39 protein-coding genes and 3 tRNA genes (2 of these 42 cut by a window edge) are annotated in these 57,671 nt (G+C 44.9%); 36 read left to right on the top strand and 6 right to left on the bottom strand.

Annotated features, from left to right (window positions below; translation table 11 throughout):
• The 3 genes from ettA to CGSMWGV1500E_RS03675 form a co-directional block, all read left to right on the top strand.
• Window positions 1–499, top strand: partial view of an energy-dependent translational throttle protein EttA gene (ettA, locus tag CGSMWGV1500E_RS03665; RefSeq protein ID WP_004127657.1) — the 3' portion only. The gene continues 1,178 nt to the left of window position 1, outside the view; 499 of the gene's 1,677 nt are visible here — the last part of the coding sequence; its start codon lies off the left edge, out of view; it ends in the stop codon at window positions 497–499.
• 334 nt (window positions 500–833) lie between these two features.
• Window positions 834–6,869 (top strand): GA module-containing protein, encoded by a 6,036-nt coding sequence (locus CGSMWGV1500E_RS03670; protein WP_004127655.1) that lies wholly within the window; start codon window positions 834–836, stop codon window positions 6,867–6,869.
• A 259-nt stretch (window positions 6,870–7,128) separates the two neighbouring features.
• On the top strand, window positions 7,129–8,886 hold the full coding sequence (locus CGSMWGV1500E_RS03675; RefSeq protein WP_004127653.1) for a DEAD/DEAH box helicase: 1,758 nt from the start codon (window positions 7,129–7,131) through the stop codon (window positions 8,884–8,886).
• Between the two features lie 120 nt (window positions 8,887–9,006).
• Here CGSMWGV1500E_RS03675 and CGSMWGV1500E_RS03680 read toward each other — a convergent pair whose 3' ends face one another.
• Complete coding sequence (locus CGSMWGV1500E_RS03680) at window positions 9,007–9,429, bottom strand: DUF3052 domain-containing protein (RefSeq protein ID WP_004127651.1); 423 nt, start codon at window positions 9,427–9,429, stop codon at window positions 9,007–9,009.
• A 779-nt stretch (window positions 9,430–10,208) separates the two neighbouring features.
• On the opposite strand from CGSMWGV1500E_RS03680, the gene nrdD reads away from it, so the two are divergent.
• From nrdD to CGSMWGV1500E_RS03705, 6 genes are all read left to right on the top strand, one after another.
• On the top strand, window positions 10,209–12,584 hold the full coding sequence (gene nrdD / locus CGSMWGV1500E_RS03685; protein WP_419185104.1) for an anaerobic ribonucleoside-triphosphate reductase: 2,376 nt from the start codon (window positions 10,209–10,211) through the stop codon (window positions 12,582–12,584).
• Between the two features lie 85 nt (window positions 12,585–12,669).
• Window positions 12,670–13,377, top strand: coding sequence for an anaerobic ribonucleoside-triphosphate reductase activating protein (gene nrdG, locus CGSMWGV1500E_RS0106050; RefSeq protein ID WP_004127646.1), 708 nt, complete (start codon window positions 12,670–12,672; stop codon window positions 13,375–13,377).
• Between the two features lie 66 nt (window positions 13,378–13,443).
• On the top strand, window positions 13,444–15,366 hold the full coding sequence (locus CGSMWGV1500E_RS03690; protein ID WP_004127643.1) for an ABC transporter ATP-binding protein: 1,923 nt from the start codon (window positions 13,444–13,446) through the stop codon (window positions 15,364–15,366).
• Window positions 15,366–17,399: an ABC transporter ATP-binding protein gene (locus CGSMWGV1500E_RS03695; RefSeq protein WP_004127640.1), complete on the top strand. Its 2,034-nt coding sequence runs from the start codon at window positions 15,366–15,368 to the stop codon at window positions 17,397–17,399. Before CGSMWGV1500E_RS03690 ends, CGSMWGV1500E_RS03695 begins: the two co-directional genes overlap by 1 nt.
• A gap of 98 nt (window positions 17,400–17,497) precedes the next feature.
• Window positions 17,498–17,571, top strand: a tRNA-Asp gene (locus CGSMWGV1500E_RS03700).
• Between the two features lie 42 nt (window positions 17,572–17,613).
• A tRNA-Phe gene (locus CGSMWGV1500E_RS03705) sits at window positions 17,614–17,686 on the top strand.
• A 64-nt stretch (window positions 17,687–17,750) separates the two neighbouring features.
• Here the strand turns inward: CGSMWGV1500E_RS03705 and galE are convergent.
• On the bottom strand, window positions 17,751–18,761 hold the full coding sequence (gene galE, locus CGSMWGV1500E_RS03710) for a UDP-glucose 4-epimerase GalE (protein ID WP_004127639.1): 1,011 nt from the start codon (window positions 18,759–18,761) through the stop codon (window positions 17,751–17,753).
• Window positions 18,762–19,006: 245 nt separating this feature from the next.
• Here galE and CGSMWGV1500E_RS03715 point away from each other — a divergent pair, with 245 nt between their 5' ends.
• The 22 genes from CGSMWGV1500E_RS03715 to tuf all read left to right on the top strand — a co-directional run bounded on the left by CGSMWGV1500E_RS03715 (window position 19,007) and on the right by tuf (window position 48,244).
• Window positions 19,007–20,335: a DivIVA domain-containing protein gene (locus CGSMWGV1500E_RS03715; protein WP_004127636.1), complete on the top strand. Its 1,329-nt coding sequence runs from the start codon at window positions 19,007–19,009 to the stop codon at window positions 20,333–20,335.
• 95 nt (window positions 20,336–20,430) lie between these two features.
• Complete coding sequence (locus tag CGSMWGV1500E_RS03720; RefSeq protein ID WP_080572224.1) at window positions 20,431–20,988, top strand: signal peptidase II; 558 nt, start codon at window positions 20,431–20,433, stop codon at window positions 20,986–20,988.
• 2 nt (window positions 20,989–20,990) lie between these two features.
• Window positions 20,991–22,094 carry an RluA family pseudouridine synthase gene (locus CGSMWGV1500E_RS06485; protein ID WP_004127632.1) on the top strand — a complete coding sequence of 368 codons (1,104 nt, stop codon included), beginning with the start codon at window positions 20,991–20,993 and terminating at the stop codon, window positions 22,092–22,094.
• A gap of 45 nt (window positions 22,095–22,139) precedes the next feature.
• On the top strand, window positions 22,140–25,706 hold the full coding sequence (gene dnaE / locus CGSMWGV1500E_RS03730; protein WP_004127629.1) for a DNA polymerase III subunit alpha: 3,567 nt from the start codon (window positions 22,140–22,142) through the stop codon (window positions 25,704–25,706).
• An 82-nt stretch (window positions 25,707–25,788) separates the two neighbouring features.
• Window positions 25,789–26,493: a hypothetical protein gene (locus CGSMWGV1500E_RS03735; RefSeq protein ID WP_004127626.1), complete on the top strand. Its 705-nt coding sequence runs from the start codon at window positions 25,789–25,791 to the stop codon at window positions 26,491–26,493.
• A 206-nt stretch (window positions 26,494–26,699) separates the two neighbouring features.
• Window positions 26,700–28,037 carry a type I glutamate--ammonia ligase gene (glnA, locus tag CGSMWGV1500E_RS03740; protein WP_004127624.1) on the top strand — a complete coding sequence of 446 codons (1,338 nt, stop codon included), beginning with the start codon at window positions 26,700–26,702 and terminating at the stop codon, window positions 28,035–28,037.
• Between the two features lie 616 nt (window positions 28,038–28,653).
• Window positions 28,654–29,493, top strand: coding sequence for a division/cell wall cluster transcriptional repressor MraZ (gene mraZ / locus CGSMWGV1500E_RS03745; RefSeq protein WP_004127622.1), 840 nt, complete (start codon window positions 28,654–28,656; stop codon window positions 29,491–29,493).
• Window positions 29,493–30,518: a 16S rRNA (cytosine(1402)-N(4))-methyltransferase RsmH gene (rsmH, locus tag CGSMWGV1500E_RS03750; protein WP_004127619.1), complete on the top strand. Its 1,026-nt coding sequence runs from the start codon at window positions 29,493–29,495 to the stop codon at window positions 30,516–30,518. The genes mraZ and rsmH overlap by 1 nt, the downstream gene beginning before the upstream one ends.
• Window positions 30,519–30,520: 2 nt before the next feature.
• Entirely contained in the window at window positions 30,521–31,147 is a 627-nt protein-coding gene (locus CGSMWGV1500E_RS03755; protein WP_004127609.1) for a hypothetical protein, read from the top strand.
• Window positions 31,147–32,988, top strand: a complete 1,842-nt coding sequence (locus CGSMWGV1500E_RS03760; protein ID WP_004127608.1) for a peptidoglycan D,D-transpeptidase FtsI family protein — start codon at window positions 31,147–31,149, stop codon at window positions 32,986–32,988. Before CGSMWGV1500E_RS03755 ends, CGSMWGV1500E_RS03760 begins: the two co-directional genes overlap by 1 nt.
• 42 nt (window positions 32,989–33,030) lie before the next feature.
• Complete coding sequence (locus tag CGSMWGV1500E_RS03765; protein ID WP_004127604.1) at window positions 33,031–33,978, top strand: hypothetical protein; 948 nt, start codon at window positions 33,031–33,033, stop codon at window positions 33,976–33,978.
• A 125-nt stretch (window positions 33,979–34,103) separates the two neighbouring features.
• Window positions 34,104–35,738 (top strand): UDP-N-acetylmuramoyl-tripeptide--D-alanyl-D-alanine ligase, encoded by a 1,635-nt coding sequence (locus CGSMWGV1500E_RS03770; protein ID WP_004127601.1) that lies wholly within the window; start codon window positions 34,104–34,106, stop codon window positions 35,736–35,738.
• Between the two features lie 31 nt (window positions 35,739–35,769).
• Window positions 35,770–36,873, top strand: coding sequence for a phospho-N-acetylmuramoyl-pentapeptide-transferase (gene mraY / locus CGSMWGV1500E_RS03775; RefSeq protein WP_004127598.1), 1,104 nt, complete (start codon window positions 35,770–35,772; stop codon window positions 36,871–36,873).
• Window positions 36,874–36,896: 23 nt separating this feature from the next.
• Window positions 36,897–38,489, top strand: coding sequence for a UDP-N-acetylmuramoyl-L-alanine--D-glutamate ligase (gene murD / locus CGSMWGV1500E_RS03780; RefSeq protein WP_004127594.1), 1,593 nt, complete (start codon window positions 36,897–36,899; stop codon window positions 38,487–38,489).
• The gene (locus tag CGSMWGV1500E_RS03785) at window positions 38,470–39,705 is read left to right on the top strand and encodes a peptidoglycan glycosyltransferase FtsW (RefSeq protein ID WP_004127591.1); all 1,236 of its coding nucleotides are present in this window, start codon (window positions 38,470–38,472) and stop codon (window positions 39,703–39,705) included. The genes murD and CGSMWGV1500E_RS03785 overlap by 20 nt, the downstream gene beginning before the upstream one ends.
• Window positions 39,706–39,732: 27 nt before the next feature.
• Complete coding sequence (locus CGSMWGV1500E_RS03790) at window positions 39,733–40,932, top strand: UDP-N-acetylglucosamine--N-acetylmuramyl-(pentapeptide) pyrophosphoryl-undecaprenol N-acetylglucosamine transferase (RefSeq protein ID WP_004127588.1); 1,200 nt, start codon at window positions 39,733–39,735, stop codon at window positions 40,930–40,932.
• Window positions 40,932–42,509: a UDP-N-acetylmuramate--L-alanine ligase gene (gene murC, locus CGSMWGV1500E_RS03795; protein WP_004127584.1), complete on the top strand. Its 1,578-nt coding sequence runs from the start codon at window positions 40,932–40,934 to the stop codon at window positions 42,507–42,509. The genes CGSMWGV1500E_RS03790 and murC overlap by 1 nt, the downstream gene beginning before the upstream one ends.
• Window positions 42,510–42,582: 73 nt before the next feature.
• On the top strand, window positions 42,583–43,554 hold the full coding sequence (locus tag CGSMWGV1500E_RS03800; protein ID WP_004127582.1) for a cell division protein FtsQ/DivIB: 972 nt from the start codon (window positions 42,583–42,585) through the stop codon (window positions 43,552–43,554).
• 304 nt (window positions 43,555–43,858) lie between these two features.
• Window positions 43,859–44,230, top strand: a complete 372-nt coding sequence (gene rpsL, locus CGSMWGV1500E_RS03805) for a 30S ribosomal protein S12 (RefSeq protein ID WP_003813881.1) — start codon at window positions 43,859–43,861, stop codon at window positions 44,228–44,230.
• Window positions 44,231–44,233: 3 nt separating this feature from the next.
• A complete protein-coding gene (gene rpsG, locus CGSMWGV1500E_RS03810) occupies window positions 44,234–44,704 on the top strand; it encodes a 30S ribosomal protein S7 (RefSeq protein WP_004127577.1) in 471 nt (156 codons plus the stop codon).
• 42 nt (window positions 44,705–44,746) lie between these two features.
• Window positions 44,747–46,876, top strand: coding sequence for an elongation factor G (gene fusA / locus CGSMWGV1500E_RS03815; RefSeq protein WP_004127576.1), 2,130 nt, complete (start codon window positions 44,747–44,749; stop codon window positions 46,874–46,876).
• Between the two features lie 168 nt (window positions 46,877–47,044).
• Window positions 47,045–48,244, top strand: coding sequence for an elongation factor Tu (tuf, locus tag CGSMWGV1500E_RS03820; protein ID WP_004127573.1), 1,200 nt, complete (start codon window positions 47,045–47,047; stop codon window positions 48,242–48,244).
• Between the two features lie 496 nt (window positions 48,245–48,740).
• Here tuf and CGSMWGV1500E_RS03825 read toward each other — a convergent pair whose 3' ends face one another.
• Complete coding sequence (locus tag CGSMWGV1500E_RS03825) at window positions 48,741–49,487, bottom strand: Bax inhibitor-1/YccA family protein (RefSeq protein ID WP_004127567.1); 747 nt, start codon at window positions 49,485–49,487, stop codon at window positions 48,741–48,743.
• Between the two features lie 172 nt (window positions 49,488–49,659).
• On the opposite strand from CGSMWGV1500E_RS03825, the gene CGSMWGV1500E_RS03830 reads away from it, so the two are divergent.
• Entirely contained in the window at window positions 49,660–50,502 is an 843-nt protein-coding gene (locus CGSMWGV1500E_RS03830; RefSeq protein ID WP_004127562.1) for a GTP pyrophosphokinase, read from the top strand.
• A gap of 520 nt (window positions 50,503–51,022) precedes the next feature.
• Window positions 51,023–52,018 carry a tRNA (adenosine(37)-N6)-dimethylallyltransferase MiaA gene (gene miaA / locus CGSMWGV1500E_RS03835; RefSeq protein WP_004127560.1) on the top strand — a complete coding sequence of 332 codons (996 nt, stop codon included), beginning with the start codon at window positions 51,023–51,025 and terminating at the stop codon, window positions 52,016–52,018.
• Between the two features lie 122 nt (window positions 52,019–52,140).
• Here the strand turns inward: miaA and CGSMWGV1500E_RS03840 are convergent, their stop codons facing one another.
• The 3 genes from CGSMWGV1500E_RS03840 to trxA form a co-directional block, all read right to left on the bottom strand.
• A complete protein-coding gene (locus CGSMWGV1500E_RS03840) occupies window positions 52,141–53,745 on the bottom strand; it encodes an MDR family MFS transporter (protein ID WP_004127557.1) in 1,605 nt (534 codons plus the stop codon).
• Window positions 53,746–53,927: 182 nt separating this feature from the next.
• Window positions 53,928–54,917, bottom strand: coding sequence for a G5 domain-containing protein (locus CGSMWGV1500E_RS03845; RefSeq protein WP_004127555.1), 990 nt, complete (start codon window positions 54,915–54,917; stop codon window positions 53,928–53,930).
• A gap of 146 nt (window positions 54,918–55,063) precedes the next feature.
• Window positions 55,064–55,408, bottom strand: a complete 345-nt coding sequence (gene trxA / locus CGSMWGV1500E_RS03850) for a thioredoxin (protein ID WP_004127552.1) — start codon at window positions 55,406–55,408, stop codon at window positions 55,064–55,066.
• Between the two features lie 127 nt (window positions 55,409–55,535).
• On the opposite strand from trxA, the gene serS reads away from it, so the two are divergent.
• The 3 genes from serS to CGSMWGV1500E_RS03865 all read left to right on the top strand — a co-directional run.
• Complete coding sequence (serS, locus tag CGSMWGV1500E_RS03855) at window positions 55,536–56,822, top strand: serine--tRNA ligase (protein ID WP_004127549.1); 1,287 nt, start codon at window positions 55,536–55,538, stop codon at window positions 56,820–56,822.
• An 82-nt stretch (window positions 56,823–56,904) separates the two neighbouring features.
• Window positions 56,905–56,989: transfer RNA gene (locus tag CGSMWGV1500E_RS03860), tRNA-Ser, on the top strand.
• A 356-nt stretch (window positions 56,990–57,345) separates the two neighbouring features.
• Window positions 57,346–57,671 carry the beginning of a nucleoside hydrolase gene (locus tag CGSMWGV1500E_RS03865; protein WP_004127547.1) on the top strand. Its footprint extends 613 nt past the window's final position, so the window shows 326 of its 939 coding nt (coding positions 1–326); the start codon lies at window positions 57,346–57,348; its stop codon lies off the right edge, out of view.

Genomic DNA, 57,671 nt, shown 5'->3' with positions numbered 1-57,671 from the left:
GAATCGTGCAGGATTGGATCCTAATAAGAACTTGTGGGAAGCTGTTTCCGGCGGACTTGATTTTATTGAAGTTGCAGGCGTTGAAATTCCTACTCGCGCATACGTTGCAAGCTTTGGTTTTAAGGGTTCGGATCAGCAGAAGCTTACGGGAGTGCTTTCCGGCGGCGAGCGTAACCGTTTGAACTTAGCTTTGACCCTTAAGCAGGGTGGAAACTTGCTTCTTCTCGATGAGCCTACGAACGATTTGGACGTTGAAACTTTGGAAAGTTTGGAAAATGCTCTGATTGAGTTCCCAGGCTGCGCTGTTGTGGTTTCGCACGATCGCTGGTTCCTTGACCGAGTTGCTACGCATATTCTTGCGTGGGAAGGCGACGACGAGAATCCTGCAAAATGGTACTGGTTCGAAGGTAACTTCCAGGCTTACGAAGAGAATAAGATTGCTCGCCTTGGCGAGGAAGCTGCTCGCCCGCATCGTTTGCACAGAAAGCTTACGCGCTGATTTGCTGATTTTGCTTATTCGTCGGGTTATGTACTCGTCGGATTGCTTACTTTCTGATTTGCTGATTTGCGTGTAAAGTGACGAAAATCACAAGATTGTAATACTTGAAATTTATAAAATTTTGAGTATTATACTCACTGTACTATTTTCAACCGCAGTATTAAGACGTTTGGCTTATAGTCAAAGTTATAACCAATGTTATAGCTGTTATAAACAAGGCATAACCAAAGCATTTATACTGCGGTTGAAGACTATTATTATAAACGCTAATTTTTCTACTGCTGCCGAAATACGCATTAAGCAGCGGTAGTCGAATAAACGGAGTGAAGAAAAAATGAAGAAGATTAATGAAGCGAATAATTTTGCTGCTTTAGTAAAGTCTGCTCAAAATGCTAAGTATGCACCGATTTCTAAGAGCGTGTGCGCAGCTATGCTTGCAGGTGCTATGGTGCTCGGGGGGGGGGTATTCGTTTCTACTCCTGCATACGCTGACGGTTATGTAGACGGCACTGGAAACAATATTTATTACGGTTATAAAACAGACGCAAGCTATAGCGAAGCTCGTTTCCACATTGAGGTGGATTATTACGATACGCTTAAGAATGCTAAGGCGGGCGGTGCGACAGGCAAAGATCCGCTTGGCAAGTTTGTTCGCGTTCATTATCTTTCTAATTGCAACCAAAAAGATGGCACAGCGGACGACTGGCGATTCCGTCCTATGTGGTGGTACGGCGTTCCTAAGGGTCTCACAAACGTACAAAATATCACATATACACGCGTTGAAAAGCTGACTAAGGGCGGTAATAATCCATTTAAGCCTGCAGGTTCCTCGCAATTTACCTTCACGAATGCTCAAGGCTACGGCCAAGTTTCGCAGAAAACATACCCAACGCCTAAAGACTGGAATGGTATTTCAAATTTCTATTTTGAAGGCGATAATGTACTTGCCAGCAAGGGTTGGAAGCAGCTGCTTGGTCTTAATGGTGGAAAGTACGATAACGCTGGAAATACGGAGAGTCAGTGGAACAGTTACAAGAACGAAACCGCTGGCTTGCAAGGCATTTTCGTAGACTGGGAGTCTGCGGGGCAGCGTTTTTACGATATGACCTACGTTGCCGAGATGACCAAGGAGGCTTGGGAGAAGCGCGATACTAATCCGCTTCGTTTCGTGGCTGGCGTTTACCGTTTTGCAGGTAACTGGCATTATGCGGCTGGACAAAAGCATAATACGCCAAAGATTGCGGATCATTTGACGCTTAAGTATCCTGATGTGACACTTGTGAAAAATCTCAACAGTGTTAGTACCGACGAGCAAAATAAGATTAAAGAGAAAATTGCAGACGTCAATAAAGATACGAAACACTATTCGGAATTAGTGGATAAAGTGGAAGTGTCAGATAAAGGTGTAGCAACTATCACCTTTAAAGACAAGACCACGCGCACAATTCCTGCGAACTTGCTTGTTGCTAAGAATGAATCCGATAGAGATAAGTACAAGCCAAACATGCCCGCGCGCACGCCTGTGGTGAAGCCGTCTCAGTTGACCGCTGATGATAAAAAGGCTGTTATTGAGGCGTTCCAGAAAAAGAACATGCACAATACAGATTTCATCGCACATCTTAAAGAGGGCAACGACGGAATCAAGTTCAATGATGACGGCACGAAGCTTGTTGTGACGTATCAGGATGGTTCAACGCTTGAAATTCCCGCATCTAATCTGGTGTGCCAGGGAGCAACCATCGCCGATTGGGCGCCGTACGTTGTGCCTGATGCGATGGAAGTTGAGAATCTGAAGTCGCTTAAGCAAGACGAAATAAATAAGATAGTATCTGCTTTTGATACGGCAAATCAGGGCATTACGCCATATGACGAGGCAAAGGCTCAAAATGGCAATAACGTGCCTGTTACGGTAGATGCCAGCACAGGAGCCGCAACAATCACCTGGAAAGACGGCTCAACAACCACTATCGAAGCCTGGCAGTACCTGAAAGAAAAAGCGAAGCAAACTACAGAACCACCTGCTCCTGCTGAAGCTAAGAAGGAGTTTAAAGTAACTCCTACTAGAATTTTTGAGGTAAACTTCAATCCGTTCAAAACTTCGCAGCAGGAAATAACTACTGCTGGAGCTAATAATACACAGCTTACAAATGTTAGGAATGTATTGGCTGGTTATGCTAAGGATGCTGAAAGTGGTAGTGCAGTTAGCGGTGTAACTGTTGAATATGGTGTCGATTCTACTGGTGCTGGCACAGTCACTTTTAAAGCAAACGGCTACAATGATAAGACTTATCCTATGAGCATGTTCTTCCAGCAGAAGATTGCTAGTCAGAAGCCGGCTCCGGATACCACTTTGCATCATCCAGGTAATATGACTGCTTATCAGTATTATGTGGACCCAGTACAAGTAGATAACGTGAATTCTCCTTCGCCACTAGATCAGATTGCGGCGTTTAAGAAGTTCATGAAGAAGAACTATAATGTGGATATAACCGATCAAGAGGCTACGTCTGCTTATACTCTTAAAGAAAATGATAAGCCTGTATCGGGTGTTACGAATATGCAGCGTTATGTTAAAAACCAAAATAATGGCGCTGGTGTAGTATCGTTTAGCCTTAATACAGATGGAAGTATAGCTGTTCAAGGTTTTGAAACTGGTGAGAATAGTTCGAAGAAACTGTTTGATGTTCCTCTGAAAGATCTTTATGTAGCAAAGACTCAAACTCCTACAGACAACACCTTTGATCAGTTGAAGAAACAGGCTCTTGCGCTTTGGAATCAGAAGAATGGTACTGAACAGCTTACAGATAGGGACTTTAAGAGGGTTGGTATTACTGATCCAAGTAAGTATCCTGCTGATATAAATAGCATGACTGATACTCCTGAGAACAAGACTGCTCTTCGTAAGCTTATTCAACAGCTTTACAATGCGAAGAAGATTACTCGCAAGTATAACAATCCTGCAGATGTTGAGGTGGCAAACACTTCCAATCCAACTGACGATGACTTCAAGAAAGCTATTAAGGCATTCCTTGATGCCAACTACACTGGCGCTGGTGATGTAAACAGTACTACATACACAATGACTTCTGCTCTTAAGCCAAAGTCTAGTACTGTTGACATGGAGCCATATGATGCTACTAATAATCCTGTTGGCATCACTACCATCTCAAAGGGTACTGGAAATACGTTAACTGTTACATGCAAAGACAACACTACATTTACTGTTAGCGTCACATTCAAGAAGAAGGCAGCTCCTGCGCCAGCACCGTCGGGCGATGAGTTGAAGAAGCTGAAAGATGATGCTAAGCAGCAAATCGATCGTAATCCTAACTTGACGAAAGAGCAGAAAGAACAATACAAAAAAGAAATTGGCGACGCGACCACTGCCGACAAGATCAAAGAGATTTTGAAAACTGCTGCTCAGCAGGGCAAAAATAACCAAAATGATCCGTCAAAGGCGCAAACCATAACCGAAAACAAGGGCGGTGGTGCTGCCAAGAAGGAAGCCGAAGACAAGAAGCAAAAAGAAGAGGATAAGCATAATAGCGATCAGCTGAACGATAAGAAAAAGAAAGCTTCCGAAAAGATTGGCAACCTCGGTAATCTAACTCCTGAAGAAAAGGACAAACTAAAAAAGCAGATCAACGGTGACAATACGCCACAAAATCCTGATGGTGCAACAACACCTGAAGAAGTTCAGAAGATTCTGGAAAAAGCCGAGGCGATTAATGCCGCCAAGGGTGCGTTGCAAGGTGACATTGCCAAGGGTGCGCTTCCATTCCTCGACCATGGTACAGGTGATAAGAACAATACCGCGGCTACTCACGCCGACGACGCTGCTCTTAACGAGTTGCTTGGCGGAACTCCTGGTAAGGATCAAACTCTTACCGCTTTGGAAACTGCTCTTGCAAAGAAGGATCCTGCAGCCACAACTGAGGAACTCAACAATGAAGTAGCTGCAGCAAAGCAAGCCAATGCACTCAATGAGCAAAAAGCAAAAGATGCCGCTAACAGGCAACTCGATGCTAAGAAAGATGCGCTTGATAATGCCTATAACGCTTTGACTGACGAGCAAAAGAACTCAGCTAAAGCAAAGTATGATGCTGCTGTTGCTGCAATCAACACTGCTAAGGAAAACGTTGGTAAGGCAACCAAGCCTTCTGAGATCAAAACTGCTGTTGACGGCGTGAACACCTCGTTTGATGAGGCAAACAAAGCAATCAAAGACGCTAAGGGCACGCGCGATACGTCTGGCAACACCAACGATGATAATAACGCTCTTGACGAGGAGAAGAAAGCTCAGACGAAGCGCATTCAAGATAGTGATCTTCCAGAAGCTGATAAGAAGAAGGCTATTGAGGCCATTGATAAGGCCACTAAGCTCGGCGACCCAACGGGTATTGCTGATCGCGCTCTGAAGGCCAAGAAGATTAAAGATGCGCTTGATGCGATTGACAAGCTCGCTCACCTGAACGATGCTCAAAAACAAGCGTATAAAGATATCATTAACTATACAGATGCAAAAACTAATCCCGACACTGGCAAGGACGACATCGACGATGCGCTTGCCAATGCTACTGCAACCGACGCCGCAATGGCTCGCCTTGAAACCCTGAAGAAGACAGCTGATGAGTTCGCTAATGGCGATAAGTACAAGAATTCTACTGATCAGGATAAGAAGACAGCATTTGATAATGCATCCACCGCAGCTGGTGCTGTTTTAGCTAAGAAAACTGGCGATGCTAAGAATGCGGATCAGGTTAATGATCTGTATAAGGATCTTCTTAATGCCATGCAGGCAATCGATGACAAAGTTAAAGGCGCAGGCGTTAGTACCGATGCGCTTCAGGCTGAAGTAGATAATGACTCTAAGTTTAAGCCAACGCAGGCCGATCCAACCGATCCCGCTAAGCCAGCTACACCTGGTGATCCTATCTACAACACATCTTCTCAAGATAATAAAAACGCTTTTGACAAGGCTTTGAAGGATGCGAAAGATGCTTTGAAGACTGCTAAAGAAGATAACGCAAATCAAGCGAAGCCAGACACTACTCCGCGCACTCCAGAACAGGAAGCGGACGCGCAAAAGGTTGTTGACGAAGCGCTTGACAAGCTTGTTAAGGCTCGCCTTGCTTTGGACGGCGTAAACACTAAGCCGTTGCAAGATGAGATCGATAAGGATGGCACTGTTAAAGGTTCAGATAAGTATACACATGCTTCTCAAGGAAAGAAGGATGCGTATGATAAGGCGCTTAAAGATGCTAAGGATCTTATCGATAAGCTAACTGGTAAGACGCCTGCTGCTCAAAGTGAGGAAGATTTAACAACTAAGACTCAAGCTGAAAAGCAGAAGCTTGTTGATGATGCTTTGAAGAAGTTGCAAGAGGCAGCCGCCGCTCTTGACGGCTCTGCTCCGGCACCAACTCCAACGCCGACCCCAACTCCTTCTGATGTTGATAAGACGGATTTGGCTGCTGAGCTTTCTAAGGCGAATACTTTCGGGCGTTATCTTTCTTATTTGATTTCGTCTTCGGATAAGCAGGATGCTTATATTGAGGCTTTGGCTGAAGCTCGTCGCGTTTACGGTGATCCTGATGCAACTCAGGATGAGGTGAATGCTGCTGCTGCGGCTTTGCGTCGTGCTGCTGCGGCTTTGCGTGGTTATGTGTGGCTTGATGATGGCACTGTTTCGCCAATTCCAAGCCCATTGCCAAGCCCATTGCCAACACCTGGTGCTGGAACTGGTGATGCTGGCTCTGGTAATGCTGGCTCTGGTTCTGAAGCTGGTTTTGGTGTGAACGATAATGCGCCTACTACTGTGGATAAGGGCGAGTTGAACGTTCAGATTGATAGTGCTGAAGCTGATTCTCAGCCTGGTAATGCTGGTAACGGTAACGCTGGCAACAGTAACACTGGCTCTAATAATGCTGGTGCTGGCGCAAACTCAGGTAACGCTGGTAATGCCAACAATAATGCTGGTAATGGCGCAAATTCTGCTGCTGTGGATGCTGCTGTTGAAAGTTCGCCGGCTGTGAAGCAGGCTGATGCTCAAGTGGCTCAAGCTCAGGCGGCTTTGGATGCTGCTTTGGCTGAGGCTAAGAAGGTTGCTGCTGATCCTAATGCAACTCAGGCTCAGGTTGATGCTGTGGCTCATAACCTTTCTGCTGCTCGTAAGGCTTTGGCTGAGGCTAAGGCTCATGCGGCTCAGGTTCGTGCTTCTGTGCGCGCTCAGGTGTTGAAGAGTGGTGGTGTGTCTCAGCTTAGCAAGACTGGTAGTGACGTGTCTGTGTTCGGCTTGTTTGCTACGGTTGCTGCTGCTGCGTTCTTCGTGGGTAAGCGTCGTGGTACTTCTCGTCGTAGCAACAACTAGGCGAGAGGCTGTAAAGCCTGCAAAGCTTTAGAAAGCTTACGAAAATCGCGCGAATTTCGTAAGCTGACGTGAGTTTAGCAAGCTTACTTAATCGCATAAGTAAAAATAAAGCCCCGCCTGTGATTCTTCACGGTGGGGCTTTTTGCTGCTTACCCTTTTTTGAAACATTTGCCGTGATTGTGCGGCGCGTGTGCTAGGCTCAGTTAGTTCACGGTTTGAAATTTAAGTTTTGAATACACATATTTTACGAAAGGCTATTGTGCCGCATACTCATAATGCTGCGTCTCATCAAAAGCGAGGCGCGAAGAATAATCACGAATTTAATGCACGCAGAGAGCGCAATCGTAAGGCGGAAAAGGTGCGTGAAAAGGCGCGTCAGAAAGCTTTGCGCTACGAGGAGACTGCAATTCGCGATGCTGAGCAGGATTTCGCTAAAAAAGATTTTGCTAATCGAGAAAATGCTAAAAAGGATTTCACTAAAAAAGAAAATAGTAAGAAAGATTTCACTAAAAACAATAAATCTTCTAAAAATTCAGTAATTATTCCAGATTCTGCAATCGAATCGCGAGAAAACTATAGCGACGACGTAACTTTTACGCAGCTTGGCGTGCCGGATCCTCTTGTAGAAGTCTTGCGCGCGGACGGCAAAACCACGGCCTTCCCAATCCAGCAGGCCACGCTTCCGGATTCTTTGCAAGGTGCGAATATTCTAGGACGTGGCCGCACAGGAAGCGGCAAAACCTTAGCGTTTTCTATTCCGCTGGTTGCTCGCTTAGCAGAAAATTTCGTTGATTTAATCAACAATGGAAAAAATAGTCGTAAAAACGAAAGTGGCGATACTCCAGCTCCTCGCGCAATGATATTGGCGCCAACGCGAGAGCTTGTGCATCAAATTGACGATGTGATTGCTCCTCTTGCAGCGGCTTACGGAATGCGCACGGTGACGGTGTATGGCGGAGTTAGATACCAGCGTCAAGTATCGCAGCTTAAGAAGGGCGCGCAAATTGTGCTCGCTTGCCCGGGTCGTTTGGAAGATTTGATTAGACAAGGTGCGTTGACTCTTGAAAAAGTGATGGTTAGCGTGCTTGACGAGGCTGATGAAATGGCTGATATGGGCTTTTTGCCGGCTGTTACGCGACTTCTTGAGCAGGTGGATCCTAACGGTCAGCGCATGCTGTTTTCTGCCACGCTAGACAAGCAAGTTTCAACTCTTGTAAATCGATTCCTTCCTAACGCTGTGATTCATGCGGTTGACGATGCTGATTCGCAAGTTGACACTATGACTCACCACATTTTTGCTGTGTCTTCGGGAGATAAGTACGAGGTTTTGCGCAAGCTTGCTTCCGGATGCAAGCGTTCCATATTCTTTACGCGCACGAAGTATCAGGCGAAGAATATGGCGAAAAAGTTCCTGCAGCAGGGCATTCCTGCGGTTGATTTGCAAGGTAATTTGTCGCAAAATCAGCGAGATAGGCATTTGGCTGTGTTTTCAGAAGGCTTAGTGCGCGTGCTGGTTGCAACGGATGTTGCGGCGCGAGGCATTGATATTAGTGACGTTGCGTTGGTTGTGCAAACTGAGCCGCCGGAAGACCCGAAGTCGTTCTTGCATCGTTCGGGCCGTACCGCTCGTGCAGGCGAGGAAGGCGATGTTGTTACTCTTGTGCTGCCTAATCAGAAGCGCGCGGCGCACACTATGCTTCGTCGAGCCGGAATTAACGCTAAAGCGGAAGACGTAAATCCTGCATCGCCTGTTTTAGATGAGATTGTGGGAGATGCGGCTGAGCTTCAGGAAGGCTGGAGCATGCCGGAGCCTGAGCAGCAGAAGCGCAAAGGTCGCGGTCGAGGGCGCGGGCGCGGACACGGTGGGCATGGTCACAGTGGTGCGCGCAAATCCGAGCGTAAAGCTGAGAGCAAAGTAGATCGTAAATCTGAGCGTAAAACCGAGCGTAAATCTATCCGCGAACGCGTAAGTAGCCGCGGGCGTGGTCACAACAACATGTCGAAGAGCGTGAAGTGACCAAAACTGCGCAATCGTGTGTAGTTTATGCCGTTTTTTCGTAAGATTCCGACAAAAACAGCGCAAGAGTGAGTAGTTTAGGTCGTTTTTGTATAAGATTTCGACCAAAACTACTCAGTTTTACTTAGACTGACCTTTACCGAAGGCGCGCAACTGAATACCGTTCCAATCTGCGCTTACAGTTAAAGGTGTTGCGGCGTTCATTCCGGCCGTCTTTGCAGCAGATTGTACGGTGCTAGAACTTGGGGAACCTTCGCGTCCAGGCTTAGGTGTTAGAACCCACATAGGAGCGTCGTCGTCAAGCATATTTGTGGCATCCATAATGGTGTCTGCAAGCTCGTCTTCATCGTCGCCGTCACGCCACCAAATAATTACGCCATCAACAGCAGCATCGTAATCTTCGTCTACCAATTCTTCGCCGGTAAGCTGTTCGATACTTTCGCAAATTGTTTCGTCAACATCGTCGTCCCAGAGCCATTGTTGCACAATGTCTCCTGGTTGGAATCCGAATTCCTGTGCATGCTGAAAAGCTATCTGTTCCACGTGACTCAATATATCAAAGCGTCACGAAGTGCGCGCCTGCAACGGCGTGTATTATATTTGTGCCTATTTTTGTTAATTAGAGAACACTAGCATTCATGCTGCCGCACACACCACACCAGGCACTCATACCTACGCACCCACCCGCAGCTTAATTGCGATACTTTAGTGTATGAATATTCGTGTGGTGAGATTTGAGATTTTTCGCACTGAGCGAGGCGAACGTCAGAGCCGAAGGCTGCTGATTCGTCGAGCGAAGAAGAAAAATCGAAAAATCTCTGCGATTAGCACGGTTATTAGCGAATTAGCATGCAGAGTTTGGGGGATTTCTTTACGAGCACTAAAAGAGGACTGAGAAGCTACATTCTTTAAGAAAGGCGAACACGCTAAACTCTTTTAACAGCCAGAGCGCCCGAAGGACGGGACGTGCGAGGAGAGAAATCCACCAAAACTCGCGCCACGGCAAGCAAGAGCGTAGCGCTGCGAGATAAGTAATTCCCATTGCTCACATTTTGCCAAAGAAACTTAACACGCCAGCAATCAAGCCTACCTCCTCCTCGACACGCCTCAAAAATCGCGAATGTGAAATAAATCACTATATATAGTTTGTTATCTTTGCGTTTCTCCCTAGATATTGGGCATGAGTTGAGTTATAGTAGAGCAAGTCGTTGCGAATATAATGCTTTTGCAGCGAGAGAACGGTTAGAAGAACAGTGTTATGAGAAAGGTCTGTACCGATGCAGGTTTTGGAAGAAACTGACGCCAAGAGCGCAGCAATTCGCATGGATGATGACTTAGTTGCAGCTCCAGTTTCCCGCGTGCAGGTCGAAAAGCGCGATGGTCGCGTAGTTGATTTCGATTCGATGAATATCATTATGGCTATTAAGGCTGCTTTTAAGGACTTAGGTAAGGAAGTTGGTCCTCAGGAAGAGCAGATGATTCGCGGTATTTCGGATCGTATTGAGGCTGAAATTCAAGATCGTTACAATGGTCCAGCAAAAATCGAGGATATTCAGACCCTGGTTGAGCACGGCCTTATTGAAAATCATCTTTACGAGGTTGCCCGCTGCTACACAAGCTACCGTTTGAACCGAGATATTGATCGTGCAAAGGCTACCGATATTAACGAAGCTGTTAATCGCCTTGTGAATCGTGACGAAACGCTTGTGCGCGAAAACGCAAATAAGGATTCTAACGTTTACGCTACTCAGCGTGATCTTCTTGCGGGCGCTGTTTCTAAGGCTTCTGCGTTCTCTATGCTTCCTCACGCGGTTTCTAACGCGCATATGAAGGGTGATATTCACTTCCATGACGCTGATTATTCGCCATTTACTTGCATGAGCAACTGCTCGCTTCCTGATTTTGGAGACATGCTCGCTAAGGGCTTTGCGCTTGGAAATGCAATGATGGATAGTCCGAAGTCTATTGGTACTGCTGCAACTCAGGTTACGCAGATTATTAAGGATATTGCTGGCGCGCAATACGGTGGTCAGACTGTTAATCGTGCTGACGAAATGCTTGAGCCTTACGCTAAGTGCGATTATGAGAAGAACTTGGCAATGGCCCACGCTATGATTCCGGATTCTACGCCGATTGAAGTTGCGAAGGATATGATTGACGGTTTGAAGGCTCAGGAGCCTAAGAATCTTCACTGCTCAGACAGGGATCCGCTTCCTGCTGACACTCCTTTTGATGAGAACTTGAGTGAGCTTGATCAGCTTCGTGAAGTTTATGCAAAGATTATGACGCGTAAAGCTATTTACGATGCTATGCAAACGATGGAGTATCAGATTAATTCCAACCGTGTTTCTAACGGCCAGACTCCGTTTGTAACTGTTGGTTTTGGCTTGGGTACTTCTTGGTTTGCTCGCGAAATTCAGCGTGCTATTTTGCTTAATCGTATTCGCGGCCTCGGCAAGGATCGTCATACCGCAATCTTCCCTAAGCTTGTGTTTACTATTAAGCACGGTGTAAACGCAGATGCTGGCGACCCGAACTATGATTTGAAGCAGCTGGCTCTTGAGTGCTCTACTAAGCGCATGTATCCGGATGTTGTGTTTTACGAGAACATTGTTAAGATTACTGGCTCGTTTAAAGCTCCTATGGGCTGCCGCTCCTTCCTTCAGGGCTGGGTTGATCCAAAGACTGGTAAGGATGTTGAAGATGGCCGCATGAATCTTGGCGTTGTGACGGTTAACATGCCGCGTATTGCTCTTGAATCTCACGGCGATGTGACTCGCTTCTGGAAGCTTTTTGACGAACGTATGGAAGTTGCTCACCAGGCTTTGCGATTCCGCATTATGCGTTGCAAGCAGGCAACTCCAGTGAACGCTCCAACTCTGTTCCGTTATGGTGCTTTTGGCCGTTTGGAAGCTAACGAGAGTGTTGATCAGCTGTTCCGTAACGAACGCGCTACAGTTTCGCTTGGTTACATTGGTTTGTACGAAACTACGGCAGTGTTCTTTGGCAAGGATTGGATGAAGGATCACAGCTGGAATGAGGATGGCAAGCAGTTTGCGCTTTCTTTGGTTCGCCGCATGAATAAGCTTTGCCAGCAGTGGTCGAAGGCGGAAGGCTACCACTATTCCGTTTACTCAACTCCTGCAGAGTCTTTGACTGACCGCTTTAACCGCATGGATCGTCAGAAGTTCGGCCGCATTGAAGGCGTTACCGATCACGACTTCTACACTAATTCCTTCCATTACCCAGTTTGGTTGCAGCCAACTCCTATGGAGAAGCTTAGCTACGAGGTTGACTTCCCGTATCTTGCTTCCGGCGGCTTTATTAACTACTGCGAGTTCCCATGCTTGCAAGCAAATCCTAAGGCTTTGGAAGCTGTTTGGGATTACGCTTATAAGATTGGCATTGGCTACTTGGGTACGAATACGCCTATTGATCACTGCTTCGTTTGCGGATTCCAGGGCGATTTTGAGCCAACTAAAGAAGGCTTCCGCTGCCCAGAGTGCGGCAACAGCGACCCAGATAAGTGCAATGTTACTAAGCGTACTTGCGGCTACTTGGGCAATCCTGTTCAACGCCCAATGGTTCACGGCCGCCACGAGGAGATTGCGCACCGCGTAAAGCACATGTCTGGCGAAACTGGTCACGTGACGCTGGATAATGGCGAATCTCGCGAATGGTACGAGGAGACTAAGTAACGCGTCAAGTCGCGTCAAGTCGCGTAAAATATAATAAAATATCATAAAATAAAGTAAAAGCTAGGCTAAATTAAAGGTTGGAACCATGGCTCGCATAAGTTTGCACGATTTTTCACCTGCAGACGTTAACCGCGGGCCTTGGATTCCAACCTCTCTTTCTAATAATCCTCGCGCTGGCCAATGGTCTAGCGAGCGCATGAGCCAGGGCATGATTGCCGATTACAAGCGTTTTTTGATGACCGACGGTGAGGGTATTCGCTGCTCGCTTTACGTTTCCGGCTGCCCGTTCCATTGCGTTGAATGCTATAACGAGTCGATTTGGGATTTTCGCGCAGGCCACCCTTATACTCAAAAGCTTGAAGACCAGATTATGGAAGATTTGGCGCAGCCTTATGTGCAAGGTTTGACTTTGCTTGGCGGTGAGCCGCTGCTTAATACTGGTATTTTGCTGCCTCTTTGCAAGCGTATTAGAAAAGAGTTTGGCAATACAAAAGATATTTGGAGTTGGACCGGCTACACGTGGGAAGAGCTTATGCGCCCGGGGGAGACTCCGGATAAGCTTGAGCTGCTGCAATATATTGATATTCTTGTTGACGGCCGCTATATGAAGAATTTGCATGATTCGCTTCTGCAATTTCGCGGCTCTAGCAATCAGCGAATTATTGACGTGCCAAAGTCTTTGGAAAATCCGCACGATCCTCCTGTAATTTGGGAAAAGCTTCACGATCAGGAGCGTTTTATTCCGTCGATTTACGGCAAAGATCGCGTACAAGGCGAAGGCGATGCTTCATAAATCCTTACTGCCTTATATTCAAAGGTGATACTATTGAACTTAAGAATCACTTAGGGAAGGGGCGCAATGGCGGAGGAAGTAACGCGAAAATCGTCGAAGAAATCAAAAAACCGCGCTAATCGTGCTCCTCACGCCTTACGCACCGTTCTTCATTCTTTAAAAAAGTATCGTCTGCTTGGAATTCTTACTTCCGTAACAATCATTTTTGAAGCGGCAATGCAAATTATGATTCCGTCTGTAATGTCAAGTCTTATTGATTTTGGCATTGTAACGCGCTCCAATTCCGCAGCATGGTATTACGGTTTTCAGTTGCTTATTTTTGCTGCATTTTCTGTGATTGCAGGCGCTATTTCAGGCGTTTGTTGCGCGCATTCTAGCGCCGGTTTTGGTAAGAATTTGCGGCACAATATTTTTTCGCAACTGCAACTTTTAAGTTTTTCTGATTTAGATAAGTTTTCTACCGGCACGATTGTAACCCGCATGACTAGTGACGTGTCGAATGTGCAGTTTGCTTACCAGCTGATTATTCGTTCAGGCGTTCGTAGTGTTGTGATTATTGTGGCCGCCTGGTGGTTTACTTTTTCAATTAGTCCTGCTATTTCTTGGGTTTTTCTTAGCTTTGTACCAATTGTTGGTTTGATTGGGGCGGTTGGTGCTGCAATTGTTGCGCCTAAATTTATGCGAATTTACCGCATTGTTGACGAGCTGAACAATCAGGTTGGCGAGAATTTACACAATATTCGTGTTGTGAAGTCTTATGTGCGCGAAGATTATGAAAATAGCCGTTTTATGCGGATTTCTCTTAAACTTTACGAGCATTTTCTTAAGGCAGAGTATGTGCTTAATTACAGTATTCCGCTGTTTAATCTGTGTTTTTATACAGGAATGTTGCTTGTTGCGTGGATGGCTTCGCGCGAAATTGTGGCTTCTGGAAATAATCCTGCTTTTGGCTTAACTACAGGAAATCTTGCGGCATTAGTGGTGTATGCGCTGCAAATTTTATTTGCGCTCGCGAATTTGGTTGCAGTTTTTGTTATGACTGTAACAGCACGCGCTTCTATGCATCGAATTGCAGCGGTTCTGCAATCTAAAAACACTGAGACTGTTTCTTCTAAGCCACTTACCAAGCTTTCCGACGCTTCTGTGCGTTTTGAGCATGTTTCGTTGAAGTATACGAAATCAAATAATTCAAATAATTCAAATAATTCAGATAAATCGGACAGTACAGATAATTCAAATAATACAGATGTAAATACTCCTGCAGAACAGGAAATTTTACATGACATAAACTTGAGTATTCCTTCCGGCTCAACTGTTGGAATTGTGGGCGCAACCGGTTCTGGAAAATCAAGTCTTGTGCAGCTTATTGCAAGGCTTTATGACGCAACTAAAGGCGCGATTTTTGTTGGCAGCGCAAATATTTTAGATTACAATCCGCAAAGTTTGCGCGAAGAAGTTGGCGTTGTTTTGCAAAAAAATATTCTGTTTAGTGGCACTATTGCAGAAAATCTTCGTTGGGGAAGTAAGGATGCCAGCGACGAAGATTTGCGAGAGGCTTGCAAAATTGCTTGCGCCGACGAGTTTATTGACGATTTGCCAGATTCTTATAACACTTATATTGAGCAGGGCGGCAAGAATATTTCAGGCGGTCAGCGTCAGCGTTTGTGCATTGCTCGAGCGCTTTTAAGAAAGCCTAAAATTTTAATTCTCGACGACTCAATGAGCGCTGTCGATATGAAAACGGATCGTAAAATCCGTGAAGGTTTAAAGAAGTTTATGCCGGATTCCACGCAGATTATTGTGGCTCAGCGCATATCTTCAATCGAACACGCAGATATTATTGTTGTTTTGCAAAACGGGCGCATACTTGCCAAAGGTTCTCATGAGGAATTGATTAAGTCTTGCGAACTTTATAAAAATATGGCTGTATCTCAAGCAAAAAGTCGCGTGCAAAGTGAAGAAAATATTGCGGAAGAAGGTGTTGAATAATGACTAAAAATAAAAACACTCGCGCAATAAATTGGCCAGCTCTAAAACGTCTTGCTTCTTGCGTAATGGTTTATCGCGCAAAAATTTTCGTAATTTTAGTCGCGATTATTGTAAGTTCTATTGTTCAAGCGGCTTGCGCAATGTTCCTGCAATCGCTTGTGGACGTGTATATTCTTCCGCTTATTGGCAAGCATAATCCGGATTGGATGCCGCTTTTGCGCATGATAATTCTTATGGCAAGCGTGTATGCAGTTGGTGTGTTCAGCTGCTGGCTGTGGAGTAGACTCGTCGCACAAATTGCTGAAAGTGTTATGCGCGATTTGCGTAACACAATGTTTAAGCATCAGCAAAAGCTTTCGCTTAAATACCTTGATTCTCAAGGCTACGGCGATGTTATGAGCCGCTACACTAACGATACTGAAGTTCTTCGTGAAGCGATTTCGTGGGCTTTTCCAGACTCTTTTTCTGCGCTTATTTCTATTACAGCAGCCTTTGTGTCTATTATGTGGCTTTCGCTTCCTGTTGCCGCTTTCGTGGCAGTGTTTACGGCTTTGCTGCTGTATTTAGTCAGATTTATGCTTAAGCGCTCAGGCAAACTTTTTGAACAATTCCAAAACGCTTTGGGTGAGTTGAATAAGTTCGTTGAAGAATCAGCAACCGGCAAAAAAGTCATTAAAATTTTTAATCACGAAGCCGCTACAACAAAAAAATTAGATATTTACGCTGAAAAAGTGCAAAAACTTTCGGCAAATGCTAATTCTTACGCAAATAATGTAATGCCGGTAATTAGTAACGCAAGCTACCTTCTTTATGTGCTTATTGCTTTGCTAGGTGCATGGGCAGTTTCTGCAGGAATTCCAACTTTTGGTCTTGCCTCTTCTGGCCCTCTGACTCTTGGAACACTAATATCGCTTCTTACTCTTTCGCGCGCGTTTATTAACCCTATTGGCGAAATTACAATGCAAATTAATTCGCTTATGATGGCTTTGGCTGGAGCGTCACGCATTTTTGAGTTTCTTGACGAAGATCCTGAGCCGGATGCTGGCACTGTTCGCCTTGTAAAAGTAAAGATTTGCCAATCTTCTAAGCAGCTTTCTAGCGAATCAACATTTAAAGTTTTGCAAGAAGTTGACGAAAAAGAAGAAGGCGCGAATATTTATTGGGCTTGGAAGCGTGATGCTAAAGATAACGGAACTAAAGCAACTAAGCGCGCTCAGGAATTAAGTCAAATGGCTCAAGAGGTGGTTTGCCACGCAAAACGAGACGCTCTAACTTCTGAAGATGGCAGATACACTTTGCTTCGAGGAGACGTGCGCTTTACAGACGTTGTGTTTGGCTACGATTCCAAAAAGCCTGTTTTGCACGATATTACTTGGTTTGCAAAGCCGGGGCAAAAAGTTGCTTTAGTTGGCGCTACGGGTGCTGGCAAAACTACTATTGCTAATTTGCTTACGCGTTTTTACGATATTGACGATGGTCAGATTTTGTACGACGGAATTGACGTGCGAGATATTCTAAAAACGGATTTGCGTTACGCTATTGGCACAGTTCTTCAGGACGTGAACTTATTTACAGGCACAATAATGGATAATATTCGCTACGGAAACCTAGAGGCTAGCGATGAAGATTGTGTTAATGCCGCAAAATTAGCTCATGCTGATGCTTTTATTTCTAAACTTAAAGATGGTTATAATACGAAGCTTACTGGCGGAGGAGAAGATCTTTCGCAAGGTCAAAAGCAGCTTATTGCGATTGCTCGTGCGGCTGTTGCAAATCCGCCTGTGCTTATTTTAGATGAGGCAACTTCTTCAATCGATACTCATACTGAGGCTTTAGTGCAGCACGGCATGGATTCGCTTATGGAAGGGCGCACTGTGTTTGTAATTGCGCACAGGCTTTCTACGGTTCGCAATGCGGATGTGATTATGGTTTTGAATCACGGCCAAATTATTGAGCGCGGTTCTCACGAAGAGTTGTTAGCTAAGCGCGGGGAGTATTATCAGCTTTGCACTGGCGCGATTGAGCTTGAGTAGCGTTTTATTTGCGTGCAACACGCCGAAAGAGCTGAGCACTTGCTTTTTGGTGAGGATTCTGTAAGATAGTGACTCGGCTGTTCGAGAGAATAAGCCACGGCCCCGTAGCTCAGTTGGTTAGAGCGCCGCCCTGTCACGGCGGAGGTCACCGGTTCAAGTCCGGCCGGGGTCGCGATTAGTAAAGGCCCGGTTCGCCGGGTTTTTTATTCATCATGGCTCTGTAGCTCAGTTGGTAGAGCGAGCGACTGAAAATCGCTAGGTCAGCGGATCGATCCCGCTCGGAGCCACAAGTAAAACAACAAAAAACGCGCGGCAGTTTTGTCGCGCGTTTTGTTTTATCTAGTAAATTTACTAATCAATCTGCTTCCACGATTCAACATCAATATGATGTTCAGGATTTGCTTGCCAAGCTGCCCAAGCAGATTCCACAATATCCTTAACGTCGTAGCGAGCATACCAGCCCATTTCCTCATTAATGCGCTTTGGGCTGCCAATAAGCTGAGGAGGGTCTCCTGCTCGACGATCCAGCACAGTTTCCTTAAATGGAAGGCCTGTAACTTTTCGTACTTCTTCAACAATTTCTCGAACGGAAGTGCCTTTACCAGTTCCAACATTAAAAGAATCGTACTTGCGATTATCCAAATCCAAATACTTAAGCGCTTCAAGATGAGCGTCTGCCAAATCTGAAACGTGAATGTAGTCACGAATGCAAGTGCCATCTGCAGTAGGATAGTCGTCACCAAAAATAGCAGGAGCTTTACCGCGCTGCAAACGTTCAAAAAGCATAGGAATCAGGTTCAAAATTGCAGGATCTTCTAATTCAACCGGACCGCAGCCTGCAACATTGAAATAACGCAGTGCGCAGAAGCGAATGCCGTATGTGTGCTCGCAAGCGCGTGCCATCCACTCGCCAAAAAGCTTAGTTTGTCCGTAAGGGTTGATTGGAATCATAGGAACAACGTCTTCTGGCACAACATCAACAGGTGGAACGCCGTAAGTTGCTGCGGAAGACGAGAATACGAGCTTCTTTACTCCGCTATCTTTCATTCCCTCAAGAACATTCAGCATACCGTTAATATTCTGCTGATAATACCAAAGCGGCTTTTCGACGGACTCGCCAACCTGCTTTCTGGCAGCAAAATGAATTACGGAATCAACATTCTCGTCCTTCATAATTTGCGCAAGACGTGCTCCGGCGTCTGGAGAGGCAATATCCATGCCATAAAGTCGGGCGCCTTCGATTCTAGTAGGCTTTCCGTAGCTTAAATCGTCTACTACGACAACATTCTGATTTATTTTATGTAGGGCGTGAACTACGTGTGCTCCAATGTAACCGCATCCGCCTGTAACAAGAACAGTCATTATTGACCTTTCCTCGTATTTTGTATCTTTGTGTAATCTCTGCAATTATATCCCGCTAAACTGAACTATAGTTTGTGAGCTGTGAAATATATCAATCATCTTTTGCTGTTTAATACGTAATTTTTTATAAAATCGGCGTTTTGCGCATAAATTTTCGCATTATTTGCCCTAATTTTCTGCGTACGTGATAGCATCGAATAGATATATATCAATGAGATGCGTCCCAAAAGCGAGGTGTAAAGCATATGACTCTGTTGACGCCTAAGGACATTCGAGAGCATACCTTCCAGATTGTACGTTTCAAGGGAGGATATGACGTTGACGAGGTTGACGAATTTCTCGATCAAGTTACAGAAACAATAGAAGCGCTTGGTCAGCAGGCAGTGCAGGGACTTGGTGCTTCCACACAATCCCTCGGCCGCGATGTTGCGGGCTTGAATACCAAGATTGCTGAGTTGACTTCTAAAGTTGAGTCCTTAACTCAAGAAAATGAAATGTTGCGCAACGCTGCTAAGCAGCAGGGTGAATCTAATGAATCTGCTGAAAAGCTTGAGGCGACTGAAACTAAGTTGCGTGAAGCTGAAGAAAGCAACCGTGCTCTTACCGCTCAAAACCAACAGCTTAAGGAGCAGCTGGATGGCTTGGGTGCTCAGGTTGATCAGCTTACTGCTCAAACCGCTAAGGCAGATAACGCAGATAAGGTTCAGAAGGAGCTTGAAACTGTTACTCGCCAGCGCGATGACTTCCGTGCAAATAGCGAAAACTTGGGTCGTGAGCTCGAAGCTGTTCGTCAGCAGCTTGTTGTTACCCAGCAGGAAAACGCTAGGGTTCAGGAGCTTTCTAAGCAGCTTGAAGAATCTCGTCAGCGTGAAGAGCAGCTTCGTCAACAAGTTTCTAAGATGGAGCCAAATACTGAAACTGGTAGCTTGCAGAAGATTGCTGGCGCTGGTGCTGATGCCCAGGGTTCTGAGCCAGAGCGCGCAACTGCTATGTTGACTCTTGCAATGCAATTGCACGATCAGTACGTTGATAAGGGCAAGGCTAAGGCTCAGCAGATTGTTGAAGAGAGCCAGGCTCGCTATAACGAAACAGTTGCTAAAGCTGATGAGTATTCTGAGCGCACTCGTTCTGAGGCAGATGAGTACAATAAGCAAACTCGTGCCGATGCAGATGATTACTCTACTCGTACTCGCAGCGATGCTGATTCTTATGCTGCTCGTGCTCATAATGAGGCTGATGCTTACTCTGGTAAGGTTCGTCAGGCTGCTGACGATTATGCTAAGCAGACTCACGATCAGGCTGACCAGTACGAGTCCGAAGTACAGCATCGCGCTGCAGACTATGATTCTACAACACGCACAGCTGCTGACGCTTATGCTCGTCAGGTGCGCGAGAATCTTGAGAAGCAGACTCAGGTTATTGAAGGCAATATTCAGAGCCTCAAGCAGTTTGAGACTGAGTATCGCACTCGCTTGACTGACTTCCTTGGCCAGTTGGTTGCTCAAGTTTCTGACGAAAACGCGTATGCTTCTCTTGGTCAGAAGCAAGCTTCCAATGAGGATAAGCAAGAGTAGTTTTCTTCTTAAAGCGCGTAACTTTTAAATGTTCTCGCGCTTTAAGCAGATGCTATTTTTATTTACAGATCGGATAAAAATTGACGCATAGAGATGTGCGTGTGAAACGGCTGCGTACTCGCGCAGCCGTTTTTGCACTTATTGTTATTGTTGGGCTTGTTGTGGATCGCCTTAGCAAACTGTGGGCTCTTAGCGCTTTACAGTACGGAAAGCAGATTGTTTGTATTCCTAATTCCTTAATGCTTTCGCTTGTGCGAAATGGCGGTGCTTCGTTTGGTCTAGGTTCTGGCTTGACTAGTTTTATTAGCATAGTGGCGATTTTGGCTTGTGTAGCTATGCTTGCTGCAGTTCGTCGCACAAAATCTTTGCAGTGGACGATTGTGCTGTCTTTAGCGTTTTCTGGCGCTTTTGGCAATTTGATTGATCGTGCAATTTATGCCGAGCATTTTTTGGACGGCAAAGTTGTTGACTTTATTAACTACGGTTGGTCAGTTGGTAACGTTGCGGATATTATTCTTGCTATTGCAGGCATTTGGTTTGTTGGTTTGATTTTGTTTGAAACGCCGTTTAAGCCTGGCGAAAGTGATGACGAAAACACTGACGAAAATGCTTTTGAAAATACTTCCGAAAATACTTCCGAAAGCAACAATTAATTATGCAAAGCAGTATGCCGGTTCCTGAAGATTTAGTTGGTTGCCGTTTTGACGTTGCAGTTTCAAAATTGCGCAATATTTCGCGTTCAAAAGCAAGCGATTTTATTTCAAAAGGCTCTGTGCGTATTGCTAATCGTAAAGCAAATAAATCCGCACTTTTGCTTAGTAGTGACGAAATAATATTCGATGATTTAGTTGGCGAAGATTTTGCTGAAAATAGTTGCAAAAATGATGCGCTTCAAGACGAAAGCCAGCAAAAAAATCTGCAGAATATTCAAATAGATATTCAAATAGATAATCAAATAGATAATCAAATAGATAATCAAATAGATAATCAAATAGAAAATCTGCAAGATAATCAACAAAATAATCAAATAGAGCTACAGCTACAAAATCAAGCAATCGAACAAAGCATGAAAATCGCTTATAAAGACGAAGATATTGTGGTTGTAGATAAGCCTATTGGAATGGCTGCTCACCAAGCTCAAGGCTGGTGTGGTCCAACAGTGGGAGAGGCTTTAGAAAAACGCGGAATTAGTATTTCGCATACTGCTGGAGATGAAAATCGCCGTGGTATTGTAAGTCGTCTTGATGCTGGCACAAGCGGCCTAATGCTTGTTTGCAGAACAGATTTAGCGTATGAAGAAATGAAAAAGCAGTTTGCTAATCACACTGTTAAAAAAACATATCATGCGCTTGTTCAAGGCGACTTAACGCAAAATAAAGCAACAATTGAAGCTCCTATTGGTCGCGCAAAAGTATCTGATTTTCGTTTCACAATCACGCCAAATGGAAAACCTGCTGTTACGCATTGGGATGTTCTTGAACGCTTCGGTCAAGCAACTTTAGCAAGTGTTAACTTGGAAACTGGGCGCACTCATCAGATCCGCGTGCATTTTACGTCTATTGGTCATCCTTTGGTAGGGGATTCAATGTATGGGGCGAATCCAGTTTTGGCTAAAAAGCTTGGTTTAACAAGGCAGTGGCTTCACTCTATGGAGCTTATTTTTACGCATCCTAGAACGGGCAAAGTTATTAGAGTAGAGTCGAATTATCCTTCTGATTTGCAACACGCTTTAGAAGCCATGCGAGAATTATCAAAGTAGCGTTTTTGCATTTTTCGGTCAGCTTTCGCTTATAGAATATCATTTATGACTCAGCCGGAAACCAACTTCGTACATTTACACAATCACACGCACTATTCGCTTCTTGATGGTGCGTCAAAAATTCCCGATTTGGTAAATCGTGCGAAAGAATTGGGCATGCCGGCTGTGGCTATTACAGATCACGGAAACATGCACGGCGCGTACGAAATGTGGAGCACCGCTGTAAAAGTCGGAATTAAGCCGATTATTGGTATTGAAGCGTATGTTACTCCTGAAACCGCAAGACAAGATAAAAGCCGCGTGCATTGGGGCACGGAAGATCAGCGTGCAGACGATGTTTCGGGCGGCGGCTTAATTACACACATGACTTTGTGGGCGCAAAACGATGAAGGCTTAACAAATCTTCTTAAAGCTTCGTCTGTTGCAAATCTTGAAGGCCGTGTAATGCGTTACCCACGTATGGATAAAGATGTGCTTTCAACCTACTCAAAAGGCGTAATTGCGTCTTCGGGATGCCCTTCTGGAATTATTCAAACGCGTCTTCGATTAGGCCAGTTCAATGAGGCTTTGCGCGCAGCCGGAGAGTTTCAAGATATTTTTGGTCGCGACAATTTCTTTATTGAACTCATGAATCACGGGCTTTCAATCGAAACGCGCGTAACAAAAGACTTGCTTGAGATTGCAAAAAAGCTTAACGCTCCTCTTCTTGCTACTAACGATTTGCATTACGTTCACGAGGAAGATCGCGAAGCTCAAGATGCTATGCTTTGCATTAATTCAGGCTCTAGGCTTGATGATCCTGACCGTTTTAAGTTTGACGGTTCCGGATACTATTTGAAGTCCGCTGAACAAATGCGCGAACTTTTTAAAGAGTTTCCAGAAGCTTGCGATAACACGCTTGAAATTGCTCGACGATGCAATGTTATGTTCGACGACGGTGAAGATGGCGCTTTTATGCCGCAATTTGACTGCCCAGAAGGTTGGGATGAGACTTCGCTATTCCTTAAAAAAGTTGAGGAAGGTTTGGAGCGTCGTTACAACAACAACATTCCAATGGAAGTGTTAAAGCAGGCTGACTACGAGTGTGGTGTGATTTGCCAAATGCAGTTCTGCGGCTACTTTTTGGTTGTTGCAGACTATATTAACTGGGCTAAAGCGCATGGAGTAATGGTTGGTCCTGGTCGTGGTTCTGCTGCAGGCGCTATGGTTGCGTACGCAATGGGCATTACTGAGCTTGATCCTATGAAGCATGGCCTTATTTTTGAACGCTTCTTAAATCCGGAGCGCGTATCCTTGCCAGATATTGACGTTGATTTTGATCCGGATGGTAGGGCGAAAGTTCTTGAATACGTGGGCGAAAAATACGGTAGAGATAAAGTTGCTCAGTGCGTTATTTACGGAACGATTAAAACTAAGCAGGCTCTTAAAGATTCCGCACGTATTATGGGATACGAGTTTTCGGTAGGCGAAAAAATTACGAAAGTTCTTCCGCCTGCTAAAAACGGCAAAGATATGAGCTTGCACGATATTTTCGACGAAAAAAGCAAGCGTTACGCTGAAGCGCGCGAGTTTCGCGAAATGTACGATACGGATCCAGATACGCATCGTATTACGGAAGAAGCAAAAGGTATTGAAGGTTTGATTCGTCAAACTGGTGTGCATGCTTGTGCAACAATCATGGGCTCGGAGCCAATCACAAACACTTCGCCGCTTCTTGAGCGCACTGACGGAACGATTACAACAACATTTGAGTATCACACTTGCGAAACGCTCGGTCTTGTAAAAATGGACTTTTTGGGTCTTTCCAATTTGACAGTTATTCGCGATACTTTGCGAAATATCAAAAATAATGGAAAAGAGCCGATCGATTATACGAAAATTCCTTTAGACGATAAGCCAACATACCAGCTGCTTTCTAGGGGAGACACTTTAGGTGTTTTCCAGCTTGATTCCGACGGAATGCGAGCGCTTCTGCGCACACTAAAACCGGATAATTTCAACGATATTTCGGCTTTGATTGCACTTTACAGACCTGGTCCTATGGATATGGATTCGCATACGAATTACGCTAAGCGCAAGAACGGTTTGCAAGATATTATTCCAATCCATCCGGAAGTTGAAAAGCCTCTTAAGGAAGTTTTGGACGAAACTTACGGTCTTATTGTTTACCAGGAGCAGGTGCAGTCTGCTGCGCGTATTTTGGCGGGATACAGTCTTGGTAAGGCAGACGTTTTGCGTCGAGCAATGGGTAAGAAGAAGCCGGAAGTGCTGGCAAAAGAGCAGGTTCCGTTCTTTGAGGGTATGAAAGCGCACGGATATTCTGAAGAAGCTGCACAAGCTGTGTGGGATGTTTTGGTTCCGTTCTCTGGATACGCGTTTAACAAAGCTCATTCTGCAGCTTACGGATTAATTTCTTACTGGACGGCATACTTAAAAACGCATTATCCTGTTGAATTTATGGCTGCTTTGCTGCAAAACGAGCGTACTAATAAAGATAAAACAGCGCTTTATTTGGGTGAAGCGCGCCGCATGGGTATTCAAGTTTTGCAACCGGATGTTAACGAGTCCGTTCTTGAATATTCTGCAGTTGGAGATGTTGTGCGCTTTGGCTTGGGAGCTATTCGTAACGTTGGAGACAAAGCTGTAAACGATATTATTTCTGAGCGTGAAGCTGGACGAAGTAGATTCGTAAACTTTATGGACTTTGTAAAGCGAGTGCCAATTAGCGCACTTAATCGTCGCCTAGTGGAATCTCTTATTAAAGCTGGTGCTTTTGATTCGATTGATCCAAACCGTCGTGCGTTGCTGCAAATTTGCAATCCTGCAATAGACTCTGTGATTGCGCTTAAACGCAAGCAGGCAGAAGGTCAGTTTGATTTATTTGCAGACATTGACTCGTCTTCTGACTCATCTGACGATACTGGTTTGGGGGATATGCAAATCACTGTGCCGGATGTTGAAGAGTGGGATAAAAAAACGAAGCTTAATTTTGAGCGAGAAATGTTAGGATTGTACGTTTCTGATCATCCACTAAGCGGATTATCCGCAGTTTTGGCAGATTTACGAGAAATGTCAATCGCTCAACTAATTGACCGCGCAAGAACTATGAGCGACGGACAACAAGTAACTATCGCTGGTCTTGTTACAAGCGTAGATAGGCGAGTATCTCGAAAAGGTAACGCTTGGGCAATAGTCACAGTTGAAGACATGGAAAGCTCAATACAATGCATGTTCTTTGGCAAAGTTTACGAAGCTTCAGCTCAGGAGCTTGCAATTGACCAGGTTGTGCGTATTCGCGGACAAGTTGAAGTGCGTGATGAAACTGTGTCTATGCGCGCAACCGAATTTGAAGTGCCAACGTTGGAATCAGTTGACGAAAGACCAATAACTATTGTGGTTCCGCGCAAAGCTTTAGATAAAGGTCATGTGGAAGAATTGAGCAATATTTTGAGCCGTCACCCTGGGTGCTGCCAAGTGCGTTTGGCTTTACTTGACGATTCTGGACGTGCGCAAGTTCTTACTTTTGGCGACCGTTTCCGCGTTAAGCGTGACACTTCGCTGTTTGCGGAAATGAAAATCGTATTTGGATCCAATTGCCTGCCGAGCGCGTAAAAAATATGCAGTATTAATTTGGTAAAATATAAAACTAGATATGCTTTAAGAAGTTACATTGAAAGGGGAGGAAACAACGAATATGTCAAACAATGGTGATGAACGTAAAAATGACGATGAGCGTAACGATGACAATTCAGTACGCGCTTCTTTTACAGATGCTGAATTAGATAACGCGCTTGCAGGCTTTGAAAAAGAATTCCAAGAAAAAGAAAATCTAAGCAACACAAATAACGAAGATTTATTAGAAGATTCCAATAGCAATAATCAAGAAAATAATTCTATCGAAGAAGCAATGCGCGGAATCGAAGAAGCAAATTTTGAAGAAGATTTACAAGGTTTGCTTGGCAACAAAGCAAAAGTTGCAATGATAATCGCATACGTTGAGCCGGCGAAATTACTTGCAGCCTTCTGCAAAATGGCAAATGTTAGTGCCAGATGCTTTTCGGAAGAACAGGGTTCTGTTGCAGTACTGAAAAATCTTGAAGGAAACGGCCCAGAAGAAGACGTGAAAAAATTTGTAGAATTCTTCTTCGGTATGGACGTAATGCTTATTACAAATCGTGCGGATAAAATAACTGCAAAAATCTACCAGGCTGTAAAAGAACCTCAAGAAATCGTTGCACCAATGGCACTAGCTGTTTGGTCAAGAGATGTTGAAGATCTTGCTATTTGCATGGAAAACGCCGATAGTCTTGAAAAACGTGGATTAGAAATGTTCAACAGTGACGACTTAAGTGACTTAGAAGCATACAAAATATTCCAAAAATACGGCAAAATAAACTAGATAATAAATATGAGCATATAATTCGCAATTCATTACGATTACGTAAATTCATTGCGTATAGCTTAGATTTGTGCAGAATATTTTGCAAGAATACACTACAATATACATAACGAGCTTATCGATTTTATAGAGCTTATAAATATTACTGCGCAAATTGGCTTAAGCTCAACATTAGCGCGGTAAAATGCTACCCAAGGGGCTGATTTATGGATAGACAACAAGAGTTTGCTCTACGTACTGTTGAAGAGCGAGACGTGCGTTTTATTCGACTCTGGTTTACGGATGTGCTTGGCACGCTTAAATCCGTTGCTATTGCCCCTGCAGAATTAGAGGCAGCGTTTGAAGAAGGCATTGGATTTGACGGCTCTGCAATAGAAGGCATGACGCGTGTTTTGGAAGACGACATGATTGTGAAGCCTGATCCATCAACCTTCCAAATTCTTCCATGGCACGGAGGCCCGGAAGGAACAGCTCGCATGTTCTGCGATGTTTTAACTCCCGACGGCGAGCCTTCGCTTGGAGACCCTCGTCACGTGCTTAAAACTGCGCTCGCAAAAGCGAAGGAAAAGGGCTTTACTTTCTACGTGCATCCGGAAATTGAGTTTTATTTGTTCGAAGCTCAAGATGATTGGTCCAAAGCTCCTGTGCCGATTGACGAAGGCGGATACTTTGATCACGTTCCTAGAAGTTCGGCAATGGATTTCCGCCGCAATGCTGTAAGCATGCTGGAGCAGATGGGTATTTCTGTAGAGTATTCGCACCACGAAGGTGGACCTGGTCAAAACGAAATCGACTTGCGTTACGCTGATGCGCTTACTACCGCGGATAATATTATGACTTTCCGCACTGTAGTCAAGGAGATTTCGCTTGAGCGCGGAATATACGCAAGCTTTATGCCAAAGCCGCTAACCGATCAGCCGGGATCTGGCATGCATACTCATTTGAGCTTGTTCGAGGGAGATACGAACGCTTTCTATGAGGCTGGTCAAGAGTTTAATATGTCTCTTATTGCGCGTCAGTTTGCGGCAGGTATTTTGCATCACGCTTCGGAAATTTGCGCTGTAACAGATCAGTATGTGAACTCTTATAAGCGCTTGTGGGGTGGGGCGGAAGCTCCTAGCTACGTGTGCTGGGGTCATAGCAACCGTTCCGCGCTTCTTCGCGTGCCGCAGTACAAGCCTGGTAAGGGCAATTCTTGCAGGATGGAATTCCGCGCTTTGGATCCTGTGGCGAACCCATATCTTGCTTACTCTGTGCTTTTGGCTGCAGGCTTGGATGGCATTGAAAAGCAAATGACTTTGTGCGATCCAACAAGTGATGACGTGTGGGAGCTTACTGATGCTGAGCGTCAGGCAATGGGAATTCAGCCATTGCCGGAATCCTTGGATGAGGCTCTAAAGATTATGGAGCGCTCGGACTTTGTGGCAAGCGTATTAGGCGAGCATGCTTTTGAGTATTTCTTGCGCAATAAGCATCAGGAATGGGAAGAATATCGCCGACAGGTTACGCCTTTTGAGCTGGAGAAGTATTTGCCTCGCTTGTAGCTGTTTCGGCTGGTGTTTGACTGTCGGTTTATTGTGTGGCTGTGTGAGATAGGAATTACTTATCTCGCAGCGCTCCGCTCTTATACCTTATTTGGACTTAGCGGTTGCATAGTTAAGTTTAGTTTTTTACTTACTTTTTTGCGGAAATAGTTATTCGTCAAAAAGATTGTTACTATCGCTCCGCTTTTATATTGCTCGACTAAGCAATTCCTATCTCGCACTAGTAAATTCACCCACTATTATTTTTTGGTGTGGTAGGTGCGTCTGGCGTGGCTTGTGCAGCAGCAATGACGCTAGTGTTCTCTAGGCAGTAAATACTCATCGTTCGCAGAAGCGTTACTGCAAAGCTTCAGGAACATTTGCCGGAGGATTTTTCCGGCAAATGTTTCCCAAATCTGCAAAACCGACATTTTCTTTACAGTGTTGTAAAGGAATGATCGAAATCCACTCAAACATTCTGTAGCTTTGCAGTTAGTAACGTTTTTTTATTTCTGGTGGTGATTTTTTGAAAAAAATCAAAAATTTTGCAAAACAGTGGGGATTTTTGGGGAGGAATGGGGTAAAATGGTGACTAACGTGCAAATGGCATAGTGTGCGTTGATTTAGGAGGTGGAGTATGGCACGTCGTGCTGCTAATAAGCAACCGCGGAATAAAGCCAATTCTGCCTCTGTGCATTCCGTAAATCAGGCTGGTTTCTCCACTGAATCTGATATGTCTCAGCAAACGCAGATGCCACTGCAAGCTGAACCCCCGCAGATTCCGACGTCATATGTTCAGCCTGTTCAACCTCAGTATTCGCAGCAAGCTCAGGGCTCTTACGGAGTGTCTTCAACTTCTATGCCAGCTGTTCAGCAAGCAATTCAAGCGCCGACATTCACCTCCACTCCATCCGGTGCTTATAATTCAGCTACTCAAGCTGCAGCTATGCCAATTGCACCGTTCTCTAATGTTCAGCAGCCAGTTCAGCCAATGCAGCAGCCTGTTCAGTATGTGCAAAATCCTGCTGTTTCGCCATTAGCTCCTATTTTGCTTGGAACTTACACTCCGAAAATCGACGATAAGGGTCGCGTGGCTCTTCCTGCAAAATTCCGCGCTCAACTTGGAAGCGGTTTTGTTATGGCTCGTGGCCAAGAGCGTTGCGTTTACGTGCTTCCAATGACTGAGTTTCAGCGCATGACCACGCAAATTCAGCGCACTTCTATGAGCAATAAGTCTGCTCGTGATTATTTGCGCGTCTTTCTTTCTGGCGCTGTTGACGAAGAGCCAGATAAGCAAGGTCGTATTGTTGTGCCGACAATGCTTAGGGATTACGCCAGTTTAGGTAACGAAATCGTTGTTATTGGTGTTGGTACGCGTGCTGAAATTTGGAATAAGTCGGCTTGGGAAGCTTATCTTGCTGATCGTGAGCAAGGTTATTCCGATATTGCTGACGATGTACTTCCGGCGGTGATGTAATGCAAGATATTACAACCATACACGCCCCGGTTTTATTGCAAGATTGCGTCGATTTAGTAACTCCTGCTTTGCAGCATAAAGACGCGGTTGTAGTGGATTGCACACTAGGTCTTGCCGGCCATGCTACAGCATTTCTTAAAGCAGCTCCTTTTGCAACTCTTATTGGAATTGATCGAGATTCTGAGGCGCTGTCTTTAGCTACAGAACGCATGCGTAACGAAGGTTTGGAAAATCGTTTTATTCCGGCTCACGCAGCTTTTGACGAAATTGACTCAGTCTTAAACGCGCATAATATTGATTCAATTGACGCAGCTTTTATGGATTTGGGTCTTTCTAGCCTGCAAATTGACGAAGCAGATCGCGGCTTCTCCTACTCTCACGACACCGCTCTTGATATGCGTATGGATACTACGCAATCTACTACTGCGGCAACGATTTTAGCAACATATGATGCTCGCGAATTAACTAAGATTTTCCGCGAGTATGGCGAAGAGCGTTTTGCGTCTCTTATTGCGCGTCGAATTGTTGAAACTCGCGACGACCAGCCTCTTTTAACTTCCCTACATCTTGTTCGTTTAGTTGACGACGTGATTCCTAAGGCTCACCGCGCTACCGGAAATCCAGCTAAGCGCGTTTTCCAGGCTTTGCGTATTGAAGTAAATGGTGAGTTAGATAAGCTTCAGCGCACGCTTCCAAAGATTGCTTTGCATCTTCGTGAACATGGCCGTCTTGTAGTTGAGTCTTACCATTCTTTGGAAGACACAACTGTTAAGCGCTTTATGAATAAAGGCTTAACTGTTGACGTTCCAGCAAATATGCCTGTTATTCCTGAAGATGCTCAGCCTTTCTTTAAGTCTCTTACAAGAGGCGCAATGAAAGCATCTAAAGAGGAGATTGAGCATAATACACGCTCTTCCTCAGTTCGTTTGCGCGCTGTTGAATTGTGCCGTCCTATTCCTAATCGTTGGTTTAATAGGCTTAAAGATGAAGCTTATGGCTTAGAGCCTCGTAAGGGAGGCCGATAAAAATGGTATTGAATACTAAAAATCGCGTATTGCGTTCGGCTTCTTCTACTTCCGCTCCTGCAGGTCGTGTTAAGGATTCGTCAACTCGTAAAGATTATTCACGAAATTCCTCCACAGCAGTATTTGGTGCTGCTAAGCGTCAAACTTCCGTGGTTCTTAATCGCTTGCAGAAAGTTATGAACTGGAGTAATACGCGCAAAGTTCCAATCATAAATTTCATGATTATTGTGATTTTCATGGTTGTGACTTTGTCTACTTCGCTTATGCTTCGTACGCAAATGGCTGAGCTTTCTTTTGAGCAGACTGCTACGCAATCTCGTATTTCACGCTTGCGTCAAGATGTTGAGGCTAAGCAAGCAAAGCTCGATACTTTGGATGCTGAGCTTCCTTCGAAAGCGCAACGCATGGGGATGATACCGCAGCAAGGTTCTATTGCGATTGATTTAAGTGATTATGCGGCTAAACGAAAGCATAATCAAAAGAACAAAAAAGAAGTTCCAAAAAATAATAATTCGCAAGATAAAGCTAAAAACAAGCCGCAGGATAAACCTAAAAATAAACCTAAAAATAAAACTAAAGAACAGCAACAAAAACAACAGTCACAACAAACAAAACAGGAGAAACATTGATGCGCCACATTTTTAAACAACGTTTCGCCAGAGAACAAAACTTTGTTCGTAAATGCGCTGTTATTGCTATAGTTTTCGCTTTCATAGGCATTTGTGCCATTGCAAAGCTTAGCTATATTCAGCTAATTAACGCACGCTCTACTGCACAGGCAGCTCAAGCAGAACGCAGCAGAGTGCGCCCAATTCTTGCTCGTCGTGGCAAAATTTTGGATGCAAATGGTGCTGTTCTTGCACAAAGCGTTGAGCGATTCAATATTATTGGAGACCCTCTTAACGCTCAGGCTTTTAAGCCTACTCCATGCACTAAGCAGACTGAAGATAATTGCCATATGCTAAATGGTAAACCGGTAGAGGGCACGGGCGCTGTGGCGGTTGCTCGTTTGCTCGCTCCGATTCTTCACATGAGTTCTGTAGAGCTTGGCGGAAAATTAGCTGGCGTTGGTCGCTACGTTTTGTTGAAGCGTAACGTAACTCCTGCAGTTAAGCGCGCTATTGACAATCTTAATCTTTCCGGATGCATTTATGCAGAAAATAGTAGTGAGCGAGTGTATTCTAGCGGCCCAATTCTTGGTTCTGTAATTGGTGCAGTTTCAAATGCGGATGAAGTTAATCGTAAAGACTTAAAGAATCGCAAGGGAGAAGTTGGCGTTTCTGGACTTGAGCTAACTCATGACTCCACCTTAAACGGTGTAGACGGCTACCAGCGTTACCAAGGTAATAATGTTGGAAATGAGAAGATTCCAGGAACTGTAACAGAATCTAAACCTGCTGTAAACGGCAGCGATATTAAGCTTACGATTGATAGCGATGTTGATTGGTATGTTAAGAAGGTTCTTCTTGACGGAAAGAAACAATATCGTGCAGCATGGGGTGTTGCAGTAGTTCAGGATGTTCGAACTGGCGAAATTCTAGCTTTGGAAGATACTGACGATATTAAAGCTGGTAGTACACAATCCAAAGTAAACTTGTCTCGCGCAGTAAGCCAAACGTTTGAACCAGGTTCTATTGGTAAGGCTTTTGCAATGTCTGGTATGTTGCAAACCGGCGCTCACAAGCTTAGCGATCAGTTTGCGGTTCCTTACAGCATTAATAAGAATGGTCAAACATATCACGATGCTGTTGATCATGGTGTTGAACATTGGACTTTGGCTGGTATTCTTGCTGAATCTTCAAACGTTGGTATGGTTATGGCTGGCGAAAGGTATCCGTTAGATAAGCGCTACGAATATCTTTATAAGTTTGGTCTTGGTCAGTATACCGGATTGAATTTGCAGGGTGAATCTCGCGGCTTGCTTCCTAGCATGCAATCTTGGGATGGTCGTAAGAAGGATACTGTTCTCTTCGGCCAGGGTTATGCTGTGAACGCTTTGCAGCTTACTAATGCTATGGCAACTATTGCGAATAAAGGCGTGAAGTTGCGTCAAACTTTGATTAAGTCTGTTATTGATTCTAATGGTCATGTGACTAAAGCTGGGCGTGCTCAAGGAACGCGAGTTATTGATGAGAATGTTGCAGCTCAAATGATGAACGCTCTTGAAAACTCAGGTGAGCATTATCACCGTTTCGCAGGTGTTGATGGTTACCGTGTTGCTGCAAAGAGTGGTACTGCAGAAGTTGCGGGACCTGATGGCCGTCTTAGCTCCACAATTAGCGACTGGTCTGGTGCTATTCCGGCGGATAATCCTCGATTCATCGTAACCGTTGTGCTAAAAGATCCGCAAGGCGTTTACGGTGGTATGACTGCAGGCCCATTGTTCAAGACAATCGGCGAATTCCTTATGCAAAAGTACGATGTTCCAACTCCTGCTGCACGCACGAACCCTGTTGCGGTAAATTGGTAATGAGCGCATTACAATGTTGTTTAATACTAAGTAGGGTGTGCAATGAATGTGGTTGATGAATATTCAAGAGTAAGAGTTACTTTAGGTTTTGCTGCAAAAAACTATGGTTTTGAAGTTGTTCCAGCGTTTGCATCTGAGGTAACTGTTACTTCTATTGCTCATGATGTGCGTCAAGTGCATCCTGGTTGCCTGTTTGTGCCGCTCGGCCACGTTGATCGTCGTCAACTTGAGGCTGCTAGAGATGCTGGAGCGTATGCTGCTCTAGTTCCACCGGAGTTTCGTAATGAAGCTGTGGATTTAGGAATACCGCTACTTGTATCTTCTGCTAATCCTGTTGCTCTTGGAAAGCTTGCTTGCGATATTAATTTCGATCCTTCTTCTTGCATCGCAACTTTTGCTGTTGCAGGTGACGATGATGATGAAATTCATGCTAATGTTTTGCGACTGGCAGACTTTCTACACATGCTTGGTAATCCTGTTGGCGTGATTAGTGACGCCGGTTCGTCTTCTTTGCAGCGTGAACTTTCGCTGGAATATCCGTTAAATATTGCTGATGTTCAGCATACTCTGTCAGTTTGTGCAGAAGATGGTGCTGCTGCAGTAGTTATTGCACTTAATAGCGCGACTTTGTCGAAAAATGCGTTGCAGTCGGTAAATATTGACGTTTTAGGCGCGGAGAAATCTCAAGTAGACGACGACTCTAAGTCAACTACAAAGTCAAATACCAAGTCAACTAACAATGCCACTACAACTGCAACTGACAATATAAGTTTTTATTCTTTGCGACAACGCTACGGTTTTAGTAGCAGAGATCACTCGTATTGCGTTACAAGATCTACTGAATCTGACGAATTAGCGCAATTAGCAGACGAAATTGGCGGACAAAATATTAAGCGTCATCTTTCACTAGCAATCGCAATGGTATTGGCTGCTGGAGTGCGTCGTGGAACTATTAAAAGCGCATTGCGTGTTTCTCACGAATTGCGTTAAATAGGTAGTTTGCGCATGCGTTTTAGTTGTGCAAACTAATTTGAGCGGATGTTTTAGACTTGGATTTTGGACTTTGGATTTGGGCTTTGAGTGTTTTAAGCATGCGGAGCATTTAGGAGGATTTTATGAGTTGTGATCAAAACCATGAGGCAATTAGTGAAGCGAAGACGCAAAATAGCATGATTCCTATGAGTGTTTTTGAAATTGCTTCTGCAGTCAATGGCACTGTGCATGTTAGTAATCAAAATAATTCCTCTAATACAAAGCAAGAAAACATTACTGCTACATCCGTTTTTACTGATTCTCGTGAAGTTCGTGAAGGATCCGTTTTTGTTGCAATCGCTGGTGAACATGTTGACGGTCACGACTATGTAGAAAACGCTGAAAAATCTGGGGCCGTATTAGCAATTGTTGAGCATTTTGTAAAAGACGTTTATATTACTCAGATTGTTGTTAAAAATTCCGTTGAAGCTTTAGGATTGCTTGCTAAACATAATTTGCAGCGTAGACGCGAATTACAGCAGCCGTTTACAATTGTTGGGATTACTGGTTCTGTTGGAAAAACAACAACTAAAGATATGCTTAAATCATTGCTTAGCACTTTGGGTGAAACTGTTGCTCCTGTTGGATCTTTTAATAACGAAATCGGCTTGCCTTTAACCTCTTTAAAAGTTGGCCCATCTACTAGATTCTTAGTAGCAGAAATGGGTGCTAACCATGTTGGCGAAATTGCGAATTTAACAAAAATTGCTCCGCCAGATATTGCGGTTGTGCTTAAAGTTGGTGTTGCTCACTTGGGGGAGTTTGGTTCAGTTGAGCGCATTGCTCAGGCAAAAAGTGAGATTGTGCAAGGGCTTGTGCCGCATGGTATTGCAGTGTTAAACGCGGACGATTTTAGGGTTTTTGCAATGAGTAATCTTGCAGACAAAGATCATGTTCGTTACTTTGGCAGAAATCTTAAAAATGGTTTGCTTGAATCAGCTCCTAAAAGCGAGTATCAACTTTGTGCGAGTTGCGTAGAACTTGATTCTTTTGGGAAGCCAACTTTTACGCTTAGCGAATACGAAAAATCTTCTGAAAAATCTTCTGAAGATTCTTCTGAATGCATGAATAAAACGCAAGTTCATCTTGCTATACAAGGCGAGCATAATGTTATGAACGCTCTTGCTGCAGCAAATGTTGCTCGCTATTTTGGTATGCCTTTAGAAAATATTGCGGATGTTCTTGGCAAAGTTTCACATATTAGTCCGCATCGCATGCAGCTTAGTACCGTTTCTTATGATGGCAAAGAGTTTACGCTTATTGACGATTCCTTTAATGCTAACCCCGATTCTATGAAAGCTGGACTTGACGGCTTATGCGCTTACGAAAGTAAAGACAATGCAAAGAAGTCTAATGTTTTTAGAATTGCTGTTTTAGGTTCAATGCTTGAACTCGGCAAAAATGAGTGCGAATTGCACGAAAATATTGGCTCATATGCTGCTAAGTCAAATGTTGATGCTGTTATAGCTGTTGGCTCAAAAACGGATTCTGATTTAGACAATTTAGCCCAGTGTATTGTAGACGGCGCTCGCAATTCTTGGGAAAATAAAAAGCTTTCAGCCAATGATGCAGTGCATTTAGCGCATAGCTCTTATGAGGCTAATGAACTTGTTTGGAAGATTGTGGCCGACCATCCGAGTAGTGTTGTGTTATTGAAAGGTTCGCATGCGTCAGGATTAAGTGTGTTGGCTGAACGTTGGGCCAGTATTAATAAGTAGTGCAAACGGAATATAAAACGGAGGTTAAGCGGTGATTGCGCTTATTATCGGAATTGTTGTGTCGCTAGTTGTGACGATTATAGGCACGCCTCTGCTTATTCGTTTGGTGCACCGCTTGCATTATGGGCAGTACATTCGTCAGGATGGTCCGCAATCTCATTTAGTAAAGCGCGGAACTCCAACTATGGGCGGTGTTGTTATTAATCTTGCCGTTGTTGCAGGCTGGGCTGCTTCTGCACTTTACCGTTACATGGCTGTTGGAAGGGCACCTTCCTGGTCTGCCGTTTTAGTGCTTTTTGCCATGCTTTCTATGGGCTTGCTTGGCTTCATTGACGATTTTGCTAAGGTTAGAAAAAAGCAGAATCTTGGTCTTTCTGTGCATGCTAAATTCATTGGGCAGATTGTTTTTGCAAGTATTTACGCTATTCTTGCGTTGCTTCTTCCAACGCAATCCGGTATTGCTAGCGCTCAGCCTGGAATGAGTTTTATTGAGCGACCATTCTTTGATTTTTCAATACTCGGTAAGGGCGTTGGAATTGTTGTGTTTATTATTTGGGTGAATTTCCTAGTTGCTGCATGGTCTAATGCTGTAAATTTGACCGATGGTCTTGATGGCTTAGCTTCTGGCTCTTCTATGATTGCTTTTGCAGGTTACGCTTTGATTGCTTTTTGGGAAAGCTACCATGTGCGCGGCGGCGGTCATTTTGGCTTCTCTTACGCTGTTTCTGATCCTCTTGATTTAACTATTATTTCCGTTTGTGCAGCTGTTGCATGCTTCGGTTTCTTGTGGTTTAATTCCAATCCTGCTCAAGTATTTATGGGAGACACTGGCTCTCTTGCGTTGGGTGGCTTGTTTGCTGCTATTTCTATTGCTACGCACACAGAGTTTTTGGCAGTAATTTTGGGCGGACTATTCGTAATGGAAGCTGCAAGTGATGTTATTCAGGTTGGCTTCTTTAAAGCAACGCATAAACGCGTTTTCAAAATGGCTCCTATTCATCATCATTTTGAATTGCTCGGTTGGACGGAAACGAAGGTTGTTGTGCGTTTTTGGATGATTGAGCTTATGTTTGTTCTTTCTGCGCTTATGATGTTCTACGCGGATTGGGCAGGTCGTTCTGGATTGCTTATTTAATATAAAAATTGGAAGGCTTCAATATGAGTACTCTTAAGAGTTCTGATTCGTCTGTTTCACTATCATCATGCGAGTGCAGTAGCACGTTTACGTTCAAAAATGTTCTTGTTGCAGGCCTCGGTGTTTCTGGACGTGGAGCTGTTGAAGTTTTGCGAGCTGTTGGGTCTAATCCTATAACTGCAGACGAAAAAAAGCCTGAAGCTGATATTCATAATTTTGAAGAAATTAACTGGTCTAAAATAGACGCTGTGGTGACTTCTCCGGTTTTTAATCCGCGTACACCATTTTTGCAAGAAGCTCAATCGCATAATATTCCAGTAATGAGCGAAGTTGAATTAGCGTGGCGTTTGCGCGTTCCTTCTAAGCGCACAAATAAACCTGCTTATTGGATTGGTATTACCGGAACTAATGGCAAAACTTCCACTACAGAAATGACTTCAGCAATGCTAACCGCTTGTGGATTAGATGCTCCAGCTGTGGGAAATATTGGAAAATCTGTTTCTCATGCAGCATTGGAAGCAGATCACGACGCTTTATGTGTTGAATTAAGCTCTTTCCAGTTGCATTTTACTGATTCTTTAGCTCTTGATTGTGCTGCTATTACAAATATTGCTGCCGATCATTTAGATTGGCATGGTGGCATGGAAGCTTATGCTCACGACAAGTCAAAAGTTTTTAATAACGTTCGCAAAGCTTTAGTTTATAATGCTCAAGATGAAAGAGTTAAAGCATTAGCTAAGGCTGCAAAAGTAGCTTCGGGCTGCAAGCGTATTGGATTTACTTTAAGTGAGCCTTCTTTGGGAGAGCTTGGTGTTAAAGACGGTTGGATTGTTGATAACAGCGGTGTTGCTGGAGGAGATCCTGGAGTATTGAAGCGTATTGTTGCTTTACGTGATTTGCGTCATTTATGCGAGCCAGATGGCACAGTTTACCCGCATTTGTTGGCTGACGCTCTTACAGCATTGGCTTTAGCTCTTGGCTTAACTGGAAACGTTGATTCTGCAGTTAGTGCTTTACGCGAGTTTGCTCCAGGCGGGCATCGAATTCAAACTGTTGCAACTTTTAAGGCTCAAGATTGCAATCCTTCGCATTCTATTCGATTCGTTGATGATTCTAAAGCAACTAATGCTCACGCTGCAGCAGCGTCCTTAGCAAGTTTTGCTAATAATTCTGTAGTTTGGATTGCTGGCGGCTTGGCAAAAGGCGGTCATTTTGAAGATTTAATTGCAAACCAACTTCATGTGATTAAAGCAGTTGTTGTTATTGGAGTAGACCAGCGTCCAATTGTTGAAGCTCTTCATAATTCTGCTCCAAATATTCCTGTAACTATTGTTGCTCCAGACGGTTCTAGTACTGAATCGTATAATGGTATTGACGATGCGGTTTGCGAGCGAATTGAGCATAATTCACTTATAAATGCTGATTCTTCATTCGGTGAAGCTGTTATGCAAAAAACTGTAGAAGCTGCCGGGCGTTACGCTAAGCCTGGTGATGTTGTGCTTCTTGCTCCAGCATGTGCTTCTATGGATCAATTCGTTTCGTATGCTGATCGTGGAAATCGCTTTGCTGAAGAATCTCAACGATGGGTACACAATCATGGTATTAAACAACAATAAGCCGATTAAGTGGTTGCGCTCATTAGTGCACAAAAAAAGTGGTGAAGATCAAGGCCAAGATTTAGCGCTTAAGCATTATCTTGGATGGAAAAGTTTAACAAATCCTCTGTGGTGCTTATACGGAATGAGAATATCGGTAATTATTTTATCGATATTTGGCTTATTTATGGTATTTTCTAGCTCTTCGGTAACAATGATTACTTACGGAGTTGCACCTTGGGGGCAGGGTATAAACCAAACTCTTTACTGCATTTTGGGCATGATTGGCTATATTTTTGCTTCTCGCGTGCCTGTTTCGTACTACAGAAAATATGTTGCGATTATTTATGCTGTTGCGGCCGTAGCTCAGTTTTTAACCTTTGTGCCAGGTTTGCGTCGAGAGGTTAATGGTAACGCGGGATGGATTGCTGTTGGCCCTATTACTTTGCAACCTGCAGAAATCACAAAACTATCTTTGTGTATTTGGCTTCCAATCGCACTTCTTGCCGCAAAAGAAGCTTATAAGCGTGTTCAAATGCGAGCCTATATTCCCGCCGCATCCGGATTAGGCGTATCTTTGCTTCTAGTTATTGCCGGTAAAGATCTTGGTACTGCTTTAATTATTATTCTTATTGCTCTTATAGCTTTCTATTTAGGTGGATTTCCAACCAAATGGCTTGTTGGAAGCATATTTATTGCTTGCATAATGGTTGCTCTTTTGGTTTTAACAAGTCAAAATCGTATGCGAAGAATTCTCGCAACATTGCACGGTTGCGACGCTAAAGCAGCTAAAGGCGTGTGCTTCCAAGCAATTCACGCACAATACGCAATGGCTTCCGGAGGACTCTTAGGCGTTGGTATTGGTAACTCGCGCGAAAAATGGAATTATTTACCTTACGCTCATAACGATTTTATTTTTGCAATTATTGGCGAAGAAATGGGATTTTTGGTTGCGGCTGCAGTAGTTATTTTGTACATAATAATCGGCTGGTGCATGCTTTCTTCCGCGCTTCAAGCAAAATCTAAGTTTATTTCAATAACTTTAATGTGCATAGCAACGTGGATTGTAGGTCAAGGCTTAGTTAATATTCTTGTAGTAGTGCAACTATTGCCGGTTATGGGAGTTCCTATGCCGTTTGTGTCTGCAGGCGGATCTTCGCTTGTTATGTGTTTGGTTGCAGTAGGAGTCGCTGATGGTCTTATGCGAGCAAACCCACAGCTTAAAATGGAAAAATAGTAGCACAATTGAAGAATCGGGGAAATAATGAATCAAACTAATGCTAATCAGAAAGAAGTGCATATTGTGCTTGCAGGAGGGGGAACTGCAGGACATGTTAATCCACTACTTTCTGTTGCGGACGCATTAAAACGTATGGAACCAAACGCTCATATTAGCGTAATTGGTACAGCTGTTGGATTGGAAAAAGATCTTGTTCCAGAAGCAGGATACGAACTTGACACTATAGAAAAAGTGCCTTTTCCTAGAAAACCAAATCTTGACGCACTAAAATTCCCTTTGCGTTGGATTAAAGAAACGCGCAAAGTTCAAAATATTTTATTAAAACGAAAGGCAGATATTGTAGTTGGCTTCGGCGGCTACGCTTCTGCTCCAGTCTATTTTAAAGCTCATTCTAAGCATATTCCTATTGTGATTCACGAGCAGAACGCTAAAGCCGGAATGGCAAATAAACTAGGCGCTAAATGGGCTGAAGAAATAGGAACTGTGTACAATACCACTGGTTTGCGCGCAAAAAACGGTGTTGAAGCAAAAAGAGTAGGATTGCCGCTTCGCCCTGCTATTTCTACATTGTGCAAAAAACTAGAAGAAGATAGAGGATCGGCTGCAGTCGAAGGAGCTTGCAAGCTTGGATTAGATCCAAAGCGACCAATTATTTTGGTAACTGGAGGCTCTTTAGGAGCAAAAAGCATTAATCTGGCTGTGGCTCAAGCTTCTAAAGAAATTTTGCAGCATGCTCAAGTCATACATTTAACTGGTCGCGCAAAAGCGGAAGAAGTGCGAAGCATAGTTGCAAAGCAAGTAGGTGAATCGCAAATAAACGATATTAATCCAAATCATGCTGGATTAGGTGATTATCATATTGCGGAATATTTAGAGCGTATTGACTGGGCTTTTGCTTGTGCAGACTTGGTTATTTGCAGGGCTGGAGCTGGAACTGTTGCCGAAATTTCCGCTTTAGGATTGCCTGCAGTTTATGTGCCGCTTCCTATTGGTAACGGTGAGCAGCGTTTTAATGCTGAGCCGGTTGTAAAAGCTGGCGGTGCGGTTATGGTAAACGATTGCGATTTTAGCGCTCAATGGTTAAATCTTGAAGGAATAGCTTTATTAGAAGATAGTAAGCGTTTGCAAAATATGCGAAAAGAATCATGGAATTATGGTATTCGTAACGCGGCAGACGTTATGGCAAAGCGTATTCTTGAAATCGCAAAAGGAAGCAGAAAATAATGTCGAATGTTAATAATAATGCGGATTTGCTATGCTCTAAAATCACTCTAAATCCAATAAAAGCTGCATTTGAAGATTCTAAAAACGCATCCACTCTTGGAAGAGTGCATTTTATTGGCATTGGTGGAGCAGGAATGAGTGTTCTTGCGGAAATGCTTCACGAAGAAGGCGTAAGTGTTAGCGGATGCGACCGCGAAGAAAACGATCACACAAAGCGTTTGGAAGAATTAGGTATTTCGGTAGAAATTGGTCAAAACGCTTCTCATGTTGAGAGTGCAGATGTGCTTGTGTATTCAAGCGCAATTAAGCCGAATAATCCAGAAATTGTGGCAGCTTACGCCAATGGTGTAAAACTCGTGCATAGAAGCGATATTCTTGCGCTACTTCTTGCCTCAAAAACTGGGGTTACTGTTGCAGGAGCTCACGGTAAAACAACTACAAGCTCGCTTCTTTCTCACATACTAAGCGTTGCTGGAACTGGAGAACTTTCAGATCCAAGCTACGCGATTGGCGGATCAATACAGGCTGCAGATGGCACTGTTATTGATGGCGGTCATGCAGGTAAGGGAAGCGTTATGGTTGCTGAAGCTGACGAATCAGACGGAAGCTTTGAAAAATATCGCCCGAGTATTGCAATCGTAACAAATGCTGAAGCGGATCACTTAGATCATTACGGTTCTAGCGAACGTTACCGTGAAGCTTTTGTTGAGCACGTAAGTCACGCTATTGATCACGTAATAATTTGCGCTGATGACGAAGGTGCTAGAAAAGTTCTTGAAAAAATGTCGGATGAAACTTTGCGCGCAACAATTGCTTACGGTGCTTACGATTCGTGGGCTTCAACTAGCGCTCGCGTGCAAAATTTGGCGCAGTTTGCTGGTATTAAGCATGAAAGCGAGCAGGCTGTAAGTGGGCGAGAAGTATTTACGCTTGTTTTGCCTGGTAATATTGCTGGAAATATTGCCGGAAATGCTGGAAAAATAGAGGATTCAGTAAGCTTAGAAGTTAGTTTGTTAATTCCAGGATTGCACAATGCGCGTAACGCTTCGGCTGCTATTATTGCTGCAGTATTGCTTGGAATGAAGCCGGAAGATGCGGCTCGTGGTGCTCAAAGTTTTAGGGGAGCTTCTAGGAGATTTGATATTCGAGGATGCGTTAACGGTGTTACTGTTGTTGACGATTATGCGCATCATCCAACGGAAATTGAAGCTTTACTTCGTGCTGCTAGAAGACGCTATACTTCAGCGAAATTGCGTGTGCTGTTCCAGCCGCATTTGTTCTCTAGGACTCGTGCTTTTGCCAGTGAGTTTGCTAATGCTTTGGCTTTGGCTGACGATGTGATTGTTACTGGCATTTTTCCAGCTCGCGAAAAGCAGGAAGATTTTCCTAATATTCATGCAGAAACTATTGTTGAGGCTGCAAAATCGCAGAATCTTAATGTACAAATTGAGGCTGTGGAAAATATGCGTGAGGCTGCGTTGAAACTGGCTGCGCGCGCAAAATTCGGAGATGTTCTTCTTACTGTTGGTGCTGGAAGTATTACTGATATGACGTCTGTTATGCTAGAAGCATTGTAAAAATAATTTGCGAAGTAGTAAGAAATATCTGCTAGTCTTTAGGAAACTTAAACTTCACGAAGAAAGGAGCGGTATGGGTCGCGTGATTGTTAGTAAATCAAATGATTCTTCTGAAAATAAGCCGCATCCTCGCACTGTTAAAAGCCTTAATTTAGCAGATACGAATCCTAATCGCGAAGAAAAGCATCAAGGCAAATTTGTTGATGCTAGGCGCTTGCCAGGTCTTGACTTCATAAAGAAAACGTTAAGTCAAACTTCTGGATCTTTTGGAATGATGACTCGTCCTAGAATTGTCAATTTCAAAGAGCGTTTAAAAGAACGTAAGTCCGCTTATTTGAAGTTTACGTTTAAACGTGTTTTAACTGTGATGGCTGTTATTGCAGTTCTTGCTTCGCTTTTATGGCTTCTATTTTTCTCACCGGTATTTCGTCTTCAACTAGACGATATTACTATTTCTGGTTCTAACGAATGGGTGAGTGAGCAGAAAATCGAATCGATAGCATCTACTCAAGTAGACAAATCGCTATTTTTGGTGTCTTCGCAAGAAGTAATTGGTCAGCTTAAAGATATTCCTGGCGTAACCGAAGCCAAAGTCACTAAAAATTTCCCACATAGTTTACAAATTACAGTGCGAGCTCAGCGTCCTGCAGCAATGCTTAAAACTCGCGAAAGCAGTAAGCTTACAGCTGTGGATGCAAAGGGTAGAGTTTTGAATGCCGTAGCGCAGGCATCTATTAAAGGTATTCCAGTAATCGAAGTAGGGGATATTCAACGAAGTCTAAACAATAGAGCCGTTCTTGAAGCTGTAAAAATCGTAAGCTCGCTGCCGGAATCAATGCGTGCCAGAGTTACAAAAGTTAGTGCAAAAACGCAGGATTCTGTTGAAACGGAACTTGGTGACGTAAAGCGAACTATTGTTTGGGGAAATTCTTCGCAAATTGAATTAAAAAAGGCTATTGTTGCTAAAATTATTGACGATCCAAGCAAAATAGGAGATAAACATAGGCTTGATGTTTCGGCTCCTGTACGACCAATTCTTAAGTAGATTTTGCTTTGATTCTGGTTTGATTCTGGTTTGATTCTGCTTTTGAGATTTAATTAGTAGCATTGTCAAGGTTTTGTGTATAATAGTAATTCGTGTGTGCCAACGGCATGCCTTATGTGATAGGCGTGTAGGTTGGGATATCCCAAGTGCCAAAGATAGTGCGCAGTAATGCGTGGCTGGAGGCGCAAGGGCCATCGGGCCGGTGGACTGTGGCTTTTACTCTTTTAACCGATTCAGGTTTAAGGTGTGCTGCAGTGTGGCGGTTTCACCAAACAGAACATATCAATGAATCGGAGAACTTAAGTTGCCTACGATTGAACAACTCGTCCGTAAGGGACGTCAGGCCAAGCCTAAGAAGTCAAAGACTTTGGCCTTGAAAGGTAGCCCGTTGCGTCGTGGCGTGTGCACCCGTGTGTACACCACCACTCCTAAGAAGCCAAATTCCGCGCTTCGTAAGGTTGCTCGTGTGCGCCTCAGCTCGGGTATTGAAGTAACCGCCTATATTCCAGGCGAAGGCCATAACTTGCAGGAGCACTCCATTGTGCTTGTGCGCGGTGGCCGTGTGAAGGATCTCCCAGGTGTGCGTTACCACATCGTGCGTGGCGCGCTCGATACCCAGGGTGTCAAGGACCGCAAGCAGGGTCGTTCCCTGTATGGAGCAAAGAAGGCGAAGTAAAACATGTCACGTAAAGGACCTGCAAAAAAGCATCAGTTGCTTCCTGATCCAATCTACGGCTCGACCGTCGTGGCTCAGTTGATTAACAAAATCCTTCTCGATGGTAAGAAGTCCATCGCAGAAAACATCGTCTACACCGCTCTTGAGCAGGTGAAGGCTAAGACCGAGCAGGAGCCAGTTTCTGTTTTGAAGCGCGCTCTCGATAATATTCGTCCAAGCCTCGAGGTTCGTTCCCGCCGCGTTGGTGGCGCAACCTACCAGGTTCCAGTCGAAGTTAAGCCTGCTCGTGCAAACACATTGTCCCTTCGCTGGCTTACTGACTTCTCTCGCGTTCGTCGTGAGAAGACAATGGCTGAGCGTTTGGCCAACGAAATTCTCGATGCCTCCAATGGCTTGGGTGCTTCCGTGAAGCGCCGCGAGGATACCCACAAGATGGCAGAAGCAAACAAGGCTTTTGCTCACTATCGCTGGTAATCCACAAGATAATCGGTATCTTAAAGAGCTAAGGATAAGAATATGGCACAAGATGTGCTTAACGACCTGAATATGGTTCGTAACATCGGCATCATGGCGCACATCGATGCTGGTAAGACTACTACAACCGAACGTATTCTTTACTACACTGGTAAGAATTACAAGATCGGTGAAACTCATGATGGTGCTTCTACCATGGACTTCATGGCTCAGGAGCAGGAACGCGGTATTACTATTCAGTCTGCTGCAACCACCTGCTTCTGGAAGCGTCAGACTCACGACGTTGATGACCGCTATCAGATCAACATCATCGATACCCCAGGCCACGTTGACTTCACCGCTGAGGTGGAACGTTCCCTTCGTGTTCTCGACGGTGCTGTTGCAGTCTTCGATGGTAAGGAAGGCGTGGAGCCTCAGTCTGAAACCGTGTGGCGTCAGGCAGATAAGTACAGCGTTCCACGTATTTGCTTCATCAACAAGATGGATAAGCTTGGCGCAGACTTCTACTACTCCGTCAAGACCATCAAGGAGAAGCTCGGCGCAACTCCACTCGTTATTCAGCTTCCAATCGGTGCTGAAAACGACTTCACTGGCGTTGTTGACTTGATTCGTATGAAGGCTTACGTCTGGAATGACGTTAAGGACGATATGGGTGCTCACTACGACACCGTTGACATTCCTGCAGATTTGCAGGATCGTGCAGAAGAGTATCGTGCTGAACTCATGGATCAGGTTGCTGAAGCTGACGACGAATTGGTTGAGAAGTATCTCGAAACTGGCGAACTTACTGAAGAAGAAATGCGCGCTGGTATTCGTAAGCTTACAATCGAACGCAAAGCCTTCCCTGTAACCTGCGGTTCTGCATTCAAGGATAAGGGCGTTCAGCCAATGCTGGATGCTGTTGTTGACTTCCTTCCAAGCCCAGAGGATGTTCCATCCATTAAGGGCTTCAAGCCAGGCGACGAGTCCGTTGAAATTGACCGCAAGCCAGTGAACACCGATCCATTTGCAGCTTTGGTATTCAAGATTTCCACCCATCCGTTCTACGGCAAGCTCGTGTTCGTGCGCGTTTACTCTGGCGAAGTTAAGCCAGGCGATTCCGTGTACGATTCCACCAAGTCCAAGAAGGAACGCGTTGGCAAGATCTTCCAGATGCATGCTGATAAGGAAAATCCTGTAGATTCCGCAGAAGCTGGTAACATCTACACCTTCGTTGGTTTGAAGAACGTCAGCACTGGTGATACCTTGTGCGACGAGAAGAACCCAATTTCCTTGGAATCCATGACCTTCCCAGATCCTGTTATCGAGGTGGCTGTGGAACCAAAGACGAAGGCTGATCAGGAAAAGATGAGCTTGGCTTTGGCTAAGCTTTCTGACGAGGATCCTACCTTCCAGGTTAAGACCGATGAGGAATCTGGTCAGACTTTGATTTCCGGTATGGGTGAGCTTCAGCTTGACATTATCGTTGATCGTATGCGCCGCGAGTTCAAGGTCGAAGCGAATGTTGGTAAGCCACAGGTTGCTTACCGCGAAACTATTCGCAAGGCTGTTATGAACCAGGAATACACTCACAAGAAGCAGACCGGTGGTTCTGGTCAGTTCGCAAAGGTTTTGATGAACTTCGAGCCTCTCGACACAGAATCTGGCGAAACTTATCAGTTCGTCAACGAAGTTACCGGCGGCCATATCACCAAGGAATTCATTCCTTCCATCGACTCAGGTGTGCAGGAAGCTATGGAATCCGGCGTGTTGGCTGGCTTCCCAGTTGTGGGCGTAAAAGCAACCGTCACCGACGGTCAGACTCACGATGTCGATTCTTCGGAAATGGCCTTCAAGATTGCAGGTTCCATGTGCTTCAAGGAAGCTGCACCAAAGGCTAATCCGGTAATTCTCGAACCAATTATGGCAGTCGAAGTCCGTACTCCAGAAGAGTACATGGGCGATGTCATGGGCGATTTGAACTCTCGCCGCGGTAACATCCAGTCTATGACTGATGCAACCGGCGTTAAGGTTATTGACGCAAAGGTGCCGCTGAGCGAAATGTTCGGCTACATCGGCGATCTTCGTTCCAAGACTCAGGGCCGCGCAATGTTCACCATGCAGATGGACTCTTACGCAGAGGTCCCGAAGGCTGTTTCGGACGAGATTATTAAGGCTCAGCGCGGCGAATAAAGCGCACGCTACTTCGGTGTTTTCTGTCCCCGGTCAACGCTAGAATTTCTACGTTGACTGGGTTCTGGCACCGAAGTGGCACCTAACCCAGAAACCCAGTAAATATGTAGCGAAAGACTTTACACATTCGTGTGAAGCAAACTACGAGACGTCCAGGAGGACAAACACATGGCAAAGGAAAAGTACGAGCGTACTAAGCCGCATGTCAACATTGGTACCATTGGTCACGTTGATCACGGCAAGACTACTCTGACCGCGGCTATCTCCAAGGTGCTGCACAGCGAATATCCTGATTTGAACCCTCAGTATGACTTCGATCAGATTGATGCCGCTCCAGAAGAGAAGGAACGCGGTATTACCATCAACATCGCACACATCGAGTACCAGACCGCTGAGCGTCACTACGCTCACGTGGACGCTCCAGGCCACGCTGATTACGTTAAGAACATGATCACCGGTGCTGCTCAGATGGATGGCGCAATCCTCGTGGTTGCTGCTACCGATGGTCCTATGGCTCAGACCCGTGAGCACGTTTTGCTCGCTAAGCAGGTCGGTGTCCCGAAGATCCTCGTTGCTTTGAACAAGTGCGATATGGTTGATGACCCAGAGCTTATTGACCTCGTTGAAGAAGAGGTTCGTGATCTCCTCGAAGAAAACGGCTTCGATCGCGACTGCCCAGTCATCCGCACCTCTGCATACGGTGCTTTGCACGATGACGCTCCAGATCACGACAAGTGGGTAGAGACCGTCAAGGAACTCATGAAGGCTGTTGACGAGTACATTCCAACCCCAACTCACGATCTTGACAAGCCATTCTTGATGCCAATCGAAGATGTGTTCACCATCTCCGGTCGTGGTACCGTGGTTACCGGTCGTGTTGAGCGTGGTAAGCTCCCAATCAACACCCCAGTGGAGATTGTTGGCTTGCGTCCAACCCAGACCACCACCGTTACCTCCATCGAGACCTTCCACAAGCAGATGGATGAGGCCGAAGCTGGCGATAACACTGGTCTTCTTCTCCGTGGTATCAACCGTACCGACGTTGAGCGTGGCCAGGTTGTGGCTGCTCCAGGTTCTGTGACCCCACACACCAAGTTCGAAGGCGAAGTTTACGTCTTGACTAAGGACGAAGGTGGCCGTCACTCGCCGTTCTTCTCCAACTACCGCCCACAGTTCTACTTCCGCACCACCGACGTCACCGGCGTTATCACCTTGCCAGACGGCGTTGAGATGGTTCAGCCAGGCGATCACGCAACATTCACTGTTGAGTTGATCCAGGCCATCGCAATGGAAGAGGGCTTGACCTTCGCAGTTCGTGAAGGTGGCCGTACCGTTGGTTCCGGTCGTGTGACCAAGATTCTTGCCTAGTATTTTCTTAACTGAAAGTATTAGCTAAGGCTTAACAAAGACCCCGCGAGGAAACTCGTGGGGTCTTTTGTTGTATTCGCGCGCACAATGCTGGGGTTATATGCCCAAAGTGGGTAAAGCTAAGCTGATGAATATTATGTGGTATAAGCCGCAGCTCAAATACTGTTACTAACGCAGTCAACGAACTGAGGGAGTAACAGTCATGAGACATTCGTGCAGCGCGAAGGCAATTCGGAGCGCCGAGCTTGCTCAAGTTGAAAGCACAGTGTGCTTTCAACTTGAGCTCAGTAGCGAGCGCGTTACTCGCGCAGTATGTCAACTGCGTCAGTAACGAAAAAGCGAGTCTATCTGTTACCCGCGCAGAGTGCCGACTGCGTCAGTAACGAAAAAACGCGAGTTTCGTAAGCGAGCGCCTATATCGCTAGCGCATACTGCGCATAATAAAAACCCTGCCGAACGAATCAGCAGGGTTTTTGTGTTTAGAAAATCAGAACTACTAGTCTCTATTATCTCCAAGCAGCTGCAGCAAATAGATGAACATGTTAATGAAGTCCAAATAAAGCTGGAAAGCGCAGAAAATCGACAGTTTCTTAACCATTTCCGGCTGATTTGCGTACTGTTCAAGAAGCGCGCGAGTTGATTGCGCATCATAAGCAGTAAGACCAGCAAAAATAAGAACTCCAATAGCTGCAACAATTCGCAATACGCCTGCACCAGGAGCGACGAACATCAAAATAACTTGCGTAATAACTAACGCAATAAGCGCAACCATAAGAATTGGTCCAGCTTTAAGTAGATTCATCTTCGTAGTCAGCGCGAGCATAGTCAAGCAAAGGAAGAATCCTGCTGTTAATGCAAATACGAGCGCAATCGAACCTAAGCTAAACACCATAAAAATCGTGCTGAGTGTAAAACCAGTCAGCGCCGAATAAGCGTAAAACATAACTCGCGCTGTAGTAGTGCTCATTTTCATGATGCGAGTGCCCATAAAAATAGATATGATAATTTGAGCGCCGATTAGCAAAATCCAGCCCCAGCCGTGAGTTGCGATCATAAATTGCGTGAATAAATTACTGCTTTGCGTAAACATTGCAACCAGTGCAGTCACAGCAAGACCAATCGTCATTTCGCCGTAAGTGCGACCTACAGAAATTCTTTTTGCTTTTTCAAAAGCGTAAGTAGCATTAGTGTCGATTACTTCAGGAGCGCCTGTTCCGTAATAATCTTGCGTAAAGTTTGTCATTATTTCTCCTTAACAGCTATGAAATAAAACGCTGTCAAGACAACGTTCTCATAGTATTTTAGCTGACGCATCTTAAAAAATGCTAAAAATTGTAACGTAATTTAGTACGTTTGCACAAATAGACTATAGATTAACCTACAGTTTAGCAGTTTCTCGAGTATTATAGAAAGACGTGATACTTGATCGTCATAATCGCGTAAACGCAGCAGAATTGTACGCCCGCCTTCACAGCAACGAAGCAATTAGTGAGCAGGGCGTAGAAAACAATACCTATATAGATACCAATACAAATACGCACGAGCAACACGAACACGAGCACGCTTCGCATAATTGCCCAAACTGCGGCAAATCCAACTCCCCAATGCTGCCGGAAGATCAAATCGACGAATTCGTAAACATGATGCAAGTTTACGAAGGCGCAATGTACGAAATAAGCACAAAGCTTGAGATTCTCGACAGCGAATTCCAGGTGCGCTTCTCTCATGACCCAATTCACCACATGGAGCGCAGACTTAAATCGGTCCACTCTATTTTTGAAAAGCTGCAGCGCCGTAATCTGGAAATTTCTACGCGCTCTATACGCGACAATCTTTTCGACGTTGCTGGCATTCGCGTAATCTGCAATTATTGCGACGACGTGTACTCCGTAGCTCAGTACCTTTCTAAACAAACAGATATTCAGGTGCTGCGAGTCAAGGATTATATTAAAAATCCTAAGCAGAACGGATACCGCAGTTTGCACGTGATTTACGCCGTGCCTGTATTCTTGTCGTCGGGCGCGCATTATACGCCGGTTGAGGTGCAGTTCCGCACAATTGCAATGGATTATTGGGCTAGTTTGGAGCATGCTTTGCGATATAAGTCCGGTTTGCCGGACGCAAAGTTGGCCGAGCACTCGCAGACTTTGCTTGATTGCGCACGCAGTTTGCAAAATATTGAGGCGCAGATGCAGGGCATTCACCGCGATATTAACGGCGCTCCTCGCGCTGAAGAAGCACCAAATAGCAGGGCGTAAGAATAGTTTCAGCAGCCACGGGATTACATCTTAATTGTGTGTTATTCAGTTGTGTGGATATTCGTGTGGTGAGATTTGAGATTTTTCGCACTAAACAAACTATAAAAATAGATAGTCGCACCCACCCGCAGCTTAATTGCGCGACTTTAGTTGCACTTAGTAAACCACGCACTTTGCGTAACAAACTTAACGAGTTTATGAGTTTTGTGTTGCGGTTTAATGTGTTGAGAGGCTGGAAAAATTGTGTTCAGTGCTAAAAGAGGACTGAGGAAGCAACATTGTTAAATGATAGGCGAACACAATAGAATGCTTTAACAGTTAAGGCGACGAAGGACGGGACGCACGCAAACACAAATTTTCTAGCCTCGTCAAAACCGAAAAACTAAATCAGTTACAAAACTCATAGACGAGACCCAAGAATATCGAAAATAAACTCGCGCCACAGCAAACAAATTGTAATATAAACTATAATATTTAGATGAATATTCATTGAAAGCGTGACGTGTTGAAGGAGCGTGACGTGGCGGAAAATAAGCAGAATCACGTGCCGAAAGTGATCTCAATCGTAGGCCCTACAGCTTCCGGCAAAACAGGTCTTGGTATTGCGCTGGCAAAAAAACTAGCTGAACGCGGCGTGCGCGCGGAAATCATCAATGCAGATGCGTATCAAATGTACCGGCATATGGATATTGGTACAGCGAAGGCGAGTGCTCAGGAACAGGCGGAAGTGCCGCATCATTTGCTGGATATTATCGATCCAGAGGAGACTATGACCGTAGCGCGTTTTCAAGATCTTGCGAGAAAGTGCATTCGTGAGTTGCAGTCGCGCGGAGTGCGGCCGATTTTAGTTGGCGGTTCCGGATTATATGCGCGCGCTGCCGTGGATGATATTACTTTTCCGGGTACGGATGCGACTATTCGTGCGGCTTTGGAGGAGCGCGAGCGAAAAGAGGGTGCGGGTGCGCTGTTTGATGAGTTGAAGCAAAAGGATCCCATTGCTGCAGCTAATATGGATGCGCGCAATCCTCGCCGCACAATTCGCGCGCTTGAAGTGATTGAGCTTACCGGAAAGCCTTATTCTGCAACGCTTCCAAAGTACAAGTATGTGGTTGATTGCCTGCAAATTGGTTTGGATTTGCGTCGTGAGGATTTGGATAAGCGTGTGAATTTGCGTACGCAGTTGATGCGCGAGCAGGGTTTTGTGGACGAAGTGCGCACAATTCGAGGGAGATTGGGTGTTACTGCAGCTCGTGCGCTCGGATACCAGCAGATTATGGATTATTTGGATGGTGTGTGGAGCGAGGACGATGCTTTTGAGGATATTGCGCAGAAGACTCGTCGACTTGCGCGCAAGCAGATGGGTTGGTTTGGGCGAGATGCGCGCATTCACTGGTTGGATGCTATGCGTCCGGATCTTGCGGATGCTGCTATGGCGTTGGTTGATGCTGCAGATGCGGGGGAGTTTGACGACGAAGACTCTGGTGCTACTCAGCATCATCTTGGATTTGTGCAGTAAATTACGTGTCTAAAACGAAAGTCGACCTAAACAGCGCAGTGGTGAGTAGTTTATGCCGCTTTTTCGGCAAAATTCGGCCAAAACTGCTCAGTCGTGAGTAGTTTATGTCGCTTGCGAGCTATTTAGTATTGATGATGCGTGTGATCGTGCATAACATCGTGATGCTCTGTTGCGTGAGGAATATGCAGAACGCGCATTCGATTAATTGCCCTGCGCGCAAGATTATGCGCTGATCCTGTTCCTTCACCTTTAACGCCAAAAATGACCAGTAGTGCCATAACAGCGGTAATAATCGCGCTAATACGTAGCGTCCACTGCACGCCAAAAATGCTGGCAGCAACATCTGCTGCGTGACCGGTGCCAGTAATAGTATGATGCCACGTTGTTAGAACCGTCATAGTAACCACTAGCACAGGAGCGCCAATCGCACCCCAAAGCTGACGCATAGTATTAGTTACTGCAGAACCATCGCCAAGCTCTTCTGGATGCAAGCAATTAAGCGACCAGGTTGTTATTGGCATAAGCAAGAACCCCATACCAATTTGGCGAGTGAATTGCCAAATAGAAATCCACCAAATCCACGTATTCATGTCAATAAGACTCATCATTACAGTGCCAAAAAGCAGAATAATAGAGCCTGCCATTGCAACTGGTCTAACTCCGAAACGATCCAGCATGCGTCCGCCAAAATATTGCGAAATAGCCATTCCAAAAGCGCCTGGAAGTAGAATCAGGCCGCTCATCGTTGCAGAAAAACCGCGGTCGGACTGAATATAAAGCGGAATAAGCACCATAATCGAGCTAAAAGCGAAGAAAGTTAAGCATGCGCAAATTGTGCCAATCATAAAGTAACGATTCTTAAGCACGCCAAGACCTAGAAGAGGTATACGCCCACTCTTCTGCGCTCGCAACTGTCTTATAACAAACCACGCAATTCCAAAAGCGCCAACGACCATAGGAGCCCAAGAAAGCGGATTCGCAATTCCACATCCTTCAATATTAGTGAAGCCGAACATAAGTCCGCCAAAACCAATAATTGAAAGGCCAACCGAGAAGAAGTCGGCGTGAGCGTTAGGATCGTGTTCTCCAAAATTATGCAGGAAAAGAACCGATAAAATCACGGAAATTATGCCGATAATCGTAAGAGAGCAGAAGATTGATCGCCATCCGTTAATATCAGTTTGCAAACCACCAATAGTAGGGCCGATTGCTGGAGCAATGCTCATTGCCATGCCAACGCTGCCCATAGCCATACCGCGGCGCGTAACAGGGAATACGGAGAAGACGGTTATTTGCAAAACAGGCCACATTACGCCTGTGCCAATCGCTTCGAGAGTGCGGCCAATAAGTGCCATCATAAAATCGTTACTTAGCCACGCAAGAACCGAGCCGATTGTAAAAAGAAGCATGGAAGTAATAACAATTTGACGCGTCGAAAATCGGCGAGTTAAGAACGCTGTAAGCGGCACCATAATTGCCATAATCAGCTGGAAAATAGAGGTTAGCCACTGGCCTGTTGTAACGCTTATGCCAAATTCTTGCACAATTGTTGGAAGAGCTGCCGTAAGTTGCAGTTGCGCAAAATTACCTATGAAGGTAATAAACGTAAGAATTGCAAGGGAAATTAGTGCGGGTTTAGTAAGACGATTATTGCGGTATGCTTCTTCTCCTGCCAAAGCATGGCTGAGATTACGGCTTTCAAAAGATAGCCAATTTGCTATTGCCACAATAAAATCCTTTTCTGTTCTAAAAGCTAAAAAACGTGTAAAACCAAGGTGCACAGTCAACGCGCTAAACAAGCGTACGTAGTAAGCTTACGCAGTCAAAGTAAAAAACCGACTTGCGAAACCGACTTGCGAAACCGACTTGTTTTAGTGCAACTTATGTTCAAAAATCAAAATTACTTAAATCAGTAGCTGCGGTAGGAGAGCCAGTGTTGATAAGCGCCCTGAATAGAACCGTAGCGGCCGTTGCAGTAATTCCAGAACCAGCGGAGCTGAGTCTGATAATTCGTGGCCCAGTCAGCGCCCGCAGAAGCCATCTTTCCACCCGGCAAAGCTTGAGGTAAGCCGTAAGCTCCAGAAGGATTCATAGCATTTACTCTCCAGCCTGATTCATGAGAAATAATGAATACTGTAGCTGTAAAGTCTGCTTCACTATAACCGTTGGAAATAAGCCAGTCGTGAGCCCATTGTTGCATTTCGCCAGCCGGAACTGTAGTTCCAATAGAAGCAGCTAATCCAAGATTTGCCGAAGTTCCACCAGTTCCAACAAGAATAACCTTGTCTTTTGGAGCTTTCTTTACGTAGGAAGCAAAAATGTTGGAAGAAACAACTTTACCTTTTGTGCGAGTAACTATTTTTGCGGTTTCCATAACACCGTCAGCGCCCTGGCTTTGCACTTTTTCAGTACCTTTAGGAAGAGCTGCTGTTTCTTTTTTCACAACGTTAAAAGCAATTGGATCGTCGGAAGTTTCGAGCTTTGCTCCGGCGCGATTAATCGTAATAACGGTTGATTCGTCAACTTTTGTGTTAAGTGAAGGCGTTACAACATCGTGCGGCTCAAGAGTAATATCACCAGCGTCTAAAACTGATTTTACGTCGGTAAAATTAGTGCCTAAAATCGTGCGATGATGTCCGTTTATAACAACGTTTATATATGAAGTTGCGCTTTTAGTGAAAACATCTCGAGCAGCGCCACGAGAAACTTGCGTGGAATCAGTTGCAGAATACGAAGTGACAGGTGCTGCGTGCTCTTTAGATGAAGTGTAAAAGCCGCGGGAAGTAAAGCCGAGTGCCACCAAAGATACGGAGCTCACAATAATCGCACCAAACTTAGCCCACTGACGTAAACTGAGCGAACTAAGCGTAACGGTATGCTTGCGGTGACTGGTGGCCATAAATCTCCCTTTGTTGAGTAAACGCAATCAAAATAAATAGCACAATCGAGAGCTTGACTGCGAATAACCAAGTTGGCAAATAACCAAAGTTATTAATATTCTAGTAGCACGTAAAGAGAAGGGCGCTATTTCAACGTTTATTAATTTCAGTCTTCTGAATCGTCGTCCGTTACAAGTTCTTTTGCTTTTGAAACTACCAACTCTAATTCGTTAGCAGTTATAGCACCTTGGTGATTCCAAACCAATCCACCATTTTTTATGACCTGAATAGTTGGAATAGAATGGATTTCTGCTTCTTCTGCTATTTGCTGATTTTCGTCAATGTCGATTTTAACAAAAGCAATATCTGGATGATTATTGCTTACAGATTCAAAAATTGGACCAAATGAACGGCACGGACCGCACCATGTTGCCCAAAAGTCAACGAAAACGATTTCGTTAGACTTAATAATAGACATAAAATCTTCCTGGCTTGCGTGAATAACTGCCATTTTTTCTCCTATCTTTAGTCTGTTTATATAAGTATACCCCATGTATTTATTGCATACTTATCTGTATATTTATCTGCATACTTGCCTGTATATTTATCTGTCGCCTTGCGGCACTAGGCTAGAGTGCATGCTTGATATTCAATTTATTCGTGAACATGCAGACGTAGTTAAGGAATCGCAGCGCAAGCGTGGTGAGTCCGTTGAACTCGTCGATGAAGTGTTGCGCAATGACGATTTGCGCCGTGATGCTCTTAAGGCTTTTGAAGCTGCTCGCGCTGAGCAGAAGGCGATTGGTAAGAAGGTTGCTTCTGCTCCTGCGGAAGAAAAGGCCGCGCTTATTGCAGAAACTAAGGAATTGGCTCAAAAGGTGGCTGAGTATAAGGTTGAATCCGAAAAAGCTACTGCCGACTACACAACCGCAATGTGGAAGCTTTCTAACATCGTTGAAGATGAGGCTCCAGAAGGCGGAGAAGACGACTACGTGGTTGTTAAGAAGGTTGGTACTCCTCGCGATTTTGCGGCTGAAGGTTTCGAGCCAAAGGATCATTTAACTCTTGGAACCGGCGTTGCTGGAATTGATATGCGTCGCGGTGTAAAGGTTGCAGGCTCTCGCTTCTACTTCTTGCGTGGCGCTGTGGCTCGCTTGCAAATCGCAATGCTTACTATGGCTGTAGACCAAGCAGAAGAGCACGGTTTTACGCTTGCGATTACGCCAACTCTTGTGCGTCCGGAAGTTATGCGTGGTACGGGCTTCTTGAATTCTCACGCGGATGAGATTTACCGTTTGCGTGAGCCGGATGATCAGTATTTGGTTGGTACTTCCGAAGTTGCTTTGGCTGGTATGCATGAGGATGAGATTCTTGACTTAAGCAACGGTGCTTTGCGATATTGCGGTTGGTCTAGCTGCTACCGCCGTGAGGCTGGTGCTGCTGGTAAGGATACTTCCGGAATTATTCGCGTGCATCAGTTCGACAAGGTTGAGATGTTCGTTTACTGCAAGCAGGAAGATTCTCGCGCCGAGCATCAGAAGTTGCTAGGTATGGAGCAGGAAATGCTGGCGAAGGTGGAAGTTCCTTACCGCATTATTGACACTGCTGCAGGCGATCTTGGTTCTTCTGCTGCTCGCAAGTTTGATTGCGAAGCTTGGGTGCCAACGCAAGGCCGCTACCGCGAGCTTACTTCTACTTCTAACTGCACGGAGTATCAGGCTCGTCGCTTGAATGTGCGCGAACGCATGGAAGATGGCGGAACTCGACCAGTAAGCACTTTGAACGGCACTTTGGCTACTACTCGCTGGCTTGTGGCTATTTTGGAAAATCATCAGCATGAAGACGGTTCGATTGATATTCCAAAGGCAATGCAGGCTTATATGGGCGGTAAGGAAGTTATTGAGCCTACGAAGTGGGAAGCGTGAGAGTCGCGTTCCACGCGTAATGATATGCTTAACCCTTGTGCGTTGAAGCGTGTTAATTGTTTATTGCGTTTCTTCGCAGATTGGATGGGTGTCCGAGCGGTCTAAGGAGACGGTCTTGAAAACCGTTGTAGGGAAACCTACCGCGAGTTCGAATCTCGCCTCATCCGCAATTAGGGTTTCTAGCAAATCGCTAGAAACCCTTTTTTCATGCCTTTTGCTTCAGATTTCTTATGATATTCCGACCGAAACTACTCAGTCGTGAGTAGTTTATGTCGCTTACGCAGGAAAATACGGCATAAACAGCACGCGCGTGAGTAGTTTATGTCGGTTTCCAGCCAGATTTCGACTTAAACAGCGCAGCGTTGAGTAGTTTATGTCGCTTTTATATTGTGCAGAAATTTTATTGCAATAAAGCGTTGTCCTGCTATACTTGTTTTTGGTCATTTGTTTACACGTATAAACAAATGTTATGTGACTTATAGTGTCGCACTTGAAAAATGAATCAGTTTACAAAGGAGTAATAATGACTTCCATAATCCTGGATTGCGATCCTGGTCATGATGATGCCATGGCTATTTTGTTAGCACTTGGCAATCCGAATATCGATTTGATTGGCGTAACAACTGTTGGCGGCAACCAAAGTCTCGAAAAAGTCACGTATAATGCGCGCGCAACGCTGGAAATGGCGCATGCTACTAATATTCCTGTGCACGCAGGCTGCGATCGCCCTATGATTCGTCCGCTGGAAGTTGCAGCTGCAGTCCACGGCGAAACAGGCTTGGATGGCGTAACTCTTCCGGAGCCAACGCGCCCGCTGGACGAAGGTCACGCTGTAAATTGGATTATTGA

Source organism: Gardnerella vaginalis 1500E, from assembly GCF_000263595.1.
GTDB classification, from domain to species: domain Bacteria; phylum Actinomycetota; class Actinomycetes; order Actinomycetales; family Bifidobacteriaceae; genus Bifidobacterium; species Bifidobacterium vaginale_E.
This window is presented reverse-complemented; position numbering and strand designations above follow the sequence as displayed.

Bases quoted from the DNA above. Each gene is read 5' to 3' on its own strand.
- CGSMWGV1500E_RS03765 (WP_004127604.1), top strand. From the start codon at position 33,031: ATGAATGTGGTTGATGAATATTCAAGAGTAAGAGTTACTTTAGGTTTT.
- CGSMWGV1500E_RS03690 (WP_004127643.1), top strand. From the start codon at position 13,444: ATGGCGGAGGAAGTAACGCGAAAATCGTCGAAGAAATCAAAAAACCGC.
- CGSMWGV1500E_RS03825 (WP_004127567.1), bottom strand. From the start codon at position 49,487: ATGACAAACTTTACGCAAGATTATTACGGAACAGGCGCTCCTGAAGTA.
- CGSMWGV1500E_RS03755 (WP_004127609.1), top strand. From the start codon at position 30,521: ATGGTATTGAATACTAAAAATCGCGTATTGCGTTCGGCTTCTTCTACT.
- serS (WP_004127549.1), top strand. From the start codon at position 55,536: ATGCTTGATATTCAATTTATTCGTGAACATGCAGACGTAGTTAAGGAA.
- CGSMWGV1500E_RS03670 (WP_004127655.1), top strand. From the start codon at position 834: ATGAAGAAGATTAATGAAGCGAATAATTTTGCTGCTTTAGTAAAGTCT.
- CGSMWGV1500E_RS03715 (WP_004127636.1), top strand. From the start codon at position 19,007: ATGACTCTGTTGACGCCTAAGGACATTCGAGAGCATACCTTCCAGATT.
- murC (WP_004127584.1), top strand. From the start codon at position 40,932: ATGTCGAATGTTAATAATAATGCGGATTTGCTATGCTCTAAAATCACT.
- CGSMWGV1500E_RS03760 (WP_004127608.1), top strand. From the start codon at position 31,147: ATGCGCCACATTTTTAAACAACGTTTCGCCAGAGAACAAAACTTTGTT.
- CGSMWGV1500E_RS06485 (WP_004127632.1), top strand. From the start codon at position 20,991: ATGCAAAGCAGTATGCCGGTTCCTGAAGATTTAGTTGGTTGCCGTTTT.
- mraZ (WP_004127622.1), top strand. From the start codon at position 28,654: ATGGCACGTCGTGCTGCTAATAAGCAACCGCGGAATAAAGCCAATTCT.
- nrdD (WP_419185104.1), top strand. From the start codon at position 10,209: ATGGATGATGACTTAGTTGCAGCTCCAGTTTCCCGCGTGCAGGTCGAA.
- dnaE (WP_004127629.1), top strand. From the start codon at position 22,140: ATGACTCAGCCGGAAACCAACTTCGTACATTTACACAATCACACGCAC.
- rsmH (WP_004127619.1), top strand. From the start codon at position 29,493: ATGCAAGATATTACAACCATACACGCCCCGGTTTTATTGCAAGATTGC.
- fusA (WP_004127576.1), top strand. From the start codon at position 44,747: ATGGCACAAGATGTGCTTAACGACCTGAATATGGTTCGTAACATCGGC.
- tuf (WP_004127573.1), top strand. From the start codon at position 47,045: ATGGCAAAGGAAAAGTACGAGCGTACTAAGCCGCATGTCAACATTGGT.
- nrdG (WP_004127646.1), top strand. From the start codon at position 12,670: ATGGCTCGCATAAGTTTGCACGATTTTTCACCTGCAGACGTTAACCGC.
- murD (WP_004127594.1), top strand. From the start codon at position 36,897: ATGAGTACTCTTAAGAGTTCTGATTCGTCTGTTTCACTATCATCATGC.
- rpsG (WP_004127577.1), top strand. From the start codon at position 44,234: ATGTCACGTAAAGGACCTGCAAAAAAGCATCAGTTGCTTCCTGATCCA.
- CGSMWGV1500E_RS03790 (WP_004127588.1), top strand. From the start codon at position 39,733: ATGAATCAAACTAATGCTAATCAGAAAGAAGTGCATATTGTGCTTGCA.
- trxA (WP_004127552.1), bottom strand. From the start codon at position 55,408: ATGGCAGTTATTCACGCAAGCCAGGAAGATTTTATGTCTATTATTAAG.
- CGSMWGV1500E_RS03845 (WP_004127555.1), bottom strand. From the start codon at position 54,917: ATGGCCACCAGTCACCGCAAGCATACCGTTACGCTTAGTTCGCTCAGT.
- CGSMWGV1500E_RS03785 (WP_004127591.1), top strand. From the start codon at position 38,470: ATGGTATTAAACAACAATAAGCCGATTAAGTGGTTGCGCTCATTAGTG.
- CGSMWGV1500E_RS03735 (WP_004127626.1), top strand. From the start codon at position 25,789: ATGTCAAACAATGGTGATGAACGTAAAAATGACGATGAGCGTAACGAT.
- CGSMWGV1500E_RS03770 (WP_004127601.1), top strand. From the start codon at position 34,104: ATGAGTTGTGATCAAAACCATGAGGCAATTAGTGAAGCGAAGACGCAA.
- CGSMWGV1500E_RS03800 (WP_004127582.1), top strand. From the start codon at position 42,583: ATGGGTCGCGTGATTGTTAGTAAATCAAATGATTCTTCTGAAAATAAG.
- galE (WP_004127639.1), bottom strand. From the start codon at position 18,761: ATGACTGTTCTTGTTACAGGCGGATGCGGTTACATTGGAGCACACGTA.
- CGSMWGV1500E_RS03695 (WP_004127640.1), top strand. From the start codon at position 15,366: ATGACTAAAAATAAAAACACTCGCGCAATAAATTGGCCAGCTCTAAAA.
- glnA (WP_004127624.1), top strand. From the start codon at position 26,700: ATGGATAGACAACAAGAGTTTGCTCTACGTACTGTTGAAGAGCGAGAC.